General features: G+C 43.0%; 38 protein-coding genes and 1 pseudogene. 32 read left to right on the top strand and 7 right to left on the bottom strand.

Features of this window, described 5'->3' with window-relative positions; translation table 11 throughout:
- Positions 1–280: 280 nt before the first annotated feature.
- The 3 genes from AC1U9U_RS03885 to pyk all read left to right on the top strand — a co-directional run bounded on the left by AC1U9U_RS03885 (position 281) and on the right by pyk (position 4,437).
- Positions 281–1,384 carry a PRK06851 family protein gene (locus AC1U9U_RS03885; RefSeq protein WP_479959236.1) on the top strand — a complete coding sequence of 368 codons (1,104 nt, stop codon included), beginning with the start codon at positions 281–283 and terminating at the stop codon, positions 1,382–1,384.
- Between the two features lie 132 nt (positions 1,385–1,516).
- On the top strand, positions 1,517–2,527 hold the full coding sequence (gene gap / locus AC1U9U_RS03890) for a type I glyceraldehyde-3-phosphate dehydrogenase (RefSeq protein WP_479959237.1): 1,011 nt from the start codon (positions 1,517–1,519) through the stop codon (positions 2,525–2,527).
- 173 nt (positions 2,528–2,700) lie between these two features.
- Entirely contained in the window at positions 2,701–4,437 is a 1,737-nt protein-coding gene (pyk, locus tag AC1U9U_RS03895; RefSeq protein WP_479959238.1) for a pyruvate kinase, read from the top strand.
- Positions 4,438–4,501: 64 nt separating this feature from the next.
- On the opposite strand, the gene AC1U9U_RS03900 is transcribed toward pyk, so the two are convergent.
- On the bottom strand, positions 4,502–4,792 hold the full coding sequence (locus AC1U9U_RS03900) for a hypothetical protein (protein ID WP_479959239.1): 291 nt from the start codon (positions 4,790–4,792) through the stop codon (positions 4,502–4,504).
- A gap of 134 nt (positions 4,793–4,926) precedes the next feature.
- Positions 4,927–5,100: a DUF896 domain-containing protein gene (locus AC1U9U_RS03905; protein ID WP_479959240.1), complete on the bottom strand. Its 174-nt coding sequence runs from the start codon at positions 5,098–5,100 to the stop codon at positions 4,927–4,929.
- A 222-nt stretch (positions 5,101–5,322) separates the two neighbouring features.
- On the opposite strand from AC1U9U_RS03905, the gene AC1U9U_RS03910 reads away from it, so the two are divergent.
- From AC1U9U_RS03910 to AC1U9U_RS03950, 9 genes are all read left to right on the top strand, one after another.
- A complete protein-coding gene (locus tag AC1U9U_RS03910; protein ID WP_479959273.1) occupies positions 5,323–6,645 on the top strand; it encodes a peptidoglycan DD-metalloendopeptidase family protein in 1,323 nt (440 codons plus the stop codon).
- 81 nt (positions 6,646–6,726) lie between these two features.
- Complete coding sequence (locus AC1U9U_RS03915; protein ID WP_479959241.1) at positions 6,727–7,149, top strand: acyl-CoA thioesterase; 423 nt, start codon at positions 6,727–6,729, stop codon at positions 7,147–7,149.
- Positions 7,150–7,247: 98 nt separating this feature from the next.
- Complete coding sequence (locus AC1U9U_RS03920; RefSeq protein WP_479959242.1) at positions 7,248–7,385, top strand: hypothetical protein; 138 nt, start codon at positions 7,248–7,250, stop codon at positions 7,383–7,385.
- Between the two features lie 140 nt (positions 7,386–7,525).
- Positions 7,526–8,371, top strand: coding sequence for a DegV family protein (locus tag AC1U9U_RS03925; RefSeq protein ID WP_479959243.1), 846 nt, complete (start codon positions 7,526–7,528; stop codon positions 8,369–8,371).
- A gap of 14 nt (positions 8,372–8,385) precedes the next feature.
- A complete protein-coding gene (locus tag AC1U9U_RS03930; protein WP_479959244.1) occupies positions 8,386–9,651 on the top strand; it encodes a D-alanyl-D-alanine carboxypeptidase family protein in 1,266 nt (421 codons plus the stop codon).
- Between the two features lie 251 nt (positions 9,652–9,902).
- Positions 9,903–10,991 carry a hydrogenase small subunit gene (locus AC1U9U_RS03935; RefSeq protein WP_479959245.1) on the top strand — a complete coding sequence of 363 codons (1,089 nt, stop codon included), beginning with the start codon at positions 9,903–9,905 and terminating at the stop codon, positions 10,989–10,991.
- A gap of 2 nt (positions 10,992–10,993) precedes the next feature.
- Complete coding sequence (locus tag AC1U9U_RS03940; RefSeq protein ID WP_479959246.1) at positions 10,994–12,550, top strand: nickel-dependent hydrogenase large subunit; 1,557 nt, start codon at positions 10,994–10,996, stop codon at positions 12,548–12,550.
- 41 nt (positions 12,551–12,591) lie between these two features.
- A complete protein-coding gene (gene cybH / locus AC1U9U_RS03945) occupies positions 12,592–13,215 on the top strand; it encodes a Ni/Fe-hydrogenase, b-type cytochrome subunit (RefSeq protein WP_479959247.1) in 624 nt (207 codons plus the stop codon).
- A gap of 86 nt (positions 13,216–13,301) precedes the next feature.
- A complete protein-coding gene (locus AC1U9U_RS03950) occupies positions 13,302–13,796 on the top strand; it encodes a HyaD/HybD family hydrogenase maturation endopeptidase (RefSeq protein WP_479959248.1) in 495 nt (164 codons plus the stop codon).
- A gap of 87 nt (positions 13,797–13,883) precedes the next feature.
- Here AC1U9U_RS03950 and AC1U9U_RS03955 read toward each other — a convergent pair whose 3' ends face one another.
- Positions 13,884–14,057 carry a DUF1540 domain-containing protein gene (locus tag AC1U9U_RS03955; RefSeq protein WP_479959249.1) on the bottom strand — a complete coding sequence of 58 codons (174 nt, stop codon included), beginning with the start codon at positions 14,055–14,057 and terminating at the stop codon, positions 13,884–13,886.
- A gap of 185 nt (positions 14,058–14,242) precedes the next feature.
- Here AC1U9U_RS03955 and miaB point away from each other — a divergent pair, with 185 nt between their 5' ends.
- The 15 genes and pseudogenes from miaB to AC1U9U_RS04030 all read left to right on the top strand — a co-directional run bounded on the left by miaB (position 14,243) and on the right by AC1U9U_RS04030 (position 33,607).
- Complete coding sequence (miaB, locus tag AC1U9U_RS03960; RefSeq protein WP_479959250.1) at positions 14,243–15,586, top strand: tRNA (N6-isopentenyl adenosine(37)-C2)-methylthiotransferase MiaB; 1,344 nt, start codon at positions 14,243–14,245, stop codon at positions 15,584–15,586.
- A gap of 65 nt (positions 15,587–15,651) precedes the next feature.
- A complete protein-coding gene (locus AC1U9U_RS03965) occupies positions 15,652–16,038 on the top strand; it encodes a YlbF/YmcA family competence regulator (RefSeq protein WP_479959251.1) in 387 nt (128 codons plus the stop codon).
- A 161-nt stretch (positions 16,039–16,199) separates the two neighbouring features.
- Positions 16,200–18,752: pseudogene (gene mutS / locus AC1U9U_RS03970) on the top strand (DNA mismatch repair protein MutS).
- Between the two features lie 21 nt (positions 18,753–18,773).
- Positions 18,774–20,453, top strand: a complete 1,680-nt coding sequence (locus tag AC1U9U_RS03975) for a hydantoinase/oxoprolinase family protein (protein ID WP_479959252.1) — start codon at positions 18,774–18,776, stop codon at positions 20,451–20,453.
- Positions 20,450–21,775: a histone deacetylase family protein gene (locus AC1U9U_RS03980; RefSeq protein ID WP_479959253.1), complete on the top strand. Its 1,326-nt coding sequence runs from the start codon at positions 20,450–20,452 to the stop codon at positions 21,773–21,775. The genes AC1U9U_RS03975 and AC1U9U_RS03980 overlap by 4 nt, the downstream gene beginning before the upstream one ends.
- Positions 21,772–23,847: a DNA mismatch repair endonuclease MutL gene (gene mutL / locus AC1U9U_RS03985; protein WP_479959254.1), complete on the top strand. Its 2,076-nt coding sequence runs from the start codon at positions 21,772–21,774 to the stop codon at positions 23,845–23,847. The genes AC1U9U_RS03980 and mutL overlap by 4 nt, the downstream gene beginning before the upstream one ends.
- A 19-nt stretch (positions 23,848–23,866) precedes the next feature.
- Entirely contained in the window at positions 23,867–24,709 is an 843-nt protein-coding gene (locus AC1U9U_RS03990) for a class I SAM-dependent methyltransferase (protein WP_479959255.1), read from the top strand.
- A complete protein-coding gene (gene miaA, locus AC1U9U_RS03995) occupies positions 24,706–25,650 on the top strand; it encodes a tRNA (adenosine(37)-N6)-dimethylallyltransferase MiaA (protein WP_479959256.1) in 945 nt (314 codons plus the stop codon). The genes AC1U9U_RS03990 and miaA overlap by 4 nt, the downstream gene beginning before the upstream one ends.
- Before the next feature lie 34 nt (positions 25,651–25,684).
- Positions 25,685–25,930, top strand: coding sequence for an RNA chaperone Hfq (hfq, locus tag AC1U9U_RS04000; protein ID WP_479959257.1), 246 nt, complete (start codon positions 25,685–25,687; stop codon positions 25,928–25,930).
- A 164-nt stretch (positions 25,931–26,094) separates the two neighbouring features.
- The gene (gene typA / locus AC1U9U_RS04005) at positions 26,095–27,927 is read left to right on the top strand and encodes a translational GTPase TypA (RefSeq protein ID WP_479959258.1); all 1,833 of its coding nucleotides are present in this window, start codon (positions 26,095–26,097) and stop codon (positions 27,925–27,927) included.
- 69 nt (positions 27,928–27,996) lie between these two features.
- Positions 27,997–28,965, top strand: a complete 969-nt coding sequence (locus AC1U9U_RS04010) for an AAA family ATPase (RefSeq protein WP_479959259.1) — start codon at positions 27,997–27,999, stop codon at positions 28,963–28,965.
- A gap of 31 nt (positions 28,966–28,996) precedes the next feature.
- Positions 28,997–30,589, top strand: a complete 1,593-nt coding sequence (gene hflX, locus AC1U9U_RS04015) for a GTPase HflX (protein WP_479959260.1) — start codon at positions 28,997–28,999, stop codon at positions 30,587–30,589.
- Between the two features lie 34 nt (positions 30,590–30,623).
- Positions 30,624–31,886 (top strand): methionine gamma-lyase family protein, encoded by a 1,263-nt coding sequence (locus tag AC1U9U_RS04020; protein WP_479959261.1) that lies wholly within the window; start codon positions 30,624–30,626, stop codon positions 31,884–31,886.
- 10 nt (positions 31,887–31,896) lie between these two features.
- A complete protein-coding gene (gene lepB / locus AC1U9U_RS04025) occupies positions 31,897–32,451 on the top strand; it encodes a signal peptidase I (protein WP_479959262.1) in 555 nt (184 codons plus the stop codon).
- A gap of 70 nt (positions 32,452–32,521) precedes the next feature.
- The gene (locus AC1U9U_RS04030) at positions 32,522–33,607 is read left to right on the top strand and encodes a D-alanine--D-alanine ligase (RefSeq protein ID WP_479959263.1); all 1,086 of its coding nucleotides are present in this window, start codon (positions 32,522–32,524) and stop codon (positions 33,605–33,607) included.
- Between the two features lie 103 nt (positions 33,608–33,710).
- On the opposite strand, the gene lexA is transcribed toward AC1U9U_RS04030, so the two are convergent.
- On the bottom strand, positions 33,711–34,322 hold the full coding sequence (gene lexA / locus AC1U9U_RS04035) for a transcriptional repressor LexA (RefSeq protein ID WP_479959264.1): 612 nt from the start codon (positions 34,320–34,322) through the stop codon (positions 33,711–33,713).
- 165 nt (positions 34,323–34,487) lie between these two features.
- On the opposite strand from lexA, the gene AC1U9U_RS04040 reads away from it, so the two are divergent.
- From AC1U9U_RS04040 to AC1U9U_RS04060, 5 genes are all read left to right on the top strand, one after another.
- Positions 34,488–34,826 carry a LysM peptidoglycan-binding domain-containing protein gene (locus tag AC1U9U_RS04040; protein ID WP_479959265.1) on the top strand — a complete coding sequence of 113 codons (339 nt, stop codon included), beginning with the start codon at positions 34,488–34,490 and terminating at the stop codon, positions 34,824–34,826.
- Positions 34,827–34,883: 57 nt separating this feature from the next.
- Entirely contained in the window at positions 34,884–35,720 is an 837-nt protein-coding gene (locus AC1U9U_RS04045) for a M23 family metallopeptidase (RefSeq protein ID WP_479959266.1), read from the top strand.
- Between the two features lie 105 nt (positions 35,721–35,825).
- A complete protein-coding gene (locus AC1U9U_RS04050; RefSeq protein WP_479959267.1) occupies positions 35,826–36,887 on the top strand; it encodes a D-alanyl-D-alanine carboxypeptidase family protein in 1,062 nt (353 codons plus the stop codon).
- 107 nt (positions 36,888–36,994) lie between these two features.
- Entirely contained in the window at positions 36,995–37,216 is a 222-nt protein-coding gene (locus AC1U9U_RS04055) for a hypothetical protein (protein ID WP_479959268.1), read from the top strand.
- 834 nt (positions 37,217–38,050) lie between these two features.
- Complete coding sequence (locus AC1U9U_RS04060; RefSeq protein WP_479959269.1) at positions 38,051–39,037, top strand: tyrosine-type recombinase/integrase; 987 nt, start codon at positions 38,051–38,053, stop codon at positions 39,035–39,037.
- On the opposite strand, the gene AC1U9U_RS04065 is transcribed toward AC1U9U_RS04060, so the two are convergent.
- The 3 genes from AC1U9U_RS04065 to AC1U9U_RS04075 form a co-directional block, all read right to left on the bottom strand.
- Positions 39,034–40,632, bottom strand: a complete 1,599-nt coding sequence (locus tag AC1U9U_RS04065) for an ASKHA domain-containing protein (RefSeq protein WP_479959270.1) — start codon at positions 40,630–40,632, stop codon at positions 39,034–39,036. The two genes, AC1U9U_RS04060 and AC1U9U_RS04065, sit on opposite strands and share 4 nt — an antisense overlap.
- Positions 40,629–41,612: a YkvI family membrane protein gene (locus AC1U9U_RS04070; protein ID WP_479959271.1), complete on the bottom strand. Its 984-nt coding sequence runs from the start codon at positions 41,610–41,612 to the stop codon at positions 40,629–40,631. Before AC1U9U_RS04070 ends, AC1U9U_RS04065 begins: the two co-directional genes overlap by 4 nt.
- Before the next feature lie 524 nt (positions 41,613–42,136).
- Positions 42,137–42,535, bottom strand: coding sequence for a hypothetical protein (locus AC1U9U_RS04075; RefSeq protein WP_479959272.1), 399 nt, complete (start codon positions 42,533–42,535; stop codon positions 42,137–42,139).
- Between the last annotated feature and the right edge of the window lie 463 nt (positions 42,536–42,998).

Here is a 42,998-nt window from a genome sequence, read left to right on the forward strand (position 1 = left end):
TAAAAAAGTCTCACGTCCAAAATCACCTGTTACCGTAAGAGACCCACACTATCAGGAATATGATATACAAAAAGAACGGAACATCTACGACTATAAGGGATACAGGCATCCATAAGCATCAAGAAGAGGGAGCGGTTCTTATTACTGTCACCCTCTTTCTTATTAGACCCTTATGTCACTATGCTGCACCCATTTAGGCACAAGCTATTGTCACCGATCGAGACACATTTGCATAGAATTATTGTTGCAGGAACTATACTAAAAGAAGGGGGAGTAAGTCATGCCAAGAAAACCGGTAATTAGAAAAATGTTCCCCGGTGGTGTTACTTATAAGGGTTTCTTTTCTTATTATAGCTATTTGGCAGACCAAAGTGCCCAACATATTTATGTAATAAAAGGCGGTCCCGGTGTAGGTAAATCTACTTTTATGAAAAAGATTGCTGAGGAAATGATCGGGAAAGGTTATGATATTGAATACCATTGCTGCTCCTCAGATAATAACTCTATTGATGGGATTGTTATTACCCAGTTAAAAATCGCTTTGTTAGATGGCACGTCACCGCATATTGTCGATCCTAAAACCCCGGGGGCAGTAGATGAAATCATTAATTTAGGAGAATTTTGGGATGAATCCAAAATTGTTCCCTCTAAACAAGCGATTATTGCCTGTAACCGTGAGATCAGCCGTAGCTTTCAATGTGCTTACTTTGCCTTAAAAGATGCCAAAAATGCCATGGATGAGTGGGAATTTTATATTGAACCCTACCAGAATTGGCAAGGAATTAATCAGCAATATTTAGACCTTATCCAAAAACTCTTTAAATCTAAGTCTCAAGTTGGATCGGGTAAGACCCGGCATTTATTTGCTTGGGCCCATACACCTCAAGGGAGAACTCAGCATATTGACACCCTTATCCAAGGCATGGATTCCCTCTATCTGCTGACAGGGCAAGGGGGAACGGGAAAATCGACCTTCTTAACCAAGTTGGCCGACTATGGGAAGATGCTAAATTATGATCTGGAGATATATCATAGTGCTCTTGAACCAGAAAAAATCGACTTATTGGTTATACCCGAACTTCGGACGGCTTTAGTTGTTTCTACCGAACATTATCCCTACCACCCGCAATTTACGGGAACAATTATCCCGCTGGATTTTGACAAAACTTTAGATAAAGAAGGACTTAAGATCTACCAAGATAATATTTATGCTTGCCGAAATCGGATCGAAGAAAGTATTAACCGCGCCTTATCCCATTCGCAAAGATCGAAAAAACTCCATGATCAGTTAGAAGGATACTACATTCCCGCCATGAATTTTGCCGAGATTGAAGGAAAGAGAGAAAAGGTACTGCAAAATATTTTAAATGTTTCTAAAAAGTAATAAATCTATTATAATAAATATGCCAACCAATTTTCTTCATAGCAAAGCAAAAGGCTTTGCAATTTTTTTATCCCCCTGGGGTATTCTAATTGTGTCGCATTTGGCTGCGGCGGGATTAAGGAGGGTTTCTTAATGAGTATACGAATTGCTATTAACGGCTTTGGGCGAATCGGTAGACTTTCCATGAGGGCCATTTTGGAAAGAAAAAGCCCTATCGAGATTATTGCTGTCAATGATCTGGGAGATCCAGATCTTCTCGGACATCTTTTTAAATATGACTCAATTCACGGTATCTTACCCTATGAGGTTAAAGTAACGGAAAATACTCTTGAAGCCTTGGGCCAAAAGGTTGTATTCTTAGCGGAAAAAAGTCCGGAAAACCTCCCTTGGCGGGAATTAGGTGTAGATTTAGTTATCGAGTCCACAGGACGTTTTACCAAGCGGGATCAAGCAGCCCTCCATATCCAAGCCGGGGCAAAAAAAGTAGTCATCTCCGCTCCCGGAAAAGATGAAGACATTACCATTGTCATGGGGGTCAATGACCATCGTTATAACCCCAAAGAACATCATATTATTTCCAATGCCTCTTGTACTACCAACTCCCTGGCTCCCATCGTCAAAGTTCTTCATGAGGAATTTGGGATTGAGCAAGGTATGATGACTACAACTCATTCCGTAACCAATGACCAAAGGATTTTAGATCTTGAGCACAAAGATTGGCGAAGGGCCCGGGCAGCATACCAATCCATGATCCCCACAACTACCGGTGCTGCTAAAGCAGTAGAACTTGTACTTCCGGAATTAAAGGGCAAGTTAAAGGGTTTAGCCGTGCGAGTTCCTACCCCAAATGTATCCCTGGTGGATTTTGTAGCTAATCTAAGTAAGTCCACAACTAAGGAGGAATTAAATAACAAGCTGCGCCAGGCGGCGGAAGGAAAACTTAAAGGGTATTTGGCCTATTCGGAACTTCCTTTGGTATCGCATGATTTTAATGGCAATCCCCATAGCTCAATAATTGATGGATTATCTACGATTATGCTCGGTGAGCACATGGTTAAGGTACTTGCTTGGTATGATAATGAGTGGGGTTATTCCAATCGCATTATCGATCTCATCGAGTTAATTGAGTGCAAAGGTCTATAAAGGTCTATCTTTTTGTAGAAAGAATGGTAAAATTTTATTATAATAGTTTAAGAAGCGGAATACCCGCCTTAAATAATACATAATTAGATATGCTGAATTGAACGAGACTTCTTTCAATTGGCGATTCGACCCCACTGAAGGTTAGTTCAGTGATAATTTTTATGGAGGTAAATATGCGCCGCACAAAAATCGTTTGTACCATCGGACCGGCCAGTGAGTCTAATGAACGGGTCCGGGAATTGCTAAAATCCGGCATGAATGTTGCCCGCTTAAACTTCTCCCATGGCACCCATGCAGAACATGGTAAACGGATTCGTACCTTAAGAGAGGAAGCTCAAAAGCTAGGAATCCATTTAGGAATTCTTTTAGATACTAAGGGCCCTGAAATCCGCACTGGCACGGTGGCGGATGAAGGAGTGCAATTAAACCAAGAAGCAACCTTCGTTCTCGATACGGACTTATCCACTCTGGGAACAGCTGAAAGAGTGGGGGTAACCTATTCCGACTTATGGAAAGAGGTTCATATAGGATCTCATATTCTCCTGGATGATGGTTTAATCGATCTTGAAGTTATTTCCGTAGATACAGAAAAAATCTCTACAAAAGTTCAAAATGGTGGCCTCTTAAAGTCAAAAAAAGGGGTCAATGTTCCGGGTATACCCGTCCAACTTCCGGCTATAACCGATAAAGATCGGGAGGATATTATTTTTGGCATCCATGAAGGAATCGACTTTATCGCTGCATCCTTCTCCCGCAAAGCTTCCGACATTTTGGCCGTACGCCGTTTGGTTGAAGAGGAGGGGGCCAATGTTAAAATCATTGCCAAGATTGAAAATCGAGAAGGCATAGATAATTTAGACGAAATACTGGAAGTTGCCGATGGACTGATGGTGGCCCGGGGGGATTTAGGGGTTGAGATCCCTGTTGAGGAGGTTCCCATCCATCAGAAAGATATGATTGAAAAATGCCACAACCTCGGTAAATCGGTGATTGTCGCCACGCAAATGCTGGACTCCATGATGCGCAATCCCAGACCTACCCGTGCTGAGGCCAGCGATGTTGCCAATGCTATTTTAGATGGTACGGATGCCATTATGCTCTCCGGTGAAACTGCTGCCGGACAGTATCCCGTCGAAGCAGTACAAATGATGAATAAAATTGCCCTGCAGACAGAAAAACACTATTTCAATGGCAAAACAACCTACTACCCACATGTCAATATTGCCGAAGCCATTAGCCACGCTAGCCATACTATAGCAAGGGATTTAGAAGCAGCTGCGATATTGACACCCACCCACTCAGGATCTACAGCCCGGATGATATCTAAATATCGTCCTCAATCATTGATTATTGCGGCTACCCCCTTCGTTCATGTGGCTCGACAACTGGCCCTACAATGGGGAATATATCCTTTGCTTATTCCCGAAAGTTCCGGTACGGACCAACTGTTATCCGTCTCGGTCAATGAAGCAATCTCCCATCACCTAATTAAAACTGGGGATGTAGTTGTTATCACTGCCGGGGTTCCGGTAGGGAAGGTAGGTACCACAAATATCATTAAAGTACAAGTAATTGGCGATATAATTGCCAAAGGAACCGGTATTGGGCGTAAATCATATTCCGGAGCAGCCAAAATCCTTACCACCCCTGGTACAGAGAACTTCAAGAAAGGAGATATCCTTATTGCCAGTTCCACCGATAAGGAATATAATCCCTTGATCGCCAAGGCTGGGGCAATTATTGTTGAAGAGGGAGGTCTAACTTCCCATGGGGCAATCGCAGCCCTACATTATGGTATACCTGCCGTTGTTGGAGCAAAAGATATTAGTATGAAGATCAAGGATGGCCAAATCCTGACTGTTGATGCAGTAGCCGGAGTGGTCTACGATGGCACCGTCAGTATTCTTTAAAAAGTAAAACCGCCGGTTGGCGGTTTTGTTTTTGCTATCCTGGAAATGATCTAAGCTGCCAACCTTATTTCGGTAACTCGGTAGGCGGCGGATCAATAAATCGTTTATGCATATATACTTCCTCATTATTGGGGATGTTATTGGGAGTCTGGTCATCAACGGTATCTTTGTCAATTGTGCTTTGAGTCCTCTCATTAAGTATTTCGATCATCCCGGCATCACTTAATTCGCCGGCAATTTCAAAAAGGGAGGCTTTTTTACTTGGGGCAAGTTTATTGACAAAGCGATTAATTTTTACCGGAGGAACAAGATTGCGAAATTTAACTCCTCCATATTTCATAACACGTTCAGGCAACGATAATCCCTCCTCAAATTCCTTAGTCTATTGTTAGTATGCTTTTCTTGATCTTTTAAATACACAGCATATTAACTAAAGAATGCAAGAAAGGGAGTGATCATCATCAATGTTGGAGCCCGGAAAAGACTCCCTCAGTCATTTTCAATTTTAACACGATTAAGAGTATCAACAACTTGTCCTCTAATAAAGCCAAGATACTCTTGGCGCAAAGCTTCTTGCTCAGCCTTTTCCCAATCTTCTAATCCCACAGATCTTTGTTTCCGTGAGAGTTCATTGATTCTCTCAATAAGGGTATTGATTTCCATCTTTTTGATTCTCCTTTTACTTGGGTTAAGCAATTATTATGGGATAAAATTACTCTTATCACAGTGATTCTATGATATAATATATTTTAGAGCTTGTCTAATTGAGAAAGGAGGCTTAAGAGCATTCTTCAAAAAGTAAAAGAAGATTTTCTTAAATTCAAAAGAAAGTTTTCTAAAACCCCTGGTTTATCTCTAAGATCCCCCAAAATCATCCTTGGGGTAATTGGACTAAGTGCAATATTAGGCGGTACTCTTTATTACGGAAGTACCACAACAGCTGCCGCCTTAATATTAAACGGTCATGAGATAGGTTTTGTGACAACCCCAAAGGAAGGCGAACAACTTATAGATGATATACTTGTTACTAGAGGGGAATCTTCAGGAATTGTTGCAAAGACCCATGACAGTATAGAGTTCCAAGATTTGCGGATAAGTAAAGCGACTCTTCGGAAGAACTATGTAACAGTAGATAAGCTTGACAACTTAATAAGTACATATTTTGAAGGATATCAATTTTCCATCGAAGATAGCCCCATAGCTATATTTCCAAAGGAAGAAGATTTTGCTGAAATCCTTAAAACTTATCAAGAAATTTATGCCAAGCCCAGTGAACATAATAAAATCTCTTCCGTAGAATTTAGGGAGGAAATCACCACTCAGCCTGTGGAAGTGCAGTTAGAGGAATTCAGTTCGCCGGAAGCTGTCCTTGAGGACTTGAAAAAGGGACATAAGACACAGCGGGAGTATATTGTAGAACCTAATGATTCCTGGTGGCTAATCGCCAGAAAAAACAATATGCTGACTAAAGAGGTTTTAGCCGGTAACCCCGGTACAGATGAAGATACCACTATTAAGGCCGGGGATAAAATTAATTTAGTTAAGATAATGCCTTATCTCACTGTCGTAAGTAAAGGTATCTACACAGGAAGCGAAACAGTACCTTTTGATGTGGTCACGAAGACGGATTACAGCTTACCCAGTGGTACTTCGGTAGTACGTCAAGCGGGGAGTGATGGCAGTAAAATTGTCACCTATTCCTATATTCAGGAAAATGGTAAAAACATTAAAAAGGAAATTTTAGAAGAAAAGATTACGCAAAAGCCGGTAACTCAAATAATTGCTAAAGGCCCTGTTTATGCATCCACCAATGTAGCACTTTCTCGTGGTTCGGGAAAAGTTTCCGGCCTAGGCTGGCCCCTGCAGGGAGGAATTAACTCTTATTACGGGTATCGATGGGGAAGCTTTCACACGGGCTTAGATATTGACGGTAATACCGGGAATGCTTTCATTTCTGCTGCTAGTGGAACCGTAAGTACTGCAGGTTGGAGCGGTGGCTATGGCAACATGATCGTAATTGATCATGGCAATGGGGTCGCTACTCGCTATGCTCATGCTTCCGAAATACATGTTACTAAGGGGCAGCAAGTTAATAAAGGCGAAGCCATCGGTCTAGTAGGCTCCACCGGTCGTTCAACAGGCCCACATTTACACTTTGAAGTGATTACTAATGGCGATACGGTTAATCCCTTAAGTTATTTACCTTGACTAGGAAAAGCGTCTAATGGCGCTTTTTTTGCAACACCGAGCTTTAGATAAAGATTAAGAGGGTTTTAAGGAGGATTTTTTATGTTTCTAACTTATCAAACACCGGTTAGGGTCCGTTATGCGGAAACAGATCAAATGGGAGTTGTCTATCATTCCAATTATCTTATTTGGTTTGAGGTAGGCAGGGCCGAGTTGTTGCGCAATGTAGGATTAGCCTATACCACCTTTGAGGAACAAGGCCTTGCTGTAGCTGTAGTTGAAGCTACCTGTCGCTATCGCCGTCCCGCTCTTTATGATGACGATCTCATTATCGAAACAAGTTTGGAAAGCTTTTCATCCCGTAAACTTACCTTTACTTACAAAGTCCTCAGAGGAAATTCCTTATTAGCTGAAGGAAAAACCATTCATGTGTTTATTGACCGTTCCGGTCGCAGCACCGATGCTCGAAACTTTCCTATCTGGGAGGATTTTGAAAAGATTGTTAATGAAACAAAGGAAACTTAATAAAACATCTCTTTACTGATTAAGGGAATATTGAAATACTTGTTACCTTATGGTATCATGTATACACGATACATTGTATTTAGTAAGGAGGAATTCTCATGTTTCTGGTTACTTGGATTGAAGCAGAAGAAGTAAATTACCGCTTGGTTGAGAAACATGAGCTTTCAGATTTTATAGCAATTAACTCCCTTGACACCTTGGATAATCATTTGATAGTTCAGGAATTAAATTCTTAAAAAGTATTTAAAATCGTATATTTTGGCATAAACTAGGATAAGCCCACGAAAGTGGGCTTTTTATTTGAAATAAGCAGGCAGGAAAAAAGCATGATATTCACGAATATATTTTTACCTAGTATTCGAAGGAGGATAAGGATATGAGTTTTGTGGTTCTAGTGGATAGTTCATCAGACTTGCCCAAAGAACTCTGTGAGAAAGAAGGCATTGTGGTTGTTCCCATGCCCGTGAGTATAGAGGGAGAGACTTTTAATGAAGGAATCGATATTTTTCCCCAGGAGTTTTATCCACGGTTCCCTACCTTTAAGGAGCTTCCTAAGACTTCTCAGCCTAATCCGGCGACCCTTAAAGACGCTTACGAGGAAATTTTAGCTCAGGGGAATGAAGTGGTTGCGATCCACCTTTCCTCCGGTTTGAGTTCTACATATAGTACGGCACTAATGGTTCGGGACATATGTTCACAACCGGAGAAAATCCATGTAATCGATAGTCTGGGAGCCTCCTTAGGCTATGGTTTATTGGCATTAGAAGCAAATAAGATCTTAAAAAACGCTAGTTCCTGGGAAGAAACCGAAGCCCAAATTCTTCAAGTTCGTCAGCAAATAAGATATGTGTTTACCCTCGATACCTTGGAGTATTTAGTTAAAGGTGGCCGGGTGAGTAAAACTGCTGGTTTTATCGGAGGGCTATTAGACGTAAAACCAATTCTATTTGTCACTACCGAAGGGCGGATCGAGCCCTTAGCTAAGGTACGCTCCCGGAAGGCTGCTTTACGCAAATTAGTGGATTACCTTCACGAAGAAATCCGCAATCCTGAAAATCAAGTTATTGGGATTTCTCATTCGGCCTGTCATGAAGAGACCAAAGCTTTAGCAGAAGAAATCAAGCAAAAAGTAAAGGTCAAAGATGTAATCATTAGCGATATAGGTTGTGTTATAGGAAGTCATGTCGGTCCAGGAACAATCGCTTTATTCTACCAACGATAATAGGGGGAACCTCATTGAAATCCGTCATAGCATTATTCTTATTTCTGTTTTACACATTTTCCAGTGTTCCAACCTTAGTTGCAAGTCCTATGACCACTCCACCGGAGATTCAGGGAGAAGCGGCTTATTTGATCGATGTCCAATCCGGCCAGACTCTCTTTAGTAAAAATGGTGACGAGCTCCTGGCCCCAGCCAGCACAACCAAGATTATGACAGGACTCCTTGCTATTGAATTAGGTAATCTCGAGGACACCGTTACTGTTAGCGAAACCATGTTAGACTATAATATTGTTTATGGCACAAGGATATACCTGGAACCTGGAGAACAGCTTTCCTTGGATGATATGCTTTACGCACTCCTGTTAAATTCCGCTAATGATGCAGCAGTTGCCATCGCTGAACATGTCGGTGGAGATATGCAGAGTTTTGTCGCCCTCATGAATCAAAAAGCAATGGTGCTTGGCTTAAAAAATACCACTTTCAAAAATCCCAGCGGTCTTAATGAGGAAGGACATTTGACAACGGCCCATGACCTGGCTCGAATTGCTCAGGCCGCCTATGGTAATTCGACCTTTCGTGAGTATATCAAAACCAAATCCCATGTGATTCCCCGGAAAAAAGAAAATGTTCCTATCGAAATGTTTAACGAGAACAAACTTCTTTGGCGTGATGATACCATAACCGGGATGAAAACAGGATATACATCAGTTGCCCGGAACTGTTTAGTGGCTTCTGCTTCTCGTGATGGTCGAGATTTAATTGCCGTGATCCTCAAATCTCCTGGACGAGAAATCTACGCAGATATGCAAACCTTACTGGATTATGGATTTGAGCAGTTTAATAATACCCTCTATAAAGGGATCGGTGACACGGTAGGTCAGATTGAAGTCCAAAACAAGCCTGTAAACTTATTGTTAGATCAAGAAGTATGGATCACTCAAAATAACAACGGGGGTGGAACAGGACCGCAGATTATTATCAAGCCGATTACCGAAACCCTTACCGAGGTTACTTCCGGACAAGTCTTAACCCGACTAGAAGTTTGGGAAGGGGATGAGAGGATTAGAGAAGTACCCTTAGCCGCTGATCGGACGGTAAATATTCCGCCGCCTGCAGTGGAGAAAAAATCCTTGGCTTTCATTACCGGTCTGGGATTAATCTTAAGTGGAGGAATACTTTTGGGGGCGGTCCAACAGCGAAAACATGCTGAGCGACGCAAGGAACGGGCACTTCTCAGAAAAGAACGACAAATTACAAAAAGCTTATATTCTAAAAGATAAGAATTAGACAAAAGGGTATTTCAAATAATGAGATACCCCTTTTTAGTTTAACATCGATTAATTCTATTAGTATTAGAAAAATAATTGTGAATTAGTGTGCAATTTTTAGTGACACTTTTCTCAATGTCAGAAAAATCTAAAAATTATCTAAATTTTTGCAGGATTTTTTTTTGAGGTGCCGAATATAGGTTTTATAGATTAGAAACCCTTACAGATTTCAAAGATCTATAAGGCTTATGGAGGTATTGTAGATGGGAAAACTTGATTTTCTTCGGGCCAGCGGAATAAGTCGTCGTGACTTTATGAAGCTCATGGCTGCCACAACTGCAGCCCTTGGTCTACCTGAGGTCCTAACACCGCAAGCTGCCAAAGCAGTAGAAGCAGCAATGCAAAAACCCCCGGTTATGTGGTTGCATGGTATGGAATGTACTGGCTGTAGCGAATCCTTACTGGCGACCATCAATCCCAGTATCGAATCCTTAGTACTCGATACTCTTTCCATTCGATATCATGAGACTATTATGGCTGCTTCCGGTCATGTAGCCGAGCAAGCTTACAAAGATACTCTGAACGAGAAATTCGTCCTAGTCGTGGAAGGCTCAATTCCTGCTTCAGAAGAAACTGATATTTATTGCATGGTAGGGGGAAGACCTTTCCGGGAAACAGTTCTGGAAGCCGCTGCTAAGGCCCAGGCAGTGATCGCCATCGGCAGCTGTGCCACTGATGGTGCAGGTATCCCCGGTGCATGTGCCATTAAACCCATCGGGGTTAGAGAACTACTGCAAAAGAATAATATATCTACTCCAGTGATTAATCTACCCTGTTGTCCGGTAAAACCCAATACCCTTATCGGTACCATCGTTTATTATCTTACTTTTAATGCCGTACCAGAGCTGGATAAACAGGGACGCCCCCTTATTTATTATGGAAAGCTCCTCCATGATAATTGTCCCCGTCGCGGACAATTTGAAGCGGGGCATTTTCTAGAAGATTGGAACAATCCGGCTCAGAAGGATTACTGCTTACTTCTTAAAGGTTGTAAAGGACCAAAAACCTATACCGACTGTGCTCAAGTCTGGTGGAATGACAATGCGAACTTCTGCATCAATGCCGGCTCTCCTTGTTCCGGTTGCTCAGAATCAGGCTTCTATGCCCAATTCAGCCCCCTCTATTCCAAACAGGAAAACTTCTCACTGCCCGGAATCGGCCAGATTAATGCCAATACAGTGGGCAAAGTGGTGGGAGGCGCTACTGCCATTGGTTTAGGAGCGCATTTTGTGGCTACTGCTGCCAGCGGCAGACTTAAAAATAATGGCTCTGAGCAGAAGAAGGAGGACTAAAAATGGGTACAGTAATTATTGATCCCGTGACTCGAATTGAGGGTCACTTAAAAGTAGAAGTAGAAGTTAAAAATGGCGTTGTTACCGATGCCAAATCGATTGGTACCATGTTCCGCGGCTTCGAGCCTTTATTAAAAGGTAGGGATCCCCGCGATGCTACTTATGTCACAGAAAGAACCTGTGGTGTCTGTGCCAGTGCTCATGGTTGGGCATCATCTCTATGCCTGGATGATGCTTTTGGCGCCAAAGTTCCTGCCGGTGGTCGGCTCATTCGTAATCTCATTAATGCGGCAATGTGGCTTCACGATGCCCCACTCCATTTTTATCATTTAAGTGCTTTGGATTTTCTTGATATCACTGCAGTAGCAAAATACCAGGGTCAGGACCCCGGTCTCCTGCGCGTGAAAGATAAGATCGGTAAATTAATTGCGGCCGGGGATACAGCTCCACTTACCCCTCGTTATGAGCCCGATGAGTACTGCGTGAATGATCCTGAACTTGTTACCCTTGCCGTATCTCACTACTTAAAAGCATTGGATATGCAAGCCAAAGCCAAGAAGATGTCGGCACTTTTTGCCGGAAAACAGCCTCACCAGTCATCTATCGTAGTGGGTGGAGTAACCATTTTACCGAATATTGAAGTCGTCGAGCAATACCGCTCCCTGTTATTAGATCAGATTGATTTTATCGAAAATGTCTATCTGCAAGATGTCTTAACCTTTGGAACCGGCCCGTTGCTCCCCCTTGCTCAAGCCGGAGTGGGCGGAGGTTATGGTAACTTCCTCTCCTATGGCGGTTTTGGCTTGGATGATGAGGGAAAAGATTTCTTCCTTAAGGCCGGAGTTATCTTTGACGGCAACTTAACCAATGTAATGCCCGTTGATCAAAGCAAGGTTACCGAGGAGGTCACCTATGCCTGGTATAAAGACAATCCTAATGGCAATCATCCCTATGACTCTGACACCGTTCCTGATGTTAAGAGAGCGGATGCCTATTCCTTTGTTAAAGCACCACGTTATGACGGCAAGCCTGTTGAAGTGGGTCCATTAGCGCGGATGCTGGTATTGCAGCCTAAGGGTCTTATGGATATCATCTCAAAATATAAGATTAAGCCCGGTGTGGTTGCCCGCCATGCCGCTCGTGCCTATGAAGCAGTTATCTTGGCTAAGGAGATGCTTAATTGGCTTGACCAATTGGAGGCGGAAATGGGCAAAGGCCTTAAAATTCATGACACCGAACACTGGAATCCTCCGGCTACCGGTCAAGGTGTTGGTTTGACTGAAGTTCCTCGGGGTGCTTTAGGCCATTGGATTAAAGTTAAGGATCATGTTACCGAAAATTATCAAATGGTTGTTCCTACTACCTGGAATTTCTCTCCGAAAGATGCTCAAGGTAACTATGGTCCCCTAGAAAAATCCCTCATCGGCGTTCCCGTTCCCGATGAAAATAACCCCATTAACGTAGTCCGGGTAGTCCGTTCTTTAAACCCTTGCCTAGCTTGCGCTATCCATCTTATTGATCCCCAAACCAACGAAATCCGCAAATTCCGCATTGGTTAATCCGGTGCTAATAAGATTGGAGAGAAAGCGAGGGAAAAAGTATGGCTAATCCAGCAGAACATCCGTTATCCCATCGGGTAACCCATTGGATTAACTTAATCAATTTTGCCGCCTTGATTATAACAGGCTTGTTGATTCATGCTCCCTATGAGGGGATGCCTATGAATTTTATCCGCAATATCCATTTCATCTTTATGTTTAGCTTAATCTTTACGGGGATTGTTCGCTTCTATATCTCCTTTTTCAGTAAGCATCGGGATTTTAAGAAATTCTTGCTTAATTCCCATGATGCGAGGAGCTTTATTCCCCAAATCAAGTATTATCTCTTTATCCAAAAGGACCATCCCGATAATCCCAATCCCTATAACCCCCTCCAGAAGCTTGCCTATATTGGTTTACCCATTTTGGCAGTCCTGCAAATTATCACCGGAGCCTTGCTCTATTTACCCATGAAATTTGCCAGCTTAGAGGCGACTTTAGGTGGGCTGGCAGCTATCCGCGGCTTTCACTATGTCATCACTTGGCTGTTTATTGCCATTATCGCAGTCCATGTGTATATGGTATTCACGGAAGCCATCGACCAGTTTTGGTATATGTTTTTCGGCAAAGACCCGAAGAAGAAAAAGACCACGACCGCAGGAAAAGCTACTACTGCTCAGCACTAATCCATAAATCATGGGTTCCTTGACGATCTAAAGAGAAGAGCGTATCATTACAGTTGCACAAAAGAATTGTAGAAAGGGTCAAAGGAATGGAACAACCAAAGATTATGGTCATGGGTGTCGGTAATGTTCTTCTTACCGATGAAGGACTGGGTGTCCACTTTCTTGATGTGTTATTCCAGGACCCCTTGCCGGAAAGTGTCGAGCTTCTTGAAGGCGGAACCGCCGGACTGGAATTGGTCCATCTCATTAAAGAAGTAGACTATCTTATCATTGTCGATGCCGTAAATGCCAATGACGAACCAGGTGCGATCTTTCGCTTTGAACCGGAGGACATTCGGGTAATGCCCGCTCAATTTGAGGTATCCTTTCACCAAGTGGGCATTCTGGAAGTCTTAGCTATGGCCAATATTTTGGGAACCGCTCCCAAAACACTCATCTTTGGTGTGCAGCCCAAAAGTCTGGAAATGGGGTTAGAGATGACCCCCGAGATTCAAGCTGTATTACCTAAGGTCAAGGAACTAGTTCTTCAAGAAATTGATCATATTCTTGAAAAGGGCGATTTTCGCCAGATTAATCTTTGATTCCAGTTTTTTACACAACTACTAAAGGGAACCGGATTTCTGCCGGTTCCCTTGTTATTGTTAATCTCATACGTAATGCTGTCAGAACTATACTTTTTCTCTGCCATCCCCTAGTTCGAAGGTACCACAGTCAGTTGCTTCGGTTGTACGAACTTCTGCGTGGTGTTTGGTCACTTGGATTTCTCCGGCATGACAAATTTTCGCTGCTTCATTATACTTACATTCAACAACATTGCAATAAACCTTTGGACTATCTGCCATTCTTATCACCTCCATAGTTAAGGATACCCAGTAATATCTGCTTTTACACAAATAACCTACCATTATATACTATCTTGAATATCCGAATAGAATATCAGTAGGAGTTACCTTGACTAGCACCCGAAATTGAATTATGTTATCCTTTATGAAGTATAATACTACTAATCAGGAGTGAATCGAGCAAAATGTCAATAGAGCATTCCGGCAAGAAGGTTGTAACTTTAGCCTATGGTTGTCAAATGTCTGAACGAGACGCCGATACCTTGACAGAGATATCCGGTCAAAAAGGATATAGTCGTGGTGAAGAGCTGGAACAGGCCGATTTAATCATTATTAATACCTGCTGTGTGCGCGAAAGTGCCGAGAATAAAATTCTCGGTAAGATCGGCGAGCTTAAGCACTTAAAAGAAGCTAATCCTCAACTGAAAATCGCTGTATCCGGCTGTATGGTTCAACAGCCGGGGGCCTTGGAACGCCTTAAAAAAAGAGCACCCCATGTGGATATTTGGGCCGGAACCCACAATATCCATGAATTCCAACGTCTCTTAGAGGAATCCGAAGAAAAAGGGAAAGTAGCCGAAGTTTGGGAGAAGCCAAAGGAAACCACTGAGTCCGTACCCCTTGCTGAAAAAGGTAAGTTAAAAGCCTTCGTCAATATTAGTTACGGCTGTGACAATTTCTGTACCTATTGTATTGTCCCCCATGTGCGGGGGCGGGAACGTAGTCGCAAGCCGGAGGATATTATTGAGGAGATAAAAGCTCTGGTTAAGACCGGTTGTCGCGAAGTTACTTTGCTTGGGCAAAATGTCAACTCCTATGGTCATGATTTGGATACACCCTACGATTTTGCAGATCTGCTCAAAGCTGTAGATACCATTGAAGGATTATGGCGAATCCGCTTTATGACCTCTCACCCCAAAGATTTATCTGATAAACTGATTGAAACCATTGCCGCCGGTACTCATCTTTGCGAACACATTCATCTGCCTTGCCAAGCCGGCAGCGATGAGATCCTAAGGCGTATGAATCGCAAGTATACTCGGGAATACTATCTGAGTCGGATCGCCAAAATTAATGAATTAATTCCCCGCGCTAGTTTAACCACAGATATTATTGTTGGCTTCCCCGGTGAGACCGAAGAGGACTTTGCCCAGACCTTAGAGCTTGTCCAACAAGTACAGTATAGCCAAGCTTTTACCTTTATGTATTCCAAACGCTCTGGCACACCTGCCGCTCAAATGGGTGAACAAATCCCCTTAGATATTAAAAAACATCGTCTACAAAGGCTGATCAATGTGCAAAATGCCCAAAGTTTAGGGTGGCGTCAACAAATGGTTGGGCATACCTATGAGGTTCTGGTAGAGGGCCCCAGTAAATCGAACCCTGATCGCTTAACTGGACGTACTCGGGGATATGAATTAGTGGTCTTTCCCGGAGATTTAGGTCTCGTTGGTACCCTGGTCAATGTGGATATTCTGGAGGCAAATTCTTGGACACTCTTCGGTAAAGCATCAGCAAAAAATCAATAATATTAACTCCAACTTGCAGGAATCAAGGAACAAGTGTAGAATCAAACGAACATGGAGGTGTTGTAATGACGGCAGAAATTATGGAAAAAGCCGAAGTCCTAGCCGCTGCTATTGCTAAAAGTGTAGAATTACAAAATATGCGTAGCGCGGAAGAAGCAATGATGGCTGACGAACAAGCTCAACAGATCATTGCCGATTTTCAAAATGAACAGCAACGAGTTTATGAACTACAATCTCAAGGTCAAGAATTATCTGAGGAACACAAGCAAGCCATAGAAGCAATGGAAGCTAAAGTAGAAGGTTATCCTCCCATTGCCGCCTATCTGCAAGCTCAAGACCAATTTACAAAAATGTTGGATACCATTAACGGTATTTTAGCACAAGCAATTGCTAATGATCCCCAGGGTGGGAGCTGCTCCTCAGGATGTGCCGGTTGCAGCGGAGGCTGTTAATTTAGAGGTTCTTGGTTGCTTATAAGCCGTATAAAATACATTCTGATTAACCAAAAGAGGGAAGAGTAGATACTCTTCCCTTTAGAATATGCACCTTCGCCTGTTTCTCATATAGTTGCCAGTACACACCCTCTTGATCCTTATGTTAAGGAGTCGTTAAGATGACTACACCAATGATGCAGCAATATAAATCCATAAAATCGCAAGCTCCCGACGCTATTCTTTTTTTTCGCTTAGGAGACTTTTACGAAATGTTCGGAGAAGATGCTTTGACAGCAGCTCCCATACTGGAAATTGCCTAAACAGGCCGTGACTCCGGGGGAGGGGAAAGGACCCCCATGTGTGGTGTCCCTTACCATTCTGTCGAAGGGTATTTAGTGAAACTTGTTTCTGCCGGACATAAAGTTGCCATTTGCGAACAGGTCGAGGACCCCCAAACTGCTAAAGGAATCGTTAAACGGGAAATTGTGCGCATAATCTCACCGGGTACTTTAACCGAGGCTCTAGCCGAACAGACCAATAACTTTTTAGCTGCGGTCTTTCATGAGCAAGATTGGGGATTAGCTTTTGTAGATGTTTCCACTGGAGAGTTCACGATTTTTCAAACTCAATTCCTAGATATTCTGACAACGGAGCTTTCCCGGATTCGTCCTTCCGAATTGCTTTTACCCTCTGAACTTGCGAAAACCAAGCGTTGGCAAAATTACTATCTTACCCAGCGGGAAAAGGGGATTTTTTACAAGACTAATCTTCAAGAGCGTTTTCCCGAGCAAGCAGAAACTTTTCGCGAATTCCCTGTAGCTATGAAAGCTGCTAACGGACTTTGGCAATATATTTTGGACACTTCTCCCGGTCTTGAACCGTCCCATATCCTGCAAATCAATACCTACTTACCAGAACATTGGATGCTCCTAGATCCCTGGACCAGGCGCAATCTAGAGCTTACTGAATCTATTCGTGGCCAAGAAAAGAAGGGGACCTTGCTCTCCGTATTGGATTATACTAAGACAGCTTTTGGTGGAAGATTGCTTAGACGTTGGATTGAACAGCCTTTGATTTCTAAAAATCAGATTGAAAAACGATTGGACAATGTTGAGGCTTTAGTTAAAGATAGCTTTTTAAGAAGTGACCTTATTCAGCAATTAAATAAGGTATTTGACCTTGAACGTCTGATGGGAAAGGTCTCCTATGGTACCGCCAATGCCCGAGACTTGCTTTCTTTAGCCCAAACCCTAGGGGTTTTGCCACAACTACGGGGCCTGCTTTCTGATCAAACCTTCCCTTCATTGAAAACCTATCTTCCAGCTCTAGAGGGTCTTGATGACTTAGCTTTGAATTTAGAGCATGCCATCAACCCTGATGCCCCTATTTCCTTAAGAGAAGGTAACCTCCTTAGGGAGGGGTACTCAGAGGAAATTGATGAATTACGAAGCATCGCCACCGGAGGTAAGGTCTGGGTCGCAAAATTAGAGAACATGGAAAAGGAACGAACCGGAATTCGTTCCCTTAAAGTTGGCTATAATAAAGTATTTGGGTACTATATCGAAGTTACTCATGCTAACTCCCATTTAGTACCCCCTGAGTATATCCGCAAGCAAACCCTAGCAAACGCAGAGCGCTTTATCACTCCCGAACTGAAGGAGTATGAACAAAAAATCCTCGGTGCCGAAGAAAAAGTCATGAATATTGAATATCAACTTTTCCTCGAACTCCGGGAAAAAGTCCGTTCCTATACCCCAAAGATCTTAGAAGCTGCCCACGCTCTAGCTGAAATTGACGTCTATACAAGTCTGGCCGAAGCGGCTGTTCGCAATCATTATATACGTCCTGAAATACTCACTAAGGGAGACCTTCACATCTTAGAGGGACGGCATCCTGTGGTGGAAACTATGCTCCATGACAATTCCTTTGTCCCTAATGACACACTTTTAACCCCGCAAAAACATCTAGCCTTGATCACTGGACCAAATATGGCAGGTAAATCTACCTATATGCGCCAGGTGGCCTTAATTGTTCTGATGGCTCAAATCGGCAGCTTTGTTCCTGCACAAAAAGCCGCTATCCCCATTGCTGATCATATCTTTACCCGAGTAGGAGCATCCGATGATTTGGCTTCGGGTCAGAGTACCTTTATGGTTGAGATGTATGAAGTTGCCCATATTCTTCGCCATGTAACCCCTAATAGCCTCATCATTTTAGATGAAGTGGGGCGGGGGACTGCTACCTACGATGGATTAAGTATTGCTTGGGCTGTAGCCGAATATTTGGCCAGCCAAGAGTTCAGTCCGAAAACCTTATTTGCAACTCATTATCATGAATTAACTGATTTGGAAGAATCACACTCGGGAATCTTTAACCTGCATGTAGGTGTTCGCGAACATGGAGAAGAGATAATTTTTCTCCATAAAATCATTCCCGGCCGGGCCGATCGCAGTTATGGAATCCAGGTGGCAAAATTAGCGGGGCTACCTGCTAAGCTCTTGCAGCGGGCCAAGATTATCCTCCATGAATTAGAGACATCCTCTAATGAAAGTAGAAAAGATAATATCCTAAAAGTAAACGAAGCAACTCAGCTCACCTTGTTCGAGGTGCAGCCCCGAGACCCCTTATTACAGGAGATTGCTGAATTAGCCTTAGAAGATTTAACCCCAAGGCAGGCTATGGAATATCTTTTTGACCTAAAAGAGCGCATTAATGCTTCAGAATCTATATAAAGAAAACATAGGAGGGACATTATGGTATACCAAGTCGGGATTGACGTCGGTGGGACGTTCACAGATGGAGCTCTCATTTATGAGAATCGTCTGATCAGTAAGACGAAAGTACCTACTCAATCAGATAATCTGCTGGAAACCCTGCTTCATGCACTGGAAAGTCTTGGGGTTTTTAATAAAACCGTAGATAATATCACAGTCAGTACCACCTTGGTTACCAATGCCATCCTAGAAAATAAAATGCCATCTGTAGAATTATTCCTTTTTCCGGGATCGGGGATGAGATTAGAGGCACTGCCCTGGCCGGTTCCTTATCATACTTTAAAGGGAGAAATAGATTATCGGGGTCGGGAACTGACTCCCCCAGATGAATTAGAATGGCGACGAATTTGCAATCAATTAGATTTTACTTCAGTTACCCAAGCGGCAGTAGTCAGTAAATTTTCCCATCGCAATCGAGTCTTTGAAGATAGCTTAGCTCAGTTTCTCAATAAGCGTTATCCGGATTTAGCAGTTTCCCTTGGCTACGAATGGGGAAGTGCGAATTTTTATCGGCGAAGCCTAACCACTTACCTTAACACTGCCAGCAAACACCTCTACTCTCAATTCTCCTCCCAGTTGCACCAAGCTGTAGAAAAAAACGGCTCAAAGGCCCAGATAACGGTTCTTAAGGCCGATGGAGGAGTTGTACCCAGTAATCAACTGCGGCCGGTTGATTCCATCAATTCCGGACCAGCCGCCAGTGTCATTGGGGCACTTGCTCAAGTAGATCCTCAGGATTCTCTGGTTGTAGTGGATATTGGCGGTACAACCACGGATATCGGATTAATACTGTCAGGCGAGCCTTTAATGAGTGCTCATGGTGCCCAAATTGGTCCTTATCTGACATTAATCCGTACCCTATCTACTCGCTCAATACCGATAGGGGGAGATTCAACTATTTTACCCTCAGCAGATCTTCCAGAGGGCTTTGATATTGCACCTTACCGAACAGGACCGGCCTATTGTCTTGGCGGAAAGTATCCCACCCCCACCGATGCAATGCGTTATTTACGGCGGATCACTCACGGGAATTATGAGCGAGCAGAGGAAGCGTTGGCCACCTTATTACCTCCGGAATCAAGAAATCCTGAATCCCTTACTCAACTAGCTACAAGGATTCTCGAAAGATTTGCAGATGAGGTTGCGCGGACCTTTACCAGTCTACATAAGGAGTGGCAAGAGGAACCCGCTTATAAGGTGTGGGAGGTTTTGCATCCTCATAGCTCTAAAGATTTTTATATCTGGGTCAGTGGAGGAAGTGCCCAAGGAATTGCCCCTTCCTTAGAGGATAGAGTTCAACGACCCGTTCGCTATACTGAACATGGGGATGTGTCTAATGCCATCGGTGCAGCACTTGCCCGCCCTACTTTTTCCTGCACCCTTCATTTAGATACCACCCTCCGCACTTACCGAATTGAAGAATTCGGGGAACAAGGACAATGGCTTGGTTCTAAACGTCCTCATAAAGAAGTTAGGGATTTTTTACAAAAAATCGCTCAAGAAAAGGCCCAAAAAGTTGGCTTAAATCTTGCTGAACTTGAACTTAAACCCCAACCTTTTGATTTTTTCCCAGTGGTAAAAGGTTATGAAACAGTTGGGCAAATTGTCCGGGGTTCTGTAGTTGTTCCCCCGGGAGTGGTCGGGAGGCTTGAGACATGAAAAATACCGGTTTAATATTCTTCCCAGCTTTTGACTGGTCATTAGGTGATACCCATCCCGAAAGGGAAGAAAGGCTTCTCTATACTCAAGAACAGTTGTTTGAAGAGGGGGTAATGGACCTTCCCCAGATTAAACAGTATTCACCAGGTCTTGCTTCTTTGAAGGATGTCTTACGAACCCAAGGAATTTTCCCAGAGCCTGCAAACCATGACTTGGATGCCCATCTAATTGCTGCAGGGAGTTCCCTGGTTCTAGGGGAAGCCTGGGCTAAAAAGGAAATCACCAATGGGTTTGCCCTTGTTCGGCCGCCGGGCCATCACTCCGGGGCAACCGTACTTGGTAACCGGGGATTTTGCACACTTAACAATGAAGCAATTCTGATTAACTATCTGCGCACCTTTTATGGAATTAAAAAAATTGCCATAGTAGATACCGATGTCCACCATGGAGACGGAACCCAGGATATTTTTTACAATGACCCCAATGTATTGTTTATTTCCATCCATCAGGATGGCCGGACTCTCTATCCGGGAAGCGGCTTTACCTATGAAAAAGGCGGCCCCAATGCCTGGGAAACCACTCTCAATATTCCCCTGCCTCCCGGAACCGGTGATGATGATATTCATTATGTTCTGGAAAATTGGGTTCTTCCTCGCATCAAAGATTTTCAGCCGGATCTAATTATTAACTCTGCTGGACAAGACAACCACTTTACTGACCCCCTAGCTTCGATGAATGTTACAGCGCGTGGTTATGGCCGTATTACTGAGCTGATTAATCCTGATTTGGCAGTTTTGGAAGGGGGATATTCCATAGAAGGGGCATTGCCTTATGTGAATCTTGCCATAGTTCTTGCCTTAGCAGGAGAAGACTATAGCGGTGTTATCGAACCCCAAAAGCCTCGCCATCCTCAAAGCGGTTCCAATTCCTTTAAAGGCTTCCTCAAGGAACTAAAAGACCAATATCGTCGAGCTAAACCGGAATGGAATACCCGTGCAGATAACTTCTTGCCCAAAGGCAAATGGGTCTACTATCCTCATTCAGTTTATTATGATACTGAAGGTTTCCGGGAAATTAGGAAGGACTGGATTCGCCAGTGCAACCACTGCGGAGGAACGGTCGGCATTGAAAGCCAGCACACCATGACCGGCAAAGACTCGGTCCTAATTCGTATTCCCTTTGCTGCTTGTCCTGAATGTACTCAAGCAGGCTATGATTTATGGGAGCACTATATTGGCCGTAAGTCATCGGTTTTACTCCAGGATCAACTGAACAATAAAGTTGAGTTTTGGCATTTAGATAAGGGGGTAACTAGTTATTGACCTCAAAAATACAGATCCTTGACACAATAGCTGCCAATCAGATCGCCGCCGGAGAAGTGGTGGAGCGCCCTGTCTCCGTTGTGAAAGAGCTAATCGAAAACGCCCTTGATGCTAATGCTACCCAAATCGAGATAACTATTGAAGGTAGCGGCATAGAGAGGATTCGTATCCAAGATAATGGACAAGGAATCCCTGCCGAGGACTTACCCCTTTCCGTATTGCGCCATGCCACCAGTAAAATCCGCCGAATCGATGATCTTATATCTTTACAAACCCTTGGCTTTCGCGGGGAAGCTTTGCCCAGTATCGCCTCTGTCTCGAAAATGGAAATAATCAGCCGCCCTCCCTCAGAAATAGCTGGATGGCTTTTACAGGTAGAAGGCGGAGAGCAGATCGAATTTAAGGAGATCGGTTGCCCTCCGGGGACTATCATAACTGTTGATGACTTATTCTTTAATACCCCGGCCCGGCGCAAGTTTTTAAAGTCAAAGAATACGGAATTTGGCCTAATCTCGGATGTAATCGGACGCCTTTCCTTGGCTCGTCCTGATGTATCCTTTACCCTTAAACACCCCAAAACTCTCGTTCTGCATACACCGGGAAGGGGGCAATTGCTGGAAAGCATCGGTGCTGTCCTAGGCCAATCTACCGCCCGTCGCCTTTTACCGATTTCTTATAGCCAGGGTGATTGGCACCTAGAGGGCTATATTAGCCCACCAGATCTGGTCCGCTCCACTAAACAAGGAGAGACACTGATCGTAAATCAACGGATAATTCGTTCCCAAAGCATCAGTAGGGCTATTTTAGAGGGGTATCATACCTTGATTCCCGCCAAACTTTACCCTATTATCGTTTTAAATCTTGAACTTCCACCCCATGAATATGATGTCAATGTTCACCCCACCAAGATGGAGATCCGTTTTCATAATGAAAAGGAACTGAGTCAATTCATAGCAGAAGGGATTCGAAAAACCCTGCTTCAGGCCTATCCTGTTGCACCTTTTGCCAGAGAATCACGCCGTAGTCCCTTTGCAAGTACTGTTGATACTTCAACACACACTTCTACTCCTACTTCAACTAGTAGTTCTACGGCAAAGCCCTCTCAATATGCCTTTAGCTTTACCTCCAAAAGACCTAATAATCCACCTATAGATTCCAAGGCTTCCTGGGATTCCGCTAGTTCCGAGACTTTCGCCAAAGCTACAACTGTCACTGGTAGAGAGGGAAATTTCACCGACAATGTAGGTCCTATATTCCCCGAGGGAAAACTATCGAATAAAGAAAATGATCCTTATTATCTCAAAGAATCCGGACCAAAATCTCCATTTAATCCTCTAATTTGCAATCCCACCGTATCTACTATATCCACCCTCCCTGTACCCCCGGAAAAATTACAGCCGGAAGATACTGAACCAGCTTCGGAAGAAAAAACTCCAGATGTCTTTAGTGATGATCCCTATATTGTGCCGGAAGAACTCAAAAGCGCAAATCCACTCCTTGCCTTAAGACCCATCGGCCAAGTATTCAACACTTATATTCTGGCAACCGATGCGGAACAATTAGTAATCATTGATCAACATGCTGCTCATGAACGAATCAATTACGAACGATTATTAAAAGAATTCCGCAACCAACCTGGGGATAGTCAAATGTTATTGGTTCCCCTTACCATGGAATTTACCCCAGGGGAAGAAGAAGCCCTTTTGGAATATATCCTGGTGCTTAATGAGATGGGCTTTATTCTTGAACAATTCGGGACAAGAACCTATCTACTACGGGGTATTCCGGCCTATAGCGGCCATTTTCAGGGCGAAAAACTGCTGCGGGATTTCCTGGACCAAGTTCTACTCAATCATATCCCTCCGACGATGGATCAATTGCTGGAGGAATGGATCTATTTATTAGCCTGCAAAGAATCCATAAGGGCCCGGGAAAACTTAACCCTAATGGAGATGGAGCAACTCCTAGTCCGGCTGAGCAAGACAGATAATCCTTTCACCTGTCCTCATGGCCGTCCCACCATGATTCAATTGAGTAAGGAGGAGTTGGAACACCGTTTTTACAGAAACTAAGAATAGGGGAGCCAATTCGATGATTCAGTCAACAGTAATTTTAAATATCACCCATCCCCAAGACCCTATTCTTCGGGAGAAGGCGCATTGGTTTTCTCAACAACCCGGTATAAAGCTTCTCGACCTGGAAAAGAAGGCTTCTGTTTCACAAGAGCATAAAGGCACTTTATATCCTATCCTGCAAATCAGCCGCAAAGGGGTTTGCCTGGAGACGGGGAAAGCTTCCTTAAGATTTCATCCGAATATGGCTTTACTCCGAGTTATTCAGCTGCTCAGAGGGGAACCTGATCGTTTCCTTAGGGCGACCCAACTAAAGGAAGGGGATACATTTTTAGATGCCACATTAGGGCTGGGAACCGATGCCCTAGTGGCAGCCTATCAAGTAGGCAATAAGGGACAAGTGATTGGTTTGGAGCACTCATCTATTCTTGCTGCCTTAGTCCAAGAGGGTTTAAGGTCTTTAGCTCAGGGTGCCTATCCACCAGTGGCAAATCCTGATAAAGCCAAAGCGTGGCAAGCTTTAGCTGAAGCAGCCCGGCGGATTACCGTTCAGTGGGGAGACCACCAGGAGCTGCTTACTCAGTTGCCCACCAACTCAGTCGATGTAATTTACTTTGATCCTATGTTCCGTCACACCCGTGAGCAAAGCACTTCCATTCGACCTTTGCACGAAGTATCCAATCCCGAACCCCTCGCCAAGCAGTCAGTACAGGAGGCCTACCGGGCAGCACGAAAGCGTGTTATTCTTAAAGAGAGAAAGAACAGCCACGAATTTACTCGTTTAGGTTTTTTCATCGAAGAAGGAGGAAATTATAGTCATGTGGACTATGGGGTTATGGAAAAGGAGGGGGCTGGTTCATGAAACCATTAATTATTATCGTTGGACCAACCGCAGTAGGGAAGACGGCTCTGGGAGTTGCCCTTGCTCAAGCCCTTAATGGTGAGATCATCTCAGGAGACTCGGTGCAAGTATATCGAAAACTGGATATTGGTTCGGCAAAACCTACCCAAGCAGAACAGAGAGATATCCCCCACCATTTGCTGGACTTTCTTGACCCCAATGAACCTTTTACCGTAGCTCAGTTTCAAACTTTAGCCAATCAATGTATTCAAGATATCCATGATCGTGGCAAGATCCCCATTGTGGTAGGAGGTACCGGTCTTTATATTCGTTCTTTGATTGATCCTTTTGATTTTGCCGAAATTGGCTCAGAGTCAATTCGCAAATATTGGACTGCTTTTCTAGAGGAACAAGGCAAAGAAGCTCTCCATGGCGAATTATCGAAGCTAGATCCTCTGAGTGCTCAGCGTCTGCATCCCAATGATTATGTCCGGATAATTAGGGCCTTGGAGGTATGCCGGATAACCGGGAAGCCCTTCTCGGAAATCCGGGGCAACCAAGATTCGCAATACCCGCCCCTACCTTCTTCAATTCTTTATGTAGGGCTAACGGCGCCACGGGAAATTATCTATGAGCGTATCAATCTTCGTTGTGAGCAAATGATAGCTTCGGGACTAATCGAAGAAACTCATAATTTACTTAAAGAAGGCTATTCCTCAAATATTAAACCTTTGCAAAGCATTGGTTACCGACACGCTCTTCTTTACCTCTTCGGCAAAGCAACTCCAGCTGAGATGCTAAGAATTTTTCAAAGGGATACCCGGCATTTCGCCAAACGCCAGCTAACTTGGTTTCGCCGAGATCCCAGGATTACTTGGTACGATACTTATACCGGTGATCTAAGAAATATTCTTGAATCCTTGCTAGACACTTGCAGACAAATCGAAAGTCGTGTAGAATAGAAAAATAGAAATAGATGGTGGTGGAGGGAAAAAAATGAACAAATCGCCCATCAATTTACAGGATACTTTTTTAAACCAAGTCCGGAAAGAGAATATGCCAGTCACGATCTACTTAGTGAATGGCTTTCAATTAAAAGGCCTAGTCCGCGGATTTGATAATTTTACGGTAGTGATTGAATTTGAAGGTAAACAACAAATGGTATATAAGCACGCCATTTCTACAGTAATGCCTCTGCGTCCGATTAATTTAGTTGCAGCATCTAACACCCCTGCAGAGTAAGGTTAAACATAAAGGGTCATGTTTTGAAAAGCCTGATTCAATCAGGCTTTTTTCGTGTGTAGAATTACTTTTTCAAGGCATTACTAAATTTGGCTTATTGTACAGATAATAAAGCCATGATATATTAAAATTTAGTGGTAATTTAGTTTAGAAAGGGAAATTTGATGAAATCTGTAAATATTCGCAACATCGCAATTATTGCCCACGTTGATCATGGGAAAACAACTTTAGTAGATGCCATGCTTAAGCAAAGCGGAACTTTCCGTGCCAATCAAAATGTCATGGAGCGAGTTATGGACTCCAATGATTTAGAGCGGGAGCGGGGGATTACGATCCTTTCCAAAAATACCGCGGTTAATTGGCAGGGTACCAAAATCAATATCGTTGATACCCCTGGTCATGCCGATTTTGGCGGTGAAGTAGAACGTGTTCTAAAGATGGTGGATGGGGTACTGTTGATTGTGGACTCTTATGAAGGACCAATGCCCCAGACCCGTTTTGTTTTGCGTAAGGCTTTAGAGTTAAAACTTGTCCCCATTGTCGTCATCAATAAGATCGACCGTCCTGATGCCCGTCCGGCGGAGGTGGTTGATGAAGTTCTCGATTTATTTATTGAACTGGGTGCCGATGATGAACAGCTTGATTTTCCGGTAGTTTATGCTTCGGCACGAGAAGGAATCGCCGGGTTAAGCCCCGATCAACTGATCAATACCCTTGAACCACTTTTCAGTGTAGTATTGGAGCATATTCCCGCTCCCTATGTGGATACTGAGGCACCTCTTCAGCTCTTAGCGACTACCTTGGATTACGATGATTATGTTGGCAAAATCGTCATTGGCCGGGTCGTACGCGGTAAAGTTCACCAAGGAGAGAGTATTACCCTAATCAAAAGAGATGGAAGTTTTGAACGGACTAAAATCGGCAAAGTCTATACCTATGAGGGTTTGAAGCGCATTGATATCCCGGAGGCGGTAGCCGGGGAAATTGTTGCCCTTACGGGCTTAACCACTGCTAACATTGGCGAAACTGTAGCTGATGCCAATAATCCGGAGGCTCTCCCGGTAATTGAAGTGGATGAACCCACCTTGACCATGAATTATATTGTCAATAACAGCCCTTTTGCCGGGCAAGAAGGAGAATTTGTCACCTCTCGGAAACTTCGGGAGCGGCTTTACAAAGAAATCGAGACCAATGTCAGCCTACGGGTTGAAGAGACGGATTCTGCCGATTCCTTTAAAGTTTCCGGACGTGGTGAGCTCCATCTTTCCATTCTTATCGAAAATATGCGGCGGGAAGGCTATGAACTTCAAGTCTCGAAACCAGAGGTTATTTACAAAATGATCAATGGGGAAAAATACGAACCAATTGAATACTTGATCTGTGACATTCCTGAGTCTGCTATGGGTACCGTTATTGAGTTATTGGGAAAACGTAAAGCGGAAATGGTGAATATGACTCATATTTCCCCGACGCAAATGCGGGTGGAATTTAAAGTTCCCGCCCGGGGACTCATCGGCTTTCGTGGTGACTTTTTAACTGAGACCAGAGGCGAAGGGATTATGAGTCATGTCTTTAACGGCTATGAACCCTATAAAGGTGATATTCCCGGAAGAAGCCGCGGTGTCTTGATCGCCTTTGAAACTGGAGAAGCTACCACCTACGGACTTCATGCCGCTCAAGAGCGTGGAGTTACCTTTATTGAGCCCGGAACCAAGATATATGAAGGAACGATCGTCGGCGAAAGCAATCGGGAGCAAGATATTGAAGTCAATGTGGCTAAGAAAAAACATGTAACGAATATGCGCTCCAGCAATGCCGAGGAAGCCTTACGCTTAGAAAAGGCTAAAATATTTACTTTGGAACAGGCTTTAGAATATATTGACGATGACGAACTGGTGGAAATTACCCCCAAGAGCGTTCGTCTGCGTAAAAAACACTTGGATAAGAACGCTCGGGTAAGATATGCTAAGTCCTTATCTTCCAATAGCGCGAAATGAGCAAGAATTTTTCGGACACCTTTCCCGTCTTACTGCGTATAGTAGTAAAGACGGGAGGTGTCACAACTTATGCCAATTCGTATTACCTTTCGACCGGAAAAAAATCAACCTCCAATTGTGGAAACCCCGCTGGCTCCGGCAAAAGCATCTGTTGAAGAGGATATTCAGGAGCTATCCTATCGAGGCCGAAAGGTAACATCGAACCAGAATGAGAAAAACAATGTTGCGGAAATCTTAGCCGAATTAGATTCTTTAATCGGTCTGGAAACAGTTAAAAACCTGATTCACGAAATACAAGCTTACCTCGAAATTACCAAGCGCCGCTCCCGAGAAAAGCTTGCTGCCGAACCCCTGGTGCTCCATATGATTTTTCGCGGCAACCCCGGAACAGGTAAAACAACTGTTGCACGCTTAATCGGCAAACTCTTCAAAGAGATGGATGTCCTCCAAAAAGGGCATATTATAGAATGTGAAAGAGCTGATCTAGTAGGGGAATATATCGGACATACCGCTCAAAAAACCCGGGATCAAGTCAAAAAGGCTTTAGGAGGAGTTCTTTTTATTGATGAAGCCTATTCCCTGGCGCGGGGAGGAGAAAAAGATTTCGGCAAAGAAGCCATCGATGCTCTTGTGAAAGCTATGGAAGATCACAAGAATGAATTAATCCTGATTTTGGCAGGATATAAAAACGAAATGGAATGGTTTTTGCAGACTAACCCAGGTCTTAGATCCCGTTTTCCCATACATATTGATTTTCCCGATTACTCAATTGATGAGCTCTTAAGCATCGGGGACTCCATGCTCAAAACTCGTCAATATGAACTGACTTTTGAAGCTCGGGAATCCTTCCGGATAATGCTTGAGGGTGTATTAAACTCACACCCCTATGCGGGAAATGCGCGCTTAGTACGCAATATGGTCGAGAAAACTATTCGCAGACAAGCGGTACGCTTATATAAAAAATCAACCTCATCCCGTGAAGAACTGATCCGAATACTTCCCTGTGATCTGATTCTGGATGGGGAGGATTTGAAATAGGTAAAATGGCAAACCAGAAGCGGAGGTTCAAATGGATATTTTAGGTGATATCGCCGGGATCCGCGGGACCCAGCTTAAAGAACTCAAGGATTTGACTTCGCTCCGGACAGAACGTCCGGAGCTTATCCATTACGATTTATTAGAAGGCATCTGCGCCTTGACCAGCCTATGGAATAAAGAAATCGCTCTTTATATCAATCGTTCGGGAGTTGTAACAGCTGTAGCCATCGGCCAGCAGGCGGCAGTCAATCTGCCGCCCCTGCCACCTCGTCAAGCCGGCAGATTGCGCTGTATTCATACCCATCCCAGCGGTAATGCTCAGCTCAGCCCTATGGACTTAAGTGCTTTAAGCTCTTCCGGGCTGGAAAGTATGTGTAGCTTGGGAGTAAAAAACGGTCAAATTACCGGCATAGAGATTGCCTTTCCGGTGGATGCCGAATTCCAAATCATTTCTTTAACTCCCAAAGAGTTTAAGATTTTTTCCTATGATCAGGCCCTCCTCGATTACCGTAGCCGTCCCATTACCTCTATTCCAAAAGTTAATGACCGGGAAAAGGCTTTTCTGGCGGCACTGGAAGATGAGGAACTTGGCAATAAACTATTGGCAGAACTCGCTGAATTAGCACGCACCGCCGGAGTTGAAGTGGTAGGACAACTGCTCCAACCTAAACGTTTCGGCAGCCCAGTTAGCTACCTGGGCAAAGGAAAGCTACAGGAATTAACCCAGTTAATACAAAACAGTGATGCCAACGTGTTAATCTGCGATGATGAGCTCCTGCCCGTCCAACTGCGCACTTTGGAGCAGGCAACAGGTATTAAGGTCCTTGACCGCACCACCTTAATTCTCGATATATTTGCCCTCAGGGCTAAATCCCGAGAAGGTAAGCTCCAGGTTGAACTAGCTCAACTTAAACATCTTCTCCCACGTCTCTCCGGACAAGGGGTAAACCTTTCCCGCTTGGGGGGGGGAGTAGGGACTAGGGGCCCTGGTGAATCCAAACTGGAAATGGATAAACGCAGGGTTCGCAAGAAAATCAATCTCTTAGAAAATGAACTACAGGAAATTCGTAAAGTCCGCAATACCCAAAGAAGTCAACGGGAGAAAAGCGGGATTCCCTTAGTTGCTTTAGTCGGCTACACCAATGCCGGCAAAACAACTTTTCTTCAAAAAGCCATGGAACAGACTAGCTCCAAAGGGGAGGTTATTCATGGAGAGGACAAGCTATTTGCTACTTTAGATCCGGTGATTCGTGGCATAAGAATCAACCAAAAGTCCAGTATCTTACTCAGTGATACCGTGGGATTCATTCAGAAACTACCCCATCAGCTTCTCCATGCCTTCTTGGCAACCCTAGAAGAGGTTCAGAATGCCGATCTATTGATTCATGTCTTGGATGCCAGTGATCCCCGCGCCCTTGAACACGCAGACACGGTTCAGGGTATTCTCGGCCAGTTGAATTGCAGCAATAAACCCCGGATTACCTTGCTCAACAAAATTGATAAAATAAACCATCCTTCGGATTTAAGTCGTTTAGCTCAAGAGCTTTCTCATCCTATACCCATTTCCTTGATCGAGAACGGTTCTTTGGTTCCTGTATGGAATAAAGTTCTTGAACTCCTCTAATCTGAAAGATGAAGCCATCTAGGAGGTTTCACCATTGTTTTTGGATAATTTACCGAGTAGAATAAAAGAGGCTGAACTACACGCTGAAAAAGTCTTGAGGCAACAAGAACAAGTAATTTTGGAGATTGCCGAATATAATCATCAAAAGGTTCTGGAAGCCTTCCAAGCTGAGAAAGTAACCACCTATCATTTACAAGGTTCTACAGGATACGGCCTGGGAGACAGCGGACGGGAAGTCTTAGACCGGGTGATGGCACGGATTCTCGGCACTGAATCCGCCCTGGTCCGTGGGCAGTTTGTCTCGGGGACCCATGCTATTGCCGCAGCCTTGTTCGGTGTTTTAAGACCCGGAGACCACTTTATCTCCGTTTCCGGTGACCCCTATGATACCTTGGAAGAAGTAATCGGCATCCGGGGAACAGGGCAGGGAAGCCTTAAAGATTTCGGGGTAACTTATGATGCCATTCCCTTAAGTGAAGATGGTCAAATCCAGTATGCTTTGTTTGCTGGTTACATTAAACCAAATACTAAAATGTTGATCCTGCAGCGCTCCCGTGGTTACGCTTGGCGCAATTCTTTGGACATGAGCCGGATCGCTGAGCTGGTCAGCTATGTTCGTGAGCATTATCCTCAACTGATTATTTTTGTTGACAATTGTTATGGTGAACTGGTGGAAAAATTGGAACCCGGAGATGTAGGAGTGGATCTCTGCGCGGGGTCATTGATCAAAAATCTTGGCGGAAGTATTGCCCATACCGGTGGCTATATTGCCGGTCGCGAAGATCTTGTCGAGCAAGCAGCCTGCCGCTTAACCGCCCCCGGAATCGGCGGCGAAGTAGGGGCAACTCTTAACTGGCAATTACAGCTGTTCCAAGGGCTTTTCTTCAGTCCCCTTACCGTAAGCGAAGCAATCCGTGGGGCAATTTTTTCCGCCGCTTTTTGGCAAGCCTTAGGATTTGAAGTCAATCCGCTTCCGGACGCTCTGCGTACAGACTTGATTCAAGCCGTTAGGTTGAACTCCAGAGATCGTATGATTGCTTTTTGCCAAGGTTTTCAAAAAGGCTCACCCATTGATAGTCATGTTTTGCCCATTCCTTCCGGCATGCCCGGCTATGAGGATGAGGTGATTATGGCCGGTGGGACCTTTATTCAGGGAGCAACCAGCGAATTCTCCGCCGATGGACCAATCCGCGAGCCTTATATTGTCTATCAACAGGGAGGAATCTCCATGACCTATGTTAAATTCGGCAATATCTTAGCCGCTAAGCAACTTTGGGAACAGGGATTACTAAAGTGAGGTGCCAAGCATGGAAAATCAACAGGAGATGAACAAACCCGGAAAAAGCACTTTAAGATATATTTTTGAAATAATCGAGATAGTAATCATTGCCTTTGCCTTGTCTTGGATAATTCGTACCTTTGTTTTAGAGGCACGAGTCATTCCAACCGGCTCTATGCTACCGACTATTCAACTTCAAGACCGTATTATTGTCGATAAATTCTTTTTTAAGCATTTCGGTCAGTTTAAACGAGGAGATATTATCGTCTTTCATCCACCCGCCAGTGCTCACTCCACCGATGACTTCATTAAACGCTTAATCGCTTTACCGGGAGATACCATCGAAATCAAAAACCATAAAACCTATATTAATGACAAGGTTCTAGACGAACCCTATCTTATGGAGCCACAGATCAAGAATATTGAGCCTCTTGTTGTACCTGAGGGTTCCGTATTTGTCATGGGAGACAATCGGAATAATAGTGCCGATTCACGGGAATGGGGCTTTTTACCTATAGAAAATATTTCAGGGATGACCTTAATCCGCTATTGGCCCTTAAAACGATTCGGAACGATAGACTGATCGTGGAAGCTTTGCACCGGTTCGCATATAGTATAGAGTAACAAATATGCAGAGAGAGGATGGGTACATAATGCAGCGTCAAAAGATAATTATTCTTTTCGGAGGACAATCCGGAGAGCACGAGGTTTCCCTGAACTCTGCCGGTTCTGTACTCAAAGCAATTGATTACGGAAAATACGAAGTTCAAACTATCGGCATAACCAAGACCGGACAGTGGCATTGGGGAGTTAAGCCTGAAGACTGGCAACAAGATCCGTCTACACGGGGTATTATTGTTAATCTGGTTCATGATCCTTGTAATCCTCGTTTTATAGCCTTAGATGGGGGCAATCTACCCAATGAGGGCAAATTCGATTTAATCTTTCCCGTTCTCCATGGTCCTTTTGGAGAGGACGGAACCATCCAGGGATTATTTGAAATAGCCCATGTCCCATATGCTGGATCAGGAGTTCTTGGTTCTGCCTTGGGCATGGATAAAGATCGCATGAAAGCAGTTTTTGCTGAATCCGGACTACCCCAAGCACCTTACCTTACGGTACTTAGATCTACACTTCAAGAAAATATGGATATAGTACTTAAAGACATTGAAGAAACCCTTGGGTATCCCTGTTTCGTCAAACCTGCAAATCTAGGTTCCAGTGTGGGAATTTCCAAGGCATGCAATCAAGAGGAACTTCTATTTGCTTTAAAGCTTGCCGCAGAATACGACCGTAAAATCGTTATTGAGCAAAATATCACCGGACGGGAAATCGAACTTAGTGTGCTGGGCAATGATGAAGCAAAAGCCAGCATACCCGGTGAAATTCTTCCCTCCAAAGACTTTTACGATTATGAAGCGAAATACTTAGATACAGGGTCACGGTTGGTGATTCCCGCACCACTGGAATCTAATGTAGTGGATAGGCTGCAAACCATGGCTGTTCAGGCCTTCCATGCCGTTGAGGCTTCGGGCTTGAGCCGGGTGGATTTTTTTGTTACCGAAGATAATCGGATCTATATCAATGAAATCAATACCATGCCGGGATTTACCAGTATATCCATGTATCCCAAACTCTGGGCAGCCAGCGGAATTCCTTATTCTGAACTAATCACCCGTTTGATAGAACTAGGGTTTCAACGCTTCGAGGATACACATTCGCGGAAGATATCCCGCTAACTGCTTTTAACAAATCTGAAATAATGAGACATTTGAAAAGCCGAATCCCTTGACTTCCAAGGGATTCGGCTTTTCGCACTAACGGAATGTAATTGTAGCCGTCTTAGTGTAAGATCCGGAACACCCCGATCACTTTACCTAAGATGGTAACATCTTGAGAGTAAATCGGCTCCATATAAGGATTCTCCGGCTGTAAACGAATTAGTGTCTTCTCCTTAAAAAAGCGCTTTACTGTAGCTTCTTCGCCAATCATGGCCACGACAATTTCCCCGTTATGAGCAACTTTTTGCTGCCGGACCAAAATAAGATCTCCATCCATAATACCGGCATCAATCATACTCTCACCCTTAACTCTAAGCATGTATACCGTGTCGGAGTTAACCAGGTCACTAGGGAGCGGGAACATATCTTCGATATTTTCTTGAGCTAAAATTGGTTGCCCAGCAGTAACCTTCCCGATAATCGGAACAAAAACAGTCCTTTTTTCAGCATCACTGGAGCAATCTAATATTTCAATAGCACGAGGTTTCGTTGGATCACGACGTATGTACCCCTTTTCCTCCAGGGTTTGTAAATGCCCATGAACGGTTGAGCTTGACATTAATCCCACAGCATCGCCAATCTCGCGAACAGAGGGAGGATAACCTTTTTCACGAATTATCCTTTTTATAAACTCAAGAATATCGGTCTGCCTCTGTGATAAATCAGGATACACCCTAATCCCTCCCTTTTTTATATGCTTATTTTAGCATTAAAATCTAAATACTGCAAACAAATGTTCGAAAAAAGTATTGACGAATTCTAGTGTTTCCCATATACTGTTCTCAGGAACCTACGTTCGTATATTCTTGAATAATAGAGAACATAAAGGGGGATACACATGAGTACTTGTTCTTCCGTTCGTCATTATCGAAACTATCGGATGCGAAAATTACAGAGAGAATTGTGTTCTTATCTTCTTCTTTTTTTTGTGATATTCGGGGGCATGGGATGGTTTATCTGGGATTGGCAACAAGCAAATAACCAGGTTGAAAGTTTGGTTTACCAACCTCAAATCGTCCAGGCCGGTGATACTCTGTGGTCCCTGGCAGAGGATTCCGGTTTAAAAATTGATACCCGCACCTTGGTGCTCAAAATCATGGAGTATAACCAGCTAAATGATACCACGATCCAAACCGGCCAGGTAATCTATACCCCAATTGCACCCAATCATCCCTAGTAGTTACTTCTAACCTCGATTCTCATCCCATATGATGCAATGTAAGGGGTGAGATGTATGAAAATCAGAAGAGGATTCGGCTCAGGCCGCAAGCCTTGGACTTTACTAATAAAGATAATTTTTCTTTTGGCAATTGGATTATCCCTATGGAAAGCTTTACATAAGCCACCGGTGGTCTCGCCTGATATCTATCCTTACCTTAATAATTTAGCCGCTGAACTTGTTTTGCTTAGTCAAAAAGAAGGTCAAAGCCTTTCATCTACGGGCTGGGCTGACTTAATAGCCATTCGCAGCACACTTCCGGAAGATCAGGAACGTTATTTAACCCAACAACTGCAGCAAGGTATTCCATTCAAAAATCTTTCTTGGCAAAATGACTGGATTCAGATCAATGAAGACACGATCAAACAAATCTCTTGGCGAAGAAGTATCCTTTTAAAATATCCCTACTACGAACCAAATCGCTTTGTTTTCCCGGTAATCGGTAAAGTATGGTTTATTGATACTTTCGGCGCCGACCGTGAAGGGGGGGCACGACGCCACGAAGGAACAGATATATTTGGGGCGGAGGGAATACCAGTCATTAGCGTTTGCGATGGCAAAATAGAAAAATTAGGTTGGAACAGACTGGGAGGAGAGCGAGTAGGGATTAGGGGAGAGGATGGCAATTATTACTACTATGCTCACTTACAAATCATCAACCCTAATCTAAAAGTCGGCCAAAGAATTAAGAAAGGGGATTATTTAGGAACTCTCGGCCATACCGGAGATGCCTTGACTACCCCTGATCATCTACATTTTGGTATTGAGTTACCTAATAGTGAATGGGTCAACCCATATCCTTTCGTAAATGTATGGCATACGAACCAGGATAAAGGAAAGCTTGCTCCTTAAGTAAAAATTGCTTATGATATAAGGGCGATCAATACAATCGCCCTTATATATTTTCCTAAATATGGTTTGACGCATACCTGGTAAATTCAAAAAGAAAGGTAACTTATGAGTAAAAAGCAAAGAAGAAGAATCTCTATAGCCCTATTTTCAATTATCCTCTTAGCCCTAGCCCTTATTCCGTTTTATCCGGCTTTGTCTAATATTCCGGGATTCCCAAGTCTATTAAAGGCCCAAAATTCTATTAATCAAATTGAAGCTAATTCTCCTAAGGATAAGGCTAGTAATAGTAATAGTAATAACAATACCGCCACTACCGTTACGGCAAACACATCTGAAAATAACCAAGGTCCTAAAACCTCCAAACCTCCCGAAGATTCGAGCTATTTAATGTTAAACCTCCGAACAGGGGAGAGGCTTCTAGCCAAAAATGAAGCTATGCGTATGGCACCGGCCAGCACAGTTAAGCTCTTAACCGGAATCCTTGTCCGGGAAAAACTTCAAGCTGATAAATTAATAACGGTAGGGGAAGAGGTAAAGGTAGAGGGATCGATGCTTGGTCTCAATCCCGGCGATAAGATCCTTGTTAGTGATTTATTCACCGCCATGTATGTGGGAAGTGCAAATGATGCGGCAAACGCCTTAGCAGTAGCCGCTTACGGCACTATGGACGACTTTATTAAGGCCATGAACCAATATGCAGTTAAACTGGGTTGTACTGACACCCAATTTCAAACCGCAAACGGTTTTCCTGCACCGGAGCAGTACACAACGGCTCAAGATTTAGCCATTATAGCTGCCGAATTTACTAAAAAGAAAGATCTTATGGACTATGTTAATAAAAAAGAGGCAACTATAGAATGGACACATGCAAAAGGGTGGAAGCAGGTCCGAGATGTATTTAACACCAACCAACTACTTGGCATCTACCCAGGAGATCTAGGCCTAAAGACAGGAACCACCACTGAAGCAGGCCAGTGTCTAGTTACTTATATCACAAGGCCGGATGCAGATATTTTACTGGTTTTATTAGGAAGTCAACAACGTTATTCTGATACCACTGATTTATTGGACCAGGGATTGGCAAAGATTCGAACTCGCTCAGCATTAAAAAATATTACGAGTAGCCCGGAAACACTATATGATATACCTGGATTTTTTGTACAGTAATGATGATAATCTAGAGTTCATTCAGGCAATAATAGCTATTGAATGATTATGAACCTAGTCATAACATAATCTAAGCATGTAAGAAACATTTTATGGAGTGTAAAGCAATGAAATCTTATGGCGAACCCTGTATACTGGAAAGCCGCCTTTGTACGGAATGTGGCGAGTGTGATCTCTGTGAGCTAGACAGTTCTAAAACCTGTGATAATTGTTGCCAGTGCATTGACACAAAAGCTGACTATGCAGAAATCGGGATTGACGAAATCCTCATGAATACTGAAGATATTGAAAATGAGATTCCTCGAAAATCATTTAAGTTTAAACATTAGTTTATAATTTAAATTTTTAGCCTTAAGTTAACCGGCTAGACTTTAGTAGTCGATCACAAGTCTAGCTGGTTAATTACCAGGAAGGGGGTATTTAAGAAAATAATTTTTGGGTCCTATAATTGATATTATGTAAAGTAGATCTAGAAATACCGGAGAGGGGTATTACAAAAAGCCCAATTTAGACTGATTATGCGACCAAAATTGTTCCGTCAGTCTACCGGGCTATTTAGCTTCGTATTTTTTAGTATTACTATCACCCAAAATCAGAAATCGCTTTGCATTTTAATTTTTGTATGTTACTGAGTAATATTGGTCGTTCGATTAGTCCTTTTTACAATACGTATAGTAAAACTTATTCTCTAGGAGACTTTATTTGGCTCTATAATTATGAGCCTAGTATGATTGATTATACAATGATATTTGGTTCGAGTCTGGATCACATTAACCTGCCATAGGATCTAGCCTCTAGGAGCCTCCAGGAGCTTTGTGCGGCTATGCAATTATGACCCCGGTAAAGCAATTACTGTATTTAGAACGAGCTTCTTAACAGGCTCTGTAAGCTTTTATTCTTTATTGATTGTATTTATAGGTATTCAAAATTAAGTATGGTGCTCAGAGCTTTGTAAACATGTTAGGTTGGTATTTCAAATAATTTTCAATCTAAATTTCCATGCAATGTGTTACCCTTTTTACCAGCACTCTTCCAAAGACAACTCTGCGCTAAATATCGTTTTCGTGCATAGTTGTTTTTGCTTAAGCTTTTTATTAGAATTGTATTGCGGAAGATAAAATATTTGCAAACTATCATAAAAAATTAGCACGGGAAGGTGAACTATGTTGGCTAATACGTATAATAATCCCCTACCCTCTTATGCATGTACATATATTAATCACTTGGGAGTAATTAACAGATCTCCACATACTCAAAAAGCCTACGCTGAAGAACTCTTTCATTTTTTGAAATTTTTATGTAACTACAAAACGAATTTCCCTTCCTCCCCCGCTTCGGTAACTATTGATCAAATTAAGCAAATTCAACATACCGATATCGAAGCTTATTTAAGCTGGGCACGAACCCAAAGGAAAAATGGAGTCAGGGCCTTAGCCCGTAAACAAGCTGCGATCAGGTCTTTTTATCGTTATTTATTGCGTGAGGACTTAATCATTAAAGACGTTACTATGAAACTTAATCCCATTTCGCAGAATCAAAAAGCACCCAAAGCCCTAGAACCGGAACAAGTTGCTGATTTAGTAGATATTATCGAGACCGGGGCCGGCTTAAGCGAAGGCCAACTCAAGTACCATACATATACTGAGAAAAGAGATTACGCTATATTTTTAACTTTCATAGGAACCGGTTTACGCCTCAGCGAACTATATAGCCTCAATATTCAAAGCATCGACTTTAATAAGGGAAGTTTTTCGGTAATGCGTAAAGGAAATAAGGAAACGAGCATATATTTTAACTCTGAGATAGCAGAAGCAATACTGGATTATATTAATAAAGAGCGCCACCGTTATCTGAGCAAGCAAACAGATGCCCTCTTCCTTTCTATCCAAGGAAATCGAATGAGCAAACGGGCGATTCAAAATCTTATAAATAAGTATATGGCAATCCTCCAAAGCTTTGGTCATAATACTGAAGGTTTTAGCGCCCATAAATTGCGCTCAACCTTTGCCACTCTTCTCCTCCGGGAAACGGAAAATTTAGCCATTGTTCAAGATGCCCTTGGGCATAGTGATCCGCGAACCACCCGGATCTATGCCAAGGTCCTAGATGAACAATTAAGACGGGCAGCAGACCATATCAAGTTTCGCTAAAAGACTCCCTTTGCTAATTTCTCCTTAACGCTCGGGAATAGATCCATATTCGTATGGGGCAAAAATCTGCTTCCTCCGAATTTTTCCATGAACTTGTTGTTGGCATTCATTTCAAAATAAGTAACCCAATTCGCGACTTCTTCGATCTCCTTTCGCTTATGATTGGAAAGCAAGACTAGACGTGCTCCTTCACCTGAACTATTTCCTAAACGGATCATCTGTTCTCGAGGAAGATCTGGGTAGAGCCCAATAGTGATAGCAGATTCTATAGGAAGATACTGGCCAAAGGCACCTGCTGCATAAAACTTAGTGATTTCTTCCCATCGACAACCGACGCTTTCAATCAATACTTCGAGTGCTGCGTTAACTGCCCCTTTTGTAAGCATCAGACTATTGATGTCTTTTTGACTTAGATATATTTCCCTACCATCTGCACTTTCGCCGGGGCTAACGATAACAAAGCGCTCTCGTCCATCTGTAAATCGAGCCACACGATTGATAATCCCGTTTAAGAACAGTTCTGCTAATGTATCAATTAATCCAGATCCGCATATTCCTCTTGCCGGTGCATTATCGATTGTTGTATATTGGACGTTATTTTCTGCGTCGATAGTCACATGATCTATTGCCCCTTGTTCTGCTCTCATGCCACATTCTGTTACTCCGCCTTCTAAAGCGGGGCCGGCTGCCCCAGCACATGCAACCAACCATTCTTTATTTCCTAAAATAAACTCGCCATTAGTCCCAATATCAACAAGCAGCGAAATCTCCTCTTGTTTATGTATACCACTAACCAGGACCCCTGCTAAGACGTCACCGCCAATATAGCTACCGATGCTTGGTAAACAATATATAGGAGCAAGAGGATTAATATCTAAGCCGATTTCATGAGCATGGAAGATTTCCGGATTATTCACTAGGGGTATGTAAGGGGCCCGACAAATTGAACTCGGGTCCAAACCTAATAAGAGATGAATCATCGTGGTATTGGCACCAATACACACCCCGCTAATTTTTTGGGTACGTAGTGAAGATTGATTACACACTTCTTTAATAAGCTTGTTGAGTGTATCAACGATTAATGATTGCAGCACTTTTAAGCCTTTTTCTTCCCCGGCAGCCATAATACGGGTTAGTATATCATCCCCAAGCTTAATTTGGGCATTATAATCCGAGGCTTTGCCTATAATCTCACCATTGACCAAATTTACTAGATATATGACGACTGTGGTTGTCCCAATATCAATGGCTAAGCCCACATTAAAATCCGAAGTATCCCCAGATTCCAGATCAATTAATTGATAACTCTTAGCTTTTCCATCGTCATCGATTTCACTATTTGCCGCCAGCGTCACTGTCATAACTCCATGACTACTACGGGTATGCTTTAAAACATCATTATTAAGGGTCAAGGGAATCGATACCGGAACACCTAGCATTTGCGATAAAATTTGACGGAGGGTATCAACCATGCCCCGATTATTCTGTGCACTACGGTGCGATACATTTAGGCATAGTTTTCGAGTCATTGGATCTAATTCAAAATCATTAACTTCTACTTTATCTGATAAGATCACCGGTCGATAGCTAGTCATGTTTGTCCCCCCTCCTTCACCACAAACTCTTTAACTGGCATAATTTCTTTTTTCAGTGCAAAATAATGTAAACTGATTCCTATCATTGCAAAGAAACTTAAGTACCCGCAGATCGGCAACAACACAGCTATGAGTTCCTTAAAACCCGCAATGCTTATAACAAAAGCCAGAATTACTAACACAAGGATCGAAGTCCTCCCATTAATACTCCTCCCTTTAAAAATTCCAAACCTCTTAATACGAACATTTACTCCGAAAAGACAGGATAAGGCACTGCCGAACATACCAAAAAACAGCAATATGGCATATACAAAACCCCAAATAGGATGTATTGACTCGGCAAGTTTAAGCATTGGCAGTTGAGTATCCTTAATCATCTCTAGGTGAAAAATCAAAGGAAGTAAAATACAGGCGAAGATGATTATAAGTAGGACAGTACCCTGGAAGATACCGCTCCGAATAGTTTTTTCTGCATTAACATCAGGGGCAATTGGTACTAATACTGAAATTGCGGCGATCATGTTATAGGAAACAAAGGCGACCATCGAAAACAGCCAGTTACCTAGCAAGGGATTCACATCGGAATATGGTGTGGAGCCAGGATAGATTCCATCGAAACTAATAAAAGATAAAAGGCTGGTAATAACTGCTACTAGGATTAACAGTGGCACAGTAATACTAAAGGCTGTAAGTACCCCTTTTGCCTCCCAAAGAGCCACGACAGCCAATATGATTACCATGATTCCACTACCCACAATTTTAGGAGTATTAAACAATTGATTTAATAAAGCCCCTGCTCCCGCAGTCATAATAACGACAACGCCGAATAAAAAAATGATGAATACCCCTGTGAAAAAGCCCCTTAGCCATGGATTTTCTCTTTTTACAATGATTTTATCGAAATCTCGAAAGCCTGTGCGTTTTCCGATAATCATAGCAAAGTTACCAAACATAAAAAATAAAAAAATCGCTAAAGCCATTCCCAGGAGTCCATAGCCCCCAAATTCAGCAAAAAACTGCATAAGTTCTTGTCCGGATACAAAACCGGCACCTAAAAAGCTACCGGTAAAAGCCACGGCAATCTGACGAGATGTTATATTCATTTTCACTAAGATAACGCCCTTCCAAAACCAGCTGGAGTGTATTTTCATCTATTATTCTACTTAAGCATATACAATACCTCTAGAACGTTTAACAAAAAACAAAACCAGTTCTCCTCTAATCATTCATTAATCTGCAATTGCATCTTAGAGGTGCGAATAATCTAGCACTAGGCAGTACACCATATACGCAATGATTCCAATCACGTTAAAAAATCTTTTCACGTTTTATACTAATTCTAAAAATGATGACAAGACACTTTCATGTGACAATATTTAACTTTTAAGAAGAGAATGATAAACTATGCTACCAACTGAAGTACTTAGAAAAGAACATGAGGCCGTTTTAATGGTTTTAAACATTTTAGATAATATCAGTCAAAAGAATTACAAAAACGGTATAGTTAACGCGATGAAACCCCATCTATAGCTTTTAATTGATAAGCAATGGACGATATACCAAAGCCTATGGACTTTACGATATTTCCTAGAGCCGCTAACCTGGTGCCTTCCGCTGTTGTCTCCGAGGTTTGGGTATTCTTAGAGGTCTCTTGATCAATTAATCTAATTACGGAAACATGTGCAAAAAGAACGCTAGCCAAAAAGAATAACCAGCTTGCTGAGGCTATCGTAGAGGCTGATTTGTTTCGCGGTGGATTTACCTGACCAGGTGGTTTACTTAGTAACGCGTTTTCGGCTTGAAAGTTTGAGACAAAAGCTAAAATTGTGCCGAGAAAAAATAGAAAGTCCCCTGTTCTTTCTTCATAGATTAAATTCAGCTCGTGTTGCTTCTGATCCGGCAATTTTACCCCTCCCCCCACTCCCAGCAAATCTCTTATACTTATTCTATGTAGATAGGAAACTAAGTGGTTCTTATTTATGGTTCATTGCGGTTGCCTTCGAACTCATTACTTCCACTAACCGGGTGTATTAAAAGGGTCCCTTACCCCAGCATTACAATCACTTATGCTATAGTCATTTGAGATATAGATTTGTGCCGCCAATCCTTAAAATCATTGTCCCAAAAACGAATATCATAATTGTTTGCCAAACCCAGCTGAAATCCATATACCACCATCACCTATTGCCATACTGTTGCCACATAATTTTTAATAATTATTTGGTATTATTTGAAAGCGTTCAGAATCTATTCGTCAGTGCAGATTTCCTAATAGTGATAAAATACGAAAAAGGAGGGCCTCCAGCTACTTCAGAATAGTAGCTGGAGGCCCTCCTTTAGGCTTTTTCTTTATGGCTTAATATACT

The organism is Desulfitobacterium sp. (assembly GCF_982384815.1).

What these genes read in the sequence shown, in the direction of transcription:
- miaB (WP_479959250.1), top strand. Translation starts at nt 14,243, where the DNA reads ATGTCAATAGAGCATTCCGGCAAGAAGGTTGTAACTTTAGCCTATGGT.
- AC1U9U_RS03990 (WP_479959255.1), top strand. Translation starts at nt 23,867, where the DNA reads ATGATTCAGTCAACAGTAATTTTAAATATCACCCATCCCCAAGACCCT.
- AC1U9U_RS04030 (WP_479959263.1), top strand. Translation starts at nt 32,522, where the DNA reads ATGCAGCGTCAAAAGATAATTATTCTTTTCGGAGGACAATCCGGAGAG.
- AC1U9U_RS03955 (WP_479959249.1), bottom strand. Translation starts at nt 14,057, where the DNA reads ATGGCAGATAGTCCAAAGGTTTATTGCAATGTTGTTGAATGTAAGTAT.
- AC1U9U_RS03980 (WP_479959253.1), top strand. Translation starts at nt 20,450, where the DNA reads ATGAAAAATACCGGTTTAATATTCTTCCCAGCTTTTGACTGGTCATTA.
- hflX (WP_479959260.1), top strand. Translation starts at nt 28,997, where the DNA reads ATGGATATTTTAGGTGATATCGCCGGGATCCGCGGGACCCAGCTTAAA.
- AC1U9U_RS04055 (WP_479959268.1), top strand. Translation starts at nt 36,995, where the DNA reads ATGAAATCTTATGGCGAACCCTGTATACTGGAAAGCCGCCTTTGTACG.
- AC1U9U_RS04070 (WP_479959271.1), bottom strand. Translation starts at nt 41,612, where the DNA reads ATGGCTTTAGCGATTTTTTTATTTTTTATGTTTGGTAACTTTGCTATG.
- AC1U9U_RS04040 (WP_479959265.1), top strand. Translation starts at nt 34,488, where the DNA reads ATGAGTACTTGTTCTTCCGTTCGTCATTATCGAAACTATCGGATGCGA.
- AC1U9U_RS03915 (WP_479959241.1), top strand. Translation starts at nt 6,727, where the DNA reads ATGTTTCTAACTTATCAAACACCGGTTAGGGTCCGTTATGCGGAAACA.
- AC1U9U_RS03925 (WP_479959243.1), top strand. Translation starts at nt 7,526, where the DNA reads ATGAGTTTTGTGGTTCTAGTGGATAGTTCATCAGACTTGCCCAAAGAA.
- AC1U9U_RS04010 (WP_479959259.1), top strand. Translation starts at nt 27,997, where the DNA reads ATGCCAATTCGTATTACCTTTCGACCGGAAAAAAATCAACCTCCAATT.
- typA (WP_479959258.1), top strand. Translation starts at nt 26,095, where the DNA reads ATGAAATCTGTAAATATTCGCAACATCGCAATTATTGCCCACGTTGAT.
- AC1U9U_RS03905 (WP_479959240.1), bottom strand. Translation starts at nt 5,100, where the DNA reads ATGGAAATCAATACCCTTATTGAGAGAATCAATGAACTCTCACGGAAA.
- AC1U9U_RS03920 (WP_479959242.1), top strand. Translation starts at nt 7,248, where the DNA reads ATGTTTCTGGTTACTTGGATTGAAGCAGAAGAAGTAAATTACCGCTTG.
- AC1U9U_RS03975 (WP_479959252.1), top strand. Translation starts at nt 18,774, where the DNA reads ATGGTATACCAAGTCGGGATTGACGTCGGTGGGACGTTCACAGATGGA.
- gap (WP_479959237.1), top strand. Translation starts at nt 1,517, where the DNA reads ATGAGTATACGAATTGCTATTAACGGCTTTGGGCGAATCGGTAGACTT.
- AC1U9U_RS04050 (WP_479959267.1), top strand. Translation starts at nt 35,826, where the DNA reads ATGAGTAAAAAGCAAAGAAGAAGAATCTCTATAGCCCTATTTTCAATT.
- cybH (WP_479959247.1), top strand. Translation starts at nt 12,592, where the DNA reads ATGGCTAATCCAGCAGAACATCCGTTATCCCATCGGGTAACCCATTGG.
- AC1U9U_RS03935 (WP_479959245.1), top strand. Translation starts at nt 9,903, where the DNA reads ATGGGAAAACTTGATTTTCTTCGGGCCAGCGGAATAAGTCGTCGTGAC.
- AC1U9U_RS04060 (WP_479959269.1), top strand. Translation starts at nt 38,051, where the DNA reads ATGTTGGCTAATACGTATAATAATCCCCTACCCTCTTATGCATGTACA.
- AC1U9U_RS03885 (WP_479959236.1), top strand. Translation starts at nt 281, where the DNA reads ATGCCAAGAAAACCGGTAATTAGAAAAATGTTCCCCGGTGGTGTTACT.
- miaA (WP_479959256.1), top strand. Translation starts at nt 24,706, where the DNA reads ATGAAACCATTAATTATTATCGTTGGACCAACCGCAGTAGGGAAGACG.
- AC1U9U_RS03965 (WP_479959251.1), top strand. Translation starts at nt 15,652, where the DNA reads ATGACGGCAGAAATTATGGAAAAAGCCGAAGTCCTAGCCGCTGCTATT.
- pyk (WP_479959238.1), top strand. Translation starts at nt 2,701, where the DNA reads ATGCGCCGCACAAAAATCGTTTGTACCATCGGACCGGCCAGTGAGTCT.
- AC1U9U_RS04045 (WP_479959266.1), top strand. Translation starts at nt 34,884, where the DNA reads ATGAAAATCAGAAGAGGATTCGGCTCAGGCCGCAAGCCTTGGACTTTA.
- AC1U9U_RS03940 (WP_479959246.1), top strand. Translation starts at nt 10,994, where the DNA reads ATGGGTACAGTAATTATTGATCCCGTGACTCGAATTGAGGGTCACTTA.
- lepB (WP_479959262.1), top strand. Translation starts at nt 31,897, where the DNA reads ATGGAAAATCAACAGGAGATGAACAAACCCGGAAAAAGCACTTTAAGA.
- hfq (WP_479959257.1), top strand. Translation starts at nt 25,685, where the DNA reads ATGAACAAATCGCCCATCAATTTACAGGATACTTTTTTAAACCAAGTC.
- AC1U9U_RS04065 (WP_479959270.1), bottom strand. Translation starts at nt 40,632, where the DNA reads ATGACTAGCTATCGACCGGTGATCTTATCAGATAAAGTAGAAGTTAAT.
- AC1U9U_RS03950 (WP_479959248.1), top strand. Translation starts at nt 13,302, where the DNA reads ATGGAACAACCAAAGATTATGGTCATGGGTGTCGGTAATGTTCTTCTT.